General features: G+C 65.3%; 50 protein-coding genes and 2 tRNA genes (2 of these 52 only partly in view). 24 read left to right on the forward strand and 28 right to left on the reverse strand.

Annotated features, from left to right (window positions below):
- The 3 genes in view from VHN57_RS06310 to VHN57_RS06320 are tightly spaced (each overlapping or abutting the next) and all read left to right on the forward strand, a layout consistent with a single transcriptional unit that may run on beyond the window.
- Window positions 1–818, forward strand: the 3' portion of a protein-coding gene (locus VHN57_RS06310; protein WP_063976861.1) for a cytochrome P450. Its footprint begins 424 nt before the window's first position; the window shows 818 of its 1,242 coding nt (coding positions 425–1,242); the start codon falls outside the window, past its left edge; the stop codon is at window positions 816–818.
- Window positions 815–1,006 carry a ferredoxin gene (locus tag VHN57_RS06315; RefSeq protein WP_004212347.1) on the forward strand — a complete coding sequence of 64 codons (192 nt, stop codon included), beginning with the start codon at window positions 815–817 and terminating at the stop codon, window positions 1,004–1,006. The genes VHN57_RS06310 and VHN57_RS06315 overlap by 4 nt, the downstream gene beginning before the upstream one ends.
- Window positions 1,003–2,409, forward strand: a complete 1,407-nt coding sequence (locus VHN57_RS06320; protein WP_423283166.1) for a M20/M25/M40 family metallo-hydrolase — start codon at window positions 1,003–1,005, stop codon at window positions 2,407–2,409. Before VHN57_RS06315 ends, VHN57_RS06320 begins: the two co-directional genes overlap by 4 nt.
- Before the next feature lie 23 nt (window positions 2,410–2,432).
- Here VHN57_RS06320 and VHN57_RS06325 read toward each other — a convergent pair whose 3' ends face one another.
- Window positions 2,433–3,908: an aldehyde dehydrogenase family protein gene (locus VHN57_RS06325; RefSeq protein WP_423283168.1), complete on the reverse strand. Its 1,476-nt coding sequence runs from the start codon at window positions 3,906–3,908 to the stop codon at window positions 2,433–2,435.
- A 26-nt stretch (window positions 3,909–3,934) separates the two neighbouring features.
- Window positions 3,935–5,317 (reverse strand): MFS transporter, encoded by a 1,383-nt coding sequence (locus tag VHN57_RS06330; protein WP_423283170.1) that lies wholly within the window; start codon window positions 5,315–5,317, stop codon window positions 3,935–3,937.
- Window positions 5,318–5,681: 364 nt separating this feature from the next.
- Between VHN57_RS06330 and VHN57_RS06335 the strand changes: the two genes are divergently transcribed.
- On the forward strand, window positions 5,682–8,687 hold the full coding sequence (locus tag VHN57_RS06335) for a TonB-dependent receptor domain-containing protein (RefSeq protein ID WP_278985525.1): 3,006 nt from the start codon (window positions 5,682–5,684) through the stop codon (window positions 8,685–8,687).
- A 923-nt stretch (window positions 8,688–9,610) separates the two neighbouring features.
- Here VHN57_RS06335 and VHN57_RS06340 read toward each other — a convergent pair.
- The 7 genes from VHN57_RS06340 to VHN57_RS06370 all read right to left on the reverse strand — a co-directional run bounded on the left by VHN57_RS06340 (window position 9,611) and on the right by VHN57_RS06370 (window position 15,659).
- Window positions 9,611–9,686 (reverse strand) — tRNA-Lys (locus tag VHN57_RS06340).
- A gap of 59 nt (window positions 9,687–9,745) precedes the next feature.
- A tRNA-Lys gene (locus tag VHN57_RS06345) sits at window positions 9,746–9,821 on the reverse strand.
- Between the two features lie 121 nt (window positions 9,822–9,942).
- The gene (rodA, locus tag VHN57_RS06350; protein WP_017499258.1) at window positions 9,943–11,055 is read right to left on the reverse strand and encodes a rod shape-determining protein RodA; all 1,113 of its coding nucleotides are present in this window, start codon (window positions 11,053–11,055) and stop codon (window positions 9,943–9,945) included.
- Window positions 11,055–13,154 (reverse strand): penicillin-binding protein 2, encoded by a 2,100-nt coding sequence (gene mrdA, locus VHN57_RS06355; protein ID WP_278985524.1) that lies wholly within the window; start codon window positions 13,152–13,154, stop codon window positions 11,055–11,057. Before mrdA ends, rodA begins: the two co-directional genes overlap by 1 nt.
- Window positions 13,151–13,678, reverse strand: a complete 528-nt coding sequence (mreD, locus tag VHN57_RS06360; protein ID WP_017499256.1) for a rod shape-determining protein MreD — start codon at window positions 13,676–13,678, stop codon at window positions 13,151–13,153. The genes mrdA and mreD overlap by 4 nt, the downstream gene beginning before the upstream one ends.
- A complete protein-coding gene (gene mreC / locus VHN57_RS06365; RefSeq protein ID WP_004212358.1) occupies window positions 13,675–14,595 on the reverse strand; it encodes a rod shape-determining protein MreC in 921 nt (306 codons plus the stop codon). Before mreC ends, mreD begins: the two co-directional genes overlap by 4 nt.
- A 17-nt stretch (window positions 14,596–14,612) precedes the next feature.
- Window positions 14,613–15,659: a rod shape-determining protein gene (locus VHN57_RS06370; protein ID WP_004212359.1), complete on the reverse strand. Its 1,047-nt coding sequence runs from the start codon at window positions 15,657–15,659 to the stop codon at window positions 14,613–14,615.
- A 134-nt stretch (window positions 15,660–15,793) separates the two neighbouring features.
- Between VHN57_RS06370 and mutL the strand changes: the two genes are divergently transcribed.
- Window positions 15,794–17,608, forward strand: a complete 1,815-nt coding sequence (gene mutL, locus VHN57_RS06375; protein ID WP_048936592.1) for a DNA mismatch repair endonuclease MutL — start codon at window positions 15,794–15,796, stop codon at window positions 17,606–17,608.
- 10 nt (window positions 17,609–17,618) lie between these two features.
- Here the strand turns inward: mutL and sppA are convergent, their stop codons facing one another.
- Complete coding sequence (sppA, locus tag VHN57_RS06380) at window positions 17,619–19,502, reverse strand: signal peptide peptidase SppA (protein ID WP_278985523.1); 1,884 nt, start codon at window positions 19,500–19,502, stop codon at window positions 17,619–17,621.
- Between the two features lie 154 nt (window positions 19,503–19,656).
- Here sppA and gpmA point away from each other — a divergent pair, with 154 nt between their 5' ends.
- The 8 genes from gpmA (at window position 19,657) to VHN57_RS06420 (ending at window position 27,860) form a co-directional block, all read left to right on the forward strand.
- Window positions 19,657–20,343, forward strand: a complete 687-nt coding sequence (gpmA, locus tag VHN57_RS06385; protein ID WP_017499252.1) for a 2,3-diphosphoglycerate-dependent phosphoglycerate mutase — start codon at window positions 19,657–19,659, stop codon at window positions 20,341–20,343.
- A 234-nt stretch (window positions 20,344–20,577) separates the two neighbouring features.
- Window positions 20,578–21,066: a 5-(carboxyamino)imidazole ribonucleotide mutase gene (gene purE / locus VHN57_RS06390; RefSeq protein WP_026108770.1), complete on the forward strand. Its 489-nt coding sequence runs from the start codon at window positions 20,578–20,580 to the stop codon at window positions 21,064–21,066.
- 8 nt (window positions 21,067–21,074) lie between these two features.
- Complete coding sequence (locus VHN57_RS06395; protein ID WP_423283176.1) at window positions 21,075–22,145, forward strand: 5-(carboxyamino)imidazole ribonucleotide synthase; 1,071 nt, start codon at window positions 21,075–21,077, stop codon at window positions 22,143–22,145.
- A 124-nt stretch (window positions 22,146–22,269) separates the two neighbouring features.
- Window positions 22,270–22,761 (forward strand): dihydrofolate reductase, encoded by a 492-nt coding sequence (locus VHN57_RS06400; protein WP_278985521.1) that lies wholly within the window; start codon window positions 22,270–22,272, stop codon window positions 22,759–22,761.
- Between the two features lie 192 nt (window positions 22,762–22,953).
- Window positions 22,954–23,880, forward strand: coding sequence for a bifunctional riboflavin kinase/FAD synthetase (locus tag VHN57_RS06405; protein WP_278985520.1), 927 nt, complete (start codon window positions 22,954–22,956; stop codon window positions 23,878–23,880).
- A 151-nt stretch (window positions 23,881–24,031) separates the two neighbouring features.
- Window positions 24,032–26,917: an isoleucine--tRNA ligase gene (gene ileS / locus VHN57_RS06410; RefSeq protein ID WP_423283179.1), complete on the forward strand. Its 2,886-nt coding sequence runs from the start codon at window positions 24,032–24,034 to the stop codon at window positions 26,915–26,917.
- Window positions 26,914–27,426 (forward strand): signal peptidase II, encoded by a 513-nt coding sequence (gene lspA, locus VHN57_RS06415; RefSeq protein WP_037522434.1) that lies wholly within the window; start codon window positions 26,914–26,916, stop codon window positions 27,424–27,426. Before ileS ends, lspA begins: the two co-directional genes overlap by 4 nt.
- Complete coding sequence (locus tag VHN57_RS06420; RefSeq protein ID WP_004212371.1) at window positions 27,426–27,860, forward strand: DUF3035 domain-containing protein; 435 nt, start codon at window positions 27,426–27,428, stop codon at window positions 27,858–27,860. The genes lspA and VHN57_RS06420 overlap by 1 nt, the downstream gene beginning before the upstream one ends.
- A 1-nt stretch (window position 27,861) precedes the next feature.
- Here the strand turns inward: VHN57_RS06420 and VHN57_RS06425 are convergent, their stop codons facing one another.
- The 11 genes from VHN57_RS06425 to VHN57_RS06475 form a co-directional block, all read right to left on the reverse strand.
- Complete coding sequence (locus tag VHN57_RS06425) at window positions 27,862–28,194, reverse strand: ArsR/SmtB family transcription factor (RefSeq protein WP_048936587.1); 333 nt, start codon at window positions 28,192–28,194, stop codon at window positions 27,862–27,864.
- Window positions 28,181–28,636, reverse strand: coding sequence for an SRPBCC family protein (locus tag VHN57_RS06430; RefSeq protein ID WP_423283182.1), 456 nt, complete (start codon window positions 28,634–28,636; stop codon window positions 28,181–28,183). The genes VHN57_RS06425 and VHN57_RS06430 overlap by 14 nt, the downstream gene beginning before the upstream one ends.
- Window positions 28,637–28,700: 64 nt before the next feature.
- Entirely contained in the window at window positions 28,701–30,176 is a 1,476-nt protein-coding gene (locus VHN57_RS06435) for a DUF4403 family protein (RefSeq protein WP_423283184.1), read from the reverse strand.
- Between the two features lie 84 nt (window positions 30,177–30,260).
- On the reverse strand, window positions 30,261–32,180 hold the full coding sequence (gene dxs / locus VHN57_RS06440; protein WP_423283186.1) for a 1-deoxy-D-xylulose-5-phosphate synthase: 1,920 nt from the start codon (window positions 32,178–32,180) through the stop codon (window positions 30,261–30,263).
- Window positions 32,181–32,190: 10 nt separating this feature from the next.
- On the reverse strand, window positions 32,191–33,213 hold the full coding sequence (locus tag VHN57_RS06445) for an AAA family ATPase (protein ID WP_278986868.1): 1,023 nt from the start codon (window positions 33,211–33,213) through the stop codon (window positions 32,191–32,193).
- Window positions 33,210–33,779: a nicotinamide riboside transporter PnuC gene (gene pnuC / locus VHN57_RS06450; RefSeq protein WP_278986870.1), complete on the reverse strand. Its 570-nt coding sequence runs from the start codon at window positions 33,777–33,779 to the stop codon at window positions 33,210–33,212. Before pnuC ends, VHN57_RS06445 begins: the two co-directional genes overlap by 4 nt.
- Before the next feature lie 10 nt (window positions 33,780–33,789).
- Complete coding sequence (locus VHN57_RS06455) at window positions 33,790–34,257, reverse strand: Fur family transcriptional regulator (protein WP_004212378.1); 468 nt, start codon at window positions 34,255–34,257, stop codon at window positions 33,790–33,792.
- Window positions 34,258–34,301: 44 nt separating this feature from the next.
- A complete protein-coding gene (locus VHN57_RS06460) occupies window positions 34,302–34,631 on the reverse strand; it encodes a DUF423 domain-containing protein (RefSeq protein ID WP_037522418.1) in 330 nt (109 codons plus the stop codon).
- Window positions 34,628–36,430: a cation:proton antiporter domain-containing protein gene (locus tag VHN57_RS06465; RefSeq protein ID WP_004212381.1), complete on the reverse strand. Its 1,803-nt coding sequence runs from the start codon at window positions 36,428–36,430 to the stop codon at window positions 34,628–34,630. Before VHN57_RS06465 ends, VHN57_RS06460 begins: the two co-directional genes overlap by 4 nt.
- Window positions 36,430–36,852, reverse strand: a complete 423-nt coding sequence (locus VHN57_RS06470; protein WP_278986872.1) for an iron-sulfur cluster assembly scaffold protein — start codon at window positions 36,850–36,852, stop codon at window positions 36,430–36,432. The genes VHN57_RS06465 and VHN57_RS06470 overlap by 1 nt, the downstream gene beginning before the upstream one ends.
- A 195-nt stretch (window positions 36,853–37,047) precedes the next feature.
- The gene (locus VHN57_RS06475) at window positions 37,048–37,944 is read right to left on the reverse strand and encodes a LysR family transcriptional regulator (RefSeq protein ID WP_004212385.1); all 897 of its coding nucleotides are present in this window, start codon (window positions 37,942–37,944) and stop codon (window positions 37,048–37,050) included.
- A 99-nt stretch (window positions 37,945–38,043) separates the two neighbouring features.
- On the opposite strand from VHN57_RS06475, the gene VHN57_RS06480 reads away from it, so the two are divergent.
- The 3 genes from VHN57_RS06480 (at window position 38,044) to VHN57_RS06490 (ending at window position 40,755) form a co-directional block, all read left to right on the forward strand.
- A complete protein-coding gene (locus tag VHN57_RS06480; RefSeq protein ID WP_278986873.1) occupies window positions 38,044–39,030 on the forward strand; it encodes an aldo/keto reductase in 987 nt (328 codons plus the stop codon).
- 97 nt (window positions 39,031–39,127) lie between these two features.
- Window positions 39,128–39,583 carry a YaiI/YqxD family protein gene (locus VHN57_RS06485; RefSeq protein ID WP_278986874.1) on the forward strand — a complete coding sequence of 152 codons (456 nt, stop codon included), beginning with the start codon at window positions 39,128–39,130 and terminating at the stop codon, window positions 39,581–39,583.
- Window positions 39,583–40,755, forward strand: coding sequence for a BaiN/RdsA family NAD(P)/FAD-dependent oxidoreductase (locus VHN57_RS06490; protein WP_278986875.1), 1,173 nt, complete (start codon window positions 39,583–39,585; stop codon window positions 40,753–40,755). The genes VHN57_RS06485 and VHN57_RS06490 overlap by 1 nt, the downstream gene beginning before the upstream one ends.
- On the opposite strand, the gene VHN57_RS06495 is transcribed toward VHN57_RS06490, so the two are convergent.
- Window positions 40,752–42,470 carry an ATP-binding protein gene (locus VHN57_RS06495; RefSeq protein WP_423283192.1) on the reverse strand — a complete coding sequence of 573 codons (1,719 nt, stop codon included), beginning with the start codon at window positions 42,468–42,470 and terminating at the stop codon, window positions 40,752–40,754. The two genes, VHN57_RS06490 and VHN57_RS06495, sit on opposite strands and share 4 nt — an antisense overlap.
- 171 nt (window positions 42,471–42,641) lie before the next feature.
- Window positions 42,642–44,717 (reverse strand): transglycosylase domain-containing protein, encoded by a 2,076-nt coding sequence (locus tag VHN57_RS06500; protein ID WP_287002398.1) that lies wholly within the window; start codon window positions 44,715–44,717, stop codon window positions 42,642–42,644.
- Window positions 44,718–44,824: 107 nt separating this feature from the next.
- Between VHN57_RS06500 and VHN57_RS06505 the strand changes: the two genes are divergently transcribed.
- A complete protein-coding gene (locus VHN57_RS06505) occupies window positions 44,825–45,034 on the forward strand; it encodes a hypothetical protein (protein WP_004212393.1) in 210 nt (69 codons plus the stop codon).
- Here VHN57_RS06505 and VHN57_RS06510 read toward each other — a convergent pair.
- Complete coding sequence (locus tag VHN57_RS06510) at window positions 45,031–46,350, reverse strand: MFS transporter (protein WP_004212394.1); 1,320 nt, start codon at window positions 46,348–46,350, stop codon at window positions 45,031–45,033. The two genes, VHN57_RS06505 and VHN57_RS06510, sit on opposite strands and share 4 nt — an antisense overlap.
- Window positions 46,351–46,481: 131 nt before the next feature.
- Between VHN57_RS06510 and pgsA the strand changes: the two genes are divergently transcribed.
- From pgsA to VHN57_RS06525, 3 genes are read left to right on the forward strand one after another with little or no spacing between them, the layout of a single operon-like run.
- The gene (gene pgsA, locus VHN57_RS06515) at window positions 46,482–47,045 is read left to right on the forward strand and encodes a CDP-diacylglycerol--glycerol-3-phosphate 3-phosphatidyltransferase (RefSeq protein WP_004212395.1); all 564 of its coding nucleotides are present in this window, start codon (window positions 46,482–46,484) and stop codon (window positions 47,043–47,045) included.
- A gap of 5 nt (window positions 47,046–47,050) precedes the next feature.
- The gene (moaD, locus tag VHN57_RS06520; protein WP_097382939.1) at window positions 47,051–47,311 is read left to right on the forward strand and encodes a molybdopterin converting factor subunit 1; all 261 of its coding nucleotides are present in this window, start codon (window positions 47,051–47,053) and stop codon (window positions 47,309–47,311) included.
- Window positions 47,308–47,751 carry a molybdenum cofactor biosynthesis protein MoaE gene (locus VHN57_RS06525; protein WP_278987850.1) on the forward strand — a complete coding sequence of 148 codons (444 nt, stop codon included), beginning with the start codon at window positions 47,308–47,310 and terminating at the stop codon, window positions 47,749–47,751. The genes moaD and VHN57_RS06525 overlap by 4 nt, the downstream gene beginning before the upstream one ends.
- Window positions 47,752–47,755: 4 nt before the next feature.
- Here VHN57_RS06525 and VHN57_RS06530 read toward each other — a convergent pair whose 3' ends face one another.
- Together VHN57_RS06530 and VHN57_RS06535 are read right to left on the reverse strand one after the other, a co-directional pair.
- Window positions 47,756–48,685 (reverse strand): hydrogen peroxide-inducible genes activator, encoded by a 930-nt coding sequence (locus VHN57_RS06530; RefSeq protein WP_004212401.1) that lies wholly within the window; start codon window positions 48,683–48,685, stop codon window positions 47,756–47,758.
- A gap of 39 nt (window positions 48,686–48,724) precedes the next feature.
- Window positions 48,725–49,498, reverse strand: a complete 774-nt coding sequence (locus VHN57_RS06535; protein ID WP_004212403.1) for a sulfite exporter TauE/SafE family protein — start codon at window positions 49,496–49,498, stop codon at window positions 48,725–48,727.
- A gap of 188 nt (window positions 49,499–49,686) precedes the next feature.
- Here VHN57_RS06535 and epsC point away from each other — a divergent pair, with 188 nt between their 5' ends.
- The 4 genes from epsC (at window position 49,687) to VHN57_RS06555 (ending at window position 53,924) form a co-directional block, all read left to right on the forward strand.
- Entirely contained in the window at window positions 49,687–50,403 is a 717-nt protein-coding gene (gene epsC, locus VHN57_RS06540; RefSeq protein WP_010339066.1) for a serine O-acetyltransferase EpsC, read from the forward strand.
- Window positions 50,403–50,750: a DUF2794 domain-containing protein gene (locus VHN57_RS06545; protein ID WP_069338373.1), complete on the forward strand. Its 348-nt coding sequence runs from the start codon at window positions 50,403–50,405 to the stop codon at window positions 50,748–50,750. The genes epsC and VHN57_RS06545 overlap by 1 nt, the downstream gene beginning before the upstream one ends.
- A gap of 321 nt (window positions 50,751–51,071) precedes the next feature.
- Window positions 51,072–52,415 (forward strand): UDP-glucose dehydrogenase family protein, encoded by a 1,344-nt coding sequence (locus VHN57_RS06550; RefSeq protein WP_004212408.1) that lies wholly within the window; start codon window positions 51,072–51,074, stop codon window positions 52,413–52,415.
- A gap of 114 nt (window positions 52,416–52,529) precedes the next feature.
- The gene (locus VHN57_RS06555; RefSeq protein WP_423283198.1) at window positions 52,530–53,924 is read left to right on the forward strand and encodes a family 16 glycosylhydrolase; all 1,395 of its coding nucleotides are present in this window, start codon (window positions 52,530–52,532) and stop codon (window positions 53,922–53,924) included.
- On the opposite strand, the gene VHN57_RS06560 is transcribed toward VHN57_RS06555, so the two are convergent.
- Both VHN57_RS06560 and VHN57_RS06565 read right to left on the reverse strand, forming a co-directional pair.
- Entirely contained in the window at window positions 53,909–54,847 is a 939-nt protein-coding gene (locus tag VHN57_RS06560) for a glycosyltransferase family 2 protein (RefSeq protein ID WP_278988270.1), read from the reverse strand. The two genes, VHN57_RS06555 and VHN57_RS06560, sit on opposite strands and share 16 nt — an antisense overlap.
- Window positions 54,844–55,847, reverse strand: partial view of an acyltransferase family protein gene (locus tag VHN57_RS06565; RefSeq protein WP_423283200.1) — the 3' portion only. 82 nt of this gene lie beyond the right edge of the window; only the last 1,004 of its 1,086 coding nucleotides appear in the window; its start codon lies off the right edge, out of view — the gene reads right to left on this strand; it ends in the stop codon at window positions 54,844–54,846. Before VHN57_RS06565 ends, VHN57_RS06560 begins: the two co-directional genes overlap by 4 nt.

Below are 55,847 nucleotides of genomic sequence, written 5' to 3' on the forward strand. Positions count from 1 at the left end.
GGATCGCGGCGTCGGGCACCAGTTGCGACGTAATGACCGATTTTGCCTTCCCCTTCGCGGTCAATATCTTCCTGCGCTTCCTGGGCCTGTCGGACGATAGGCTGGACGAATTTGTCGGCTGGGCCAACGACCTGCTGCATGGCGACAATGTGAAGCGGCCGGCGGCGGCGCGCACCATCGTCGCGTTCATCGACGAGCTTTCGGCCGATCGGCGTCGGCAGCCGGTCGATGATTTCATGTCCTTCCTGGTGCAGTCGCGGATCGACGACCGGCCGCTGACCGACATGGAGATCAGGGGCACGGGCGTGCTGCTGTTCATCGCCGGGCTGGACACGGTGGCGGCCGCGATCGGCTTTGACCTCAACTATCTGGCGCGGCATCAGGCGGACCAGCAATGGCTGCGCGACGATCCCAAGCGGATCGTGCTGGCGGCGGAGGAATTGCTGCGCGCCTATCCGACGGTGCAGATGATCCGGGTCGCGACGAAGGACGTGGATTTCGAGGGTGCGCCGATCCGCAAGGGCGATTATGTGTCCTGCGCGACGATGATCGCCAATCGCGACCCGCTGGAATTTGCCGATCCTGCGCGCATCGACCTCGCCCGCGAGGATAATCGCCACACTGCCTTTGCCTACGGTCCGCATCGCTGCCTGGGGTCGCATCTGGCGCGGCGCGAGATCGTCGTCGGGCTGGAGGAATGGCTGAAACGCATCCCGACCTTCCGCATCAAGTCCGGCACCGCGCCGGTCACCTATGGCGGCCATGTGTTCGGGATCGAAAATCTCATCCTCGACTGGTCGCAGGAGGATGCGGCATGAAGATCATTGTGCATCGCGAGAAATGCCAGGGCCATGCCCGCTGCTGGGCGATGGCGCCCGACATCTTCGAACTGGATGACGAGGGCTATATCATGCCCGGCGACATCGACGTGCCGGAAGAGCAGGAGAGGCTGGCCTGGATGGGCGCCAAATCCTGCCCCGAACGCGCGCTCGACATCCAGAAATGAGAAGCTCCCTGCTGGCCCTTGGTGGCCTTGTCGCGCTGGCATCCGGCCCGGCTATGGCGGCGGAGCTGCGCCCCGACCAGATCGCCTTTCGCGATATCTATCGCGAACTGGTGGAGACCGACACCAGCGCCCCGACCGGCAGCTGCACCGTGGCGGCGGGCCGGATGCTCGATCGGCTGCGCAAGGCTGGCTTCGGGCCGGACCGCGCCGAGGTCTTCGTGCCGGAGGGGCATGACAAGGATGGCGGCCTGATCGCCCGGATCGAGGGGAGCGATCCGCGCGCCGCACCGATGCTGCTGGTCGATCATATCGATGTGGTCGCTGCCCGGCGCGAGGATTGGCCGCGCGATCCGTTCCGGCTGACCGAGGAGAAGGGCTATTTCATCGGGCGCGGGGTGATCGACGACAAGGCGCTATCGGCGATCTGGGTCGACAGCCTGATCCGGATGCAGGCGGCGGGCTTTCGTCCCCGGCGCACGATCAAGGTGGCGCTGACCTGTGGCGAGGAAAGCAGCGATGCGGTGAACGGCGTCGACTGGCTGCTGCGCAACCGGCGCGACGTGGTACAGGCGGGCTTTGCCCTGAACGAGGGCGGCTATGGCATCAGCGACAAGGATAGCCGGCCGATCGCCCTTTATCTGGCGGTGGGCGAGAAATATGCGCAGAGCTTCACGATCGAGGCGCGCAACAGTGGCGGCCATAGCAGCCGGCCGCGTCCCGACAATGCGATCTATGACCTGGCCGATGCGCTCGCGGCGGTGCGGCGGCTGTCATTCCCGATCCAGCTCAATCCGACCAATCGCGGCTATTTCACCCGCATGGGGCCGATCGTTGGCGGCGCGATGGGGCAGGCGATGGAGCGGCTGGGGCAGGGGCAGGACGATGCCGCAACGGTCGCGACGGTGACAGGCGACGTCACCTATAATGCGATGTTGCGCACCACCTGCGTCGCGACGCAGGTGGAGGCGGGCCATGCCGAAAACGCGCTGCCGCAGCGGGCGCAGGCGACGATCCAGTGTCGTCTGTTTCCCGGCGACAGGGTGGAGGATGTCGAGGCGCGGCTGCGCGCGGCGCTGCCGTCCGGCATTGCCCTGACGCGCAAGGGCGACAAGGGGGCGCCGGCCGTGCCGCCGCCGCTCGATCCCCGGATCATGGGACCGGCCGAAAAACTGGCGCAGCGGCATTTCCCCGGCATTCCGGTGGTGCCCAACCTGCTGACCGCCGGCACCGATGGTCGCTATCTCAGCGCTGCGGGCATCCCGACCTATGGCGTGCCGGGCATCTTCCTCGATCCCGACGGCAATGGCGCGCATGGCGTGGACGAGCGCATCCGGGTGAAGAGCGTCTATGATGGGCGCGACTATCTCTATGCGCTGATCCGCGCCTATGCCGAGGGGCGCTGACCGGCCCCTCGGGTTGGCGGTGCTCAGGTGCGGATCCACACGCCCTTGGTCTGGAGATAGGCGTCGATATGCTCGGCGCCGCCCTCCCGCCCATAGCCGCTCATCTTATAGCCGCCGAACGGGACCGACGGGTCCATCGCGAAATAATGGTTCACCCAGATGGAGCCGGCGCGGATGCGCTTGACCGCCGTCATGGCCTTGCCGATGTCGCGGGTCCAGACCCCGCCGGCGAGGCCGAAGCGGGTCGCGTTGGCACGGCCGATCACCTCGTCCAGGCTGTCGAAGGGCAGGATGCAGGAGACGGGTCCGAAAATCTCCTCCCGCGCGATCCGCATCTCGTCCGTCACATCGGCGAAGATGGTCGGGGCGACCCAATGGCCCTGGTCGAGCGCGCCGCCGGTGACGCGATGGCCGCCGGTGACGAGGCGAGCGCCCTCCTGCGGGCCAAGGTCGAGATAGGAGGAGACGCGGGCGAACTGCTTGGCGGATACCAGCGGGCCGATCACGGTTTCGGGATCGAGGCTGGGGCCGATCTTGAGATTGGCGGCGAAGGCAGCGATGCGCTGCACCATTTCCTCATAGACTGGCCGTTCGACGAACAGGCGGGTGCCGGCGGCGCAGACCTGGCCCGAATTGTTGAACACGCCCATGGCGGCGGCTGGTGTCGCGGCGTCGAGATCAGCGTCGGCAAAGATGATGTTGGGGGACTTGCCGCCCAGTTCCATCGTCACCTTCTTCACCGATCCGGCCGAAGCGGCGATGATCCGCTGGCCGGTCTCGCACGAGCCAGTGAAGGCGATCTTGTCGACGTCGGGATGGGCGGAAAGGGCCGCGCCGGTCTCGCCCGCGCCGGTGACGACATTGACCACGCCGGGCGGCACGCCGGCCTCCAGGCAGAGCTGCGCAAAGCGCAGCGGACTGAGCGAGGCATCCTCGGCCGGCTTCAGCACGATGGTGCAGCCGGTGGCGAGCACCGGGCCGATCTTCCACGCGGCGCTGAACAGCGGCCCGTTCCAGGGGATGATCGCGCCGACGACGCCGACCGGCTCCTTGAGCGTGTAGGACAGGAGATCGACCGGGAAGCTGTTGGACAGGGTCTCGCCATGGATGGCGGTAGCGGCGCCGGCGAAATGGCGCAACGATCGCTGCAACATGCCGCGCAGCCCCATGGCGGCGGTGATCGGCCGGCCCATCTCGATCACGTCGAGCAGGGCGAGATCCTGAAACTCGGCATCGACCAGATCGGCGAGACGCAGCAGCACCGCCTGGCGCTCGGCCGGCTTGAACCCGCTCCATGGCCCTTCGAAGGCGGCGCGCGCGGCGCGCACGGCGCGGTCGACATCCTCGGCGCCGGCCAGCGCCAGTTCGGCGACCAGTTCGCCGGTGGACGCGCTGAAGCTCTGGAAGCGCTTGCCCGACAGGGCGTCGACATGCTGGCCGTCGATCAGCAACTGCTTGGGCTTGCCGTCGATGAAGGCGGGGCGGCGGGTTTCGATCATCTTTATGTCCTTTCGGGAACAGCCGGTCAGACCGGATCGCCTTCATGGGCGCGGCGCATCGAGGCGCGGCCGAGGGCGAAGAGAAGGGCGGCCGGCAGCAGCACGCAGAAGACGCTGGTGATGAGCGAGAGGCCCACCTTCATCTCGTCGCCCCACAGCTTGTCGGTGACGAGGCCGATGAAGGCCGGGCCGCCGGCCATGGCGATGAGGCCCGATGCCAGCACATAGAGGGCCGAGACGCGGCCGCGCAGATAGGCCGGGGTGACGACCTGGACGGTGGCCGGCCCCATGCTGGCGGTCGAGAGGATCAGCGCCATGAAGCACCAGTAGCAGGCGACCGTGGCCCAGGGGCTGGCGACCAGGAAGGCGGCGATGCCGAAGGGGGCGGCGGCCAGCACGGTCATGAGGCACCAGAAGAGATGCGCGTCCTTGCGCCCCCGGCGATAGAGGCGATCGACGGTCCAGCCATGGAGCGGGATCAGCGCGGCGGCGGCGATCTGGGCGATGCCGATCACCGGGCCGATCTGCGCCGGCTGCCAGCCATGGACGCGGGCGAGATAGACTGGCGTCCAGAGCTGGAAGCCGATGGTGGCGGCATAGGCGAGGCCGAAGCCGACAAAGGCGGCGGTGTAGAGCGGCTTGTGCTGGCGGATATAGGCCCATGCCTCGCCATAGCCCGCGCCTGCGCTCACGGCCTTGCGCCGGGGCGGTTCGCGGAACAGGAAGACGAGGAAGGCGAGCAGGATGCCGGGCGCGCCGGTCATGATGAACACCTGCTGCCAGGGCTGGAGCGTGCCGAAGAGCGGCCATGTGGCAGGGCCGGCTTTCATCGCCGCGCCGACGATCGGACCGCCCAGCAGGAAGACGATGCCCGCGCCCATGACGCCGCCCATGATGAAGACCGACATGGCGAGCGAGACGCGGTGCGGCGGGAAGCTGTCGCCGACGACCGAATAGCTGCCGGTGCCAAAACCCGATTCGCCCGCGCCCACCCCGGCCCGCGCCATGGCAAGGCCGACGAAGCTGCCCGCGAGGCCGCAGGAAGCGGCGGCGATGCTCCAGACCGTCACCGACAGGTAGAGGACGATGCGGCGGCTGAAGCGGTCGAGCGCCATGCCGAGCGGAATGGCGCAGAGGCAGAAGAGGACGGCGAAGGCCGGCCCCTGGAGCAGGCTGATCTGGAGGTCGGAGAGACCCAGATCCTGTTTGATCGGGCCGACCATCAGCGCCATGATGTTCCGGTCGGTCAGCGACAATATATAGAGCAGGAACAGGATCGCAACCGTGAGCCAGCCCATGAAGGGGCTCGGATAGTCGGCGGAGGCCGGAGCAGGGGGCGGCGGCGCGGGGCTGTCGATCGGCGCTGAGGGTGACGGCGAAGCTGACAGGGACAAGGCAGGTTCGCTCATCGGCGGAACGCCCTGATTATCACCGATTCTCTGTTGCGCAGGCTCGACACCGACCTTCTCCATGCTGATCGCCGTGCCTGGTCCGCGGAGCGGCACGATCTGTTGCCGGCATAACGCACATTTTTGCACCATAGGTCAATATATGATGCGCCGCTTTTCGCGGCTTTATCCCCTGTCCCTAATAAGAAGGCCGGATTTCCGTTGCGGCAAGGCGGCAAATTCTTTTCGATCAAACATTTACCACTGGTGCAAAATTAGTTGACATCCACCGCTGGAGCGATAGAAATAAAAATGCACACCGGGATAATAATGACAGGTGTGGGCCAACGAGCCGACACATTGCGTCCAGGGAGAGGAAAGACCAATGTCCAAGCACAAGATTTTTGCGTCGTCGCTGGCGATCGGCGCCAGCATCGTCGCGATGACGGGCAGCGCGCTGGCGCAGGATGCGGCGGCGCCCGCACCGGCACCGGAGCAGGCCGCCGAGCAGGGTAGTGCCGCACCGGTCAGCACATCCGACATCGTCGTGACCGGCTCGCGCATCGTACGCGACGGCTATACCGCGCCGACGCCGGTGACGGTCGCGACCACCGAGGAATTGTCGCGCACGACGCCGTCGAGCATTCCGGACGCGCTCAACAAGCTGCCGCAATTCTCCAATTCGCTCAGCCCGTCCAAGTCGGCGTCGAACTTCTCGAACGCGCCGATCCACGGCAATGTGCTCAACCTGCGCGGCCTGGGCACGCCCAGCGCCAATCCCAAGGGGCCGCTGCGCACGTTGATCCTTTTCGACGGCATGCGCGTGTCGCCGACCGAATATATCGGCACGATCGACACCAATGTGCTGCCGCAGCTGCTGATGCAGCGGGTTGACGTGGTGACCGGCGGTGCCTCGGCCCAATGGGGGTCTGACGCGGTCGCGGGTGTCGTCAACTTCGTGCTCGACAAGAAATTCACCGGCATCAAGGGCGTCGCTCAGGCGGGCATTTCCGACGAGGGCGACAATGCCAGCCAGCGCCTCGGCCTGGCGGTTGGCCAGGATTTTGCCGGCGGGCGCGGGCATATCCTGCTGAGCGGCGAATATTCCAACAATGAAGGCATGCTGCGCAGCGATCGCGACTATGCGACCAAGGGCTATAGCTATGTCGGCAGCGTCGTGGGCTGCACCAAGCTGGCGAGCGAGCCGGCGTCGGTCTGTGCGCCGGGCGGCGCGCGCAACCCCTATACGATCGGGTCGAACATCCTGATTTCGGCGCTGGCGCCCAATGGCCGCATCACCGCCTCCAGCGTGGCGGGCAATCCCTATGTCGGGCAGGTCATCAACAATGACGGCACGACCCGGCCATTCAACACCGGCACGGCGGTCGGCACGACCGGCTTTCAGTCGGGTGGCGACGGTTACCAGATCCCGACCACCGGCGCGGCGGTCATCCCGCTGACCACCTATCAGGCGTTCGGTCGTCTGAGCTATGATCTGACCGACGATATCAACGCCTTCGTCCAGGGTAGCTGGTCACGCTCGGACCTGGAATATTCGACCCAGGTGAATGCGCTGGTCCCGGCGTCGCAGGGTGTCACCATCTACAAGGGCAATCCCTATCTGTCGTCCGCGCTGAATTCGGCGCTGACGTCGGCGACGGACAGCTACACGGTCGGCCAATATGATGCCGGCCAGCCGACCGCCATCGCCAAGGAACGGACCGATTACTGGATGGTCAATGCCGGCTTCACCGGCAAGCTGGGCGGGCTGGACTGGAGCGCCACCTACTCGCATGGCGACTCCAAGCACATCCTCGCCAATTCCGGCCTCTATGACAGCAAGAAGCTCTATGCGGCGGCCGACGCAGTGGTCGATCCGAGCACCGGCCAGATCACCTGCCGCGTGCTGCTCGATCCGACCTATGCCAGCCAATATGCGGGCTGCAAGCCGATCGACGTGCTGCATGGCGATCCGTCCAAGTCGACGCCCGAAGGCTATGCCTATGCCACCGGCACGTCGCGCTACCGCGCGAGCATCCGCCAGGACAGCTTTGCGGTGAACCTGAGTGGCAGCCTGTTCGACCTGCCGGCCGGGCCGGTCGACTTCGCGGTCGGCGCGGAATATCGCAAGCAGACGCTGAACCTCACCAGCAATGCCGATCCCTCGCTGCTCGACACGGCAGCCGAGCGCAGCGCCTATTTCGCCGGACTGCGCGGGGTGCCGGCCACCACCAACTTCTACTGGCTGACCAATGTCGGCACGGCGCATGGCAGCCTGAACGTCAAGGAAGCCTATGCCGAACTGGCGGTCCCGATCCTGAAGGACAAGCCCTTCTTCCGGGAACTGAGCATCAACGGCGCGGGCCGCATCACCGACTATTCGACGTCGGGTACGGTCGAGACCTGGAAGGTCGGCGCGACCTGGAAGCCGGTCGATGACCTGCTGCTGCGTGCCACCCTGTCGCGCGACATCCGTGCGCCCAACCTGTTCGAACTTTATTCGGGGGCGCAGAGTGGCATCGGCATCGTCAATGATCTGCAGACGGCCGATGGCAGCTATGGCAGCGGCCTCAACCAGAATGTGAACACGGTCACCAGCGGCAACGCCAATCTGAAGCCGGAAAAAGCCAAGACGCTGACGATCGGTGGCGTGCTGACGCCGTCCTTCTTCCCCGGCTTCTCGCTGTCGGTCGACTATTACAAGATCAAGGTCACGGGCCTGATCGACACGCTTTCGTCGCAGCAGATTATCACCAACTGCTATAATGCGGGCGGATCGGGCGTGGCCGAATGCGGCCTGATCGATCGGGCGACGCCGACCAGCCTGCCCTCGCTGGTGCATATCGTGCCGGCCAACATCGCCTTTCTGAAGACCGCCGGCATCGATTTCGACGCCAGCTATCGCACCGCGATGGGCGACGGGGCGCTCAGCCTGCGGCTCTACATGAACTATCTCGACAAGTTCGATGCCCAGCAATATGCGGGCGCGCCGATCGCCCATTATGCGGGCGTCAGCGTGGTCGGCAGCAACCCGGCCGGCTTCCCGCGCTGGCGCGGCAATTTCTCGATCGACTACAGCAACGGGCCGTTCGGCATCACCCTGTCCGAACAATATATTCACAAGATGCGGCTGGATATTCCCGGTGGGCCGGTGCCGATCGAGTTCGTCGACGATAAGGTGAAGGCGGTCTGGTATACCGACCTGGCCATGCGCTTCACCGTGCCCCAGGGGAATGGCAATTTCGAGCTGTTCGCCAACGTCAACAACCTGTTCGACAAGCAGCCGCCGATCATTCCGGGCACCGTGCCGGGGGTGAACCTGCCCACCAATATCGCGGTCTACGACTTCATCGGCCGTGCCTTCACGGCGGGCGTCCGCTTCAAATTCTGATAATCGGCAAAGAGCCATTCGGAGCAAGCCGCTGGAGGCCGGATCATCCGGTTTTCAGCGGCTTTTTTCGTGGCGATGGGGTGGCCCAGACGACTTGGAGATGCCGGCGCCAAACAGCCGCAAAAGCGCCCAATGGCGGATTTGCGGTCGTCCCCGTTCACTGTCCTTTTCGGGTCGTTTGACGCTTGGGTTGAGCGGGAGGTGCTGCCTGGCATTGAGAGCGGGGCGCTGGACCGGCGCGATATGGTGGCGGTCGTCGCTGCCCTCCGTCGCTGGGAGCATGACGGGACATGGAGCGCGAGCAACGGTGCGCTAGACAGGTGACTGCACTCCCTTACCGTGCTCAAGAGCAACGATAGGAAAGAGAATCAGTGCGCGGGGACATCGATAATACTCAGCCGGTCTGTCTTGATGGTGCATCGTCAGCCAAGGCCCGCGTAATATACTCGCTACGGCGGGTGCCCGAGCAAAAGCTGCAATTTGGCACAGTCCAAGTCGACTATGGCACTGTGGCGGTTTGGCGACCGTTCGACCCTGACGATACCGGATATGAAGCGGCGTGGAGGTCTATCCCTTGGCGGAATGTTTATCGCATTCACGTTCCTCGGCATCCTATCCCAGACCGACCGAAGTATGTCGAATATGCGATCGAGGAAATGGCATTGGGCGATGTGCGTGCAAAGCTACCGGTCGCTATGCTTGAGTTGAGCTACCATCTCAAAGAGCATCTTAAAACGCTCTGATCCGAGAAAACCGACGCGTCAGCGCCCTGCACCTAGCCGGTGTGGGGCGCTGCTATGATGGGCGTTTGGGCGTGCTAGCGGAGCCTGCTGCGCGGCTAGCATAGTGCTAGCATGGAAATGCTAGCAGCGTTCGGAAGCTGGCCCCATGTGGGGTAAGTTGCTGTATTTTCTAGGAAAGTTTGGTGGACGCACTTGGGCTCGAACCAAGGACCCGCTGATTAAGAGTCAGCTGCTCTACCAACTGAGCTATGCGTCCACACTGGCCTATAAGCGATCCGCTGGGGGATCGAACCTGCATCAGGCCGATGCAGGATTTGGTGGACGCACTTGGGCTCGAACCAAGGACCCGCTGATTAAGAGTCAGCTGCTCTACCAACTGAGCTATGCGTCCATTCCGTTGCCGGTCAGTCTTGGTGGCTGATCGCTTCGGTGTGGGCGGGCTGTTAGCAGGCACATTTGATTCTGCAAACAGTAAATTGCGTTATCGCACAATTTTTTCGCGAGAGGCCCGCTCAGGCCCAGTTGCCGATGCGCGTGGTGCGCTTGGTCGAGCGGTCGATCGACATGATGATGCCCACGCACAACATGACGGTCAGCATCGATGAACCACCATAGGACATGAAGGGCAGGGGGATGCCGACCACGGGCGCAAGGCCCATGACCATCATCAGGTTGATCGCCATGTAGAAGAAGATGGTGGTGGTGAGGCCCGCTGCGACCAGGCGCGCGAACTTGTCGGGCGTGCGCAGCGACACGCGGATGCCCCAGCGGAACAGCAGCATGAAGGCGCCGATCAGGAACACGCCGCCGGCCATGCCCCATTCCTCCGCCATGGTGGCGAAGACGAAGTCGGTATGGCCTTCGGGCAGATATTGGAGATGGCTTTGCGTGCCCTGGAGGAAGCCCTTGCCCCAGATGCCGCCGGAGCCGATCGCGATCTTCGACTGGCTGATATGATAGCCCGCGCCCAGCGGATCGCTTTCCGGGTCCATGAAGATCAGGACGCGTTTCTTCTGATAGTCATGCAGGAAGCTGAAGGCGATCGGGATGATCGCGGCGACGGTGAGGCCGGAGCCGATGAACAGGCGCAGCGGCAGGCCGGCCAGAAACATGACGGTGATGCCGCCCGCCAGGATCATCGTCGCAGTGCCCAGATCCGGCTGTACCAGCACCAGCGCCCAGGGAACGCCGATCAGTACCAGCGCGGGCCAGATGGCGTTCCAGCGGCGGATTTCCCCCACTGGCAGCATCGCATAGAAGCGGGCGACCGCCAGCACGATGATCGGCTTCATGAATTCCGACGGTTGCAGCTGCATGAAGCCCAGGTTGATCCAGCGCTGGCTGCCACCGGCAACGCCACCGATCAGTTCCACCAGCACCAGCGACACCAGCACCGCGCCATAGGCGGGGAAGGCAAAGCGGGCGAACAGTTCCAGCGGTATGCGGCTCAGCACCAGCGCCATGACGGCGAAGATGACGAAGCGCACCCCCTGGTTGATTGCCCAGGGGGTGATGCTGCCGCCCGCGGCGCTGTAGAGCACCAGCGTGCCGAACAGGGCGATGGCGGCAAGCAGACCCAGCACGCGCCAGGGAAATTCGGTGACGGACTGGGGTATGATGCTCATTACGGGTTTCCAGGGCCTGGGGGCGCGGGCAGGTCGTCGCCATCATCGGCGTCCGCCGGGCGCGTCGCTGGTGGTGGCGGGCTGGCGGCGGGCGTGCTGGCGGTTGGCGCGGTCGCATTTGCGGCCTCGCTGCCATTGGCGGCGGCGGCCGGTGGCGGCGCCTGGCCCTTCTCGATCGCCTTGGCCAGGCGGAAGGCGGCCATCTGCCGGGCCTGACGTTCGGCCGGGGTGCCGCCCCAGCCCTTTTCCAGCGTGACCAGCTTCTCCATCGCCTTCTGCGGATCGAACAGATAGGACATGGTATCGCTGGCGATCATCGGCGCATCTTCGTTGCGGATGGTGTGGCCGCCATGTTCGATGATGCAGGCGATGGCATAACGGGGATTGTCGAACGGTGCGAAGCCCTGGAACAGGGCATGGTCGCGCAGCTTGAAGGGCAGGCCGGCATTGCCACGCACGCCGCCGGCGCGCTCCGCCATGGTGATGCGACGCACCTGCGCGGTGCCGGTCTTGCCGGCGATCAGCACATCGGGAATGCTCATGCGCGCCGCGCCGCCGGTGCCGCCGCCATTGACCACCGCGCTCATCGCGTCGCGGATCGTCACCAGATGCTCCTCGGGCACGCCGACCAGTGCCGGCTCTGGCCGGGCCGCGCCATGCAGGAAATTGGGCATCAATTGCCGTCCGGTCGCCAGCCGCGCTGCCATCACCGCCATCTGTAGCGGGTTGATGAGCATATAGCCCTGGCCAATGGTCGCGTTGACGGTGTCATATACCTGCCATTTCTGGTTATATTTCTTGAGCTTCCACGCCGGGTCTGGGACCGTGCCATAGCTCTGACTGGGGAAGGGCAGGTCAAAGCGCTGGCCCATGCCGACGCGCCGGGCCATGCTGGCGATGCGGTCCATGCCGATCCGCTGGGCCATCTGGTAGAAATAGATGTCGCAGCTCTGGGCGATTGCGCCGCGCATGTTGAGCGGACCGTGGCCGCGCTTCTTGTGGCAGTGGAACAATGTGTTGCCGACGCGGATCGCGCCGCCGCAACTGACCGTCTCGGCCGGCGATACGCCCGCCTCCAGCAATGCCAGTGCCACCATCGGCTTGACCGTCGATCCGGGCGGATAGAGGCCCTGCAGCACCTTGTTGCGCAGCGGGACATGGTCGTCCTTCGACAGCATTTCCCATTCCAGATGGCTGATGCCGTCGGAAAAGCTGTTGGGGTCGAAGCTGGGCATGGATGCGCAGGCCAGCACGTCGCCATTATGGCAGTCGATCACCACCACCGCGCCGCTCTGGGTGGCGAGGCGCCGGCCGGCATATTCCTGCAGGCCCGCGTCGATCGTCAGCTTGATCGGATTGCCGGGCGTGTCGGGCCGAGTGGTGAGTTCCCGCACGATCTTGCCGCGCGCGGTGACTTCCACCCGCTTGGCGCCGGGCTTGCCGGTCAGATGCTCGTCATAGGCGCGCTCCAGCCCGTCCTTGCCGACCTTGAAGCCCGGCGTGATGAGCAGCGGATCCTTGCGCTTCTTATAGTCTTCCGCCGTGGCCGCGCCGACATAGCCGAGCAGATGGCCGACCGTGGCGCCAGCGGGATAATGGCGGGAAAAGCCCTGGCTCGGCGCGACGCCGGGCAGGTCGGTCAGGCGGACGGAGACGGCGGCGAACTGGTCATAGGTCAGCTTGTCGGCGACCTGAACCGGGCGGAAGCCGGCCGACTTGTCCAGTTCCTCCCTGATCCGATCGACATCGTCGGGCTGGAGCGAGAGGAGTTGCGCCAGATGGCCCACCGTCGCCTCGGCATCGACGATCCGCTGCGGGATCAGGTCGACGCGGAAATCGGTGCGGTTATTGGCCAGCGGACGGCCGTTGCGATCGACAATCCAGCCGCGCCGGGGCGGGATCAGTGTCAGGTTGACGCGATTGCTTTCCGACAGGAGCTGATATTTCTCGTTCTCGGCAATGCTGATCCAGCCCATGCGGCCGACCAGCAATGCGCCGATTGCGCCCTGCAGCCCGCCGACCACCATGGCCCGGCGGCTGAAGGTGAAACTCTGGGTGGCTTCGGTGACGATCTTGCGCTTGGGCGTCGGGAATTTCATGCCATCACGCGCCAGCGGTCGATCCGGGCGCATTGCCGGACGACGAAGGGAAAGAGCAATATCGTCCAGAGCATTTGGGGCGCGACCAGCAACAGTTTCACAGGACCTCCGCCGGTAATTCGCGCGAAGAAGACGCCGCCGGCCAGGCAGAAGATAATCGCCATGGTCGCGATTAACCAGTCCTGACGATAGCTGCGCCAGACGAGCCGATGCTCGATCGCGTCGATGCCGATCAGCATCACGGTCCACAGGAACATGGCCGAGCCGATCGGCTGGCCGCTCATCATGTCGTCGAACAGGCCAAGCGGCAGGCCGACCCAGGCGCGCCACAATTCCGGGCGCAGCAACCGCCAGGCCAGCAGGACCAGCAGGCCGAAGGGCGGCATCGCCGGCGACTGGGCGATGACGGGCAGGATCGTCAGCATCGACCCCAGCATCACGGTCACCACCGGCGTTCCCGCCAGGCGCCAGCGCGACGGATGGCGGCCCAGGCGGGGAACCGGCGGCAGATTGCGATCGATCATGGCGTCGCGGCGTTCCCGGCGGCCAGGCCATTGGGGTCGCTGGTCGCGGCCACGCCCGGATCGGGGCGGGTCACGATCTGCTCGAAGGCGCGCTCCACCACCACGGCATCGACCTTGGTCGGGTTGGCGAGCGGCACGCCATAGGCGATCTCGCCCTGGACGCGGACGACCACGGCGACCGGGATATTGGGCTGGAAGATGCCGCCAATGCCCGACGTCACCAGCAGGTCACCCGGCTTGAACGGATTGCGACCGGCCGCGAGCGCACGGATCTCCAGCGATCCGTCGCCGCCGCCGGTGGAAATGGCCGGGACATTGTCGTTGGCGCGGCGCACCGGCACGATATTGCTCGTGTCGGTTAGCAGCAGCACTTCGGCGGTGTTGGGCGTGGTGGTATGGACGCGGCCGATCAGCCCCTCGGCCGCGCGGACCGGCATGCCCGGACGCACGCCCTGCCAGCTGCCGGCGTTAAGCCGGGCGAAGCGACGCGCGCTGCTGGCGGACGAACTGATGAGGCGCGCCGACAGCAGCGCGCTGCTGTCGACATCGACCAGCTTCAACAGCTTCTTGAGCCGCGCATTTTCCTGCGCGATGCCCTTCGCCTCGATGATCCGGTTGCGATCGGCCTCGACCTGACGGCGCAGCCCGACATTCTGGGAACCGGCGCGCCAATAGGCGGCCAGAACCTCGTCGATCGAGCTGACGCCGCTCACCGTCCGCTTCATGCCGGTGGACAGGGGGCGGGTGATTTCCGCCGTCCCTGTCCGGATCGCAGCAAAGCCGGTCGGATCGAAGATGGCGACAACGATCAGCAGCAGCGCGATCGCTGCCCCGGCCATTGCCACCACATAGCTGGCGAAGAGGCTATATTGCGCCTTCCGGTTATGACCGGGGCGTCGGCTGGGTGGCCGCGCCATCGTCTATGTCCCCCGGATCAGGCAGTCTGCAACACGCCCCGGAAGATCGGATCCTCCATCGCGCGGCCGGTGCCGATCGCGACGCAGGTCAGCGGATCTTCCGCGATGGTGACCGGCAGGCCGGTCTCGTCGCGCAGTTCATCGTCCAGCCCCTTGAGCAGCGCGCCGCCGCCGGTCAGGACGATGCCCTGATCGACAATGTCGGCCGCCAGTTCGGGCGCGGTGTTTTCCAGGGCGATGCGCACGCCTTCGACGATCGTGCTGATCGGCTCGGCCAGTGCGTCGGCGATCTGGCCCTGGTTGATGCTGATTTCCTTGGGCACGCCGTTGACGAGGTCGCGACCCTTGATGTGGATCGTCTCGCCGACGCCGTCCTCGGGCGGCTGGGCGACGCCGAACTGCTTCTTGATGCGCTCGGCAGTGGCTTCGCCGATCAGCAGGTTATGGTGGCGACGCACGAAGCTGACGATCGCCTCGTCCATCTTGTCGCCGCCGACGCGGACCGAGGTGGTGTAGGCCAGGCCGCGCAGCGACAGCACGGCGACCTCGGTGGTGCCACCGCCGATGTCGACGACCATCGAACCGATCGGCTCGGTCACCGGCATGTCGGCACCGATCGCGGCCGCCATCGGTTCCTCGATCAGGAACACCTGGCTGGCGCCGGCATTGCTGGCGGCGTCGCGGATGGCGCGGCGCTCGACGCTGGTCGAACCCGACGGCACGCAGATCACGATTTCGGGCGCGCGCCAGGGGCTGTGCTTGCCGCCATGCACCTTATTGATGAAATGCTTGATCATCTGCTCGGCCACGTCGATGTCGGCGATGACGCCGTCGCGCAGCGGGCGGATCGCCTCGATCGAATCCGGGGTCTTGCCCATCATCAGCTTGGCATCGTCGCCGACCGCCTTGACGCGCTTGACGCCGTTCAGCGTCTCGACCGCGACCACGGAAGGTTCATTGAGGACGATGCCGCGGCCACGGACATAGACCACGGTGTTGGCGGTACCCAGGTCGATGGCCATGTCCTGGGAGGAAAATTTGAAGAGGCGCGAGAAGATCGACATGCTTCATCCTGTTTCGCCCGGTTGCGCCGGGACGGCAGTGTTCGTGTCCGCGCTCCGTCCCGCCCAAATCTATGCTGGAATATTTTTGGGGTCGCGGCTCGCGGAAAGCGCTCGCTTGGGCTAGTCACTAATCAATGTCAATACGCCGTCTGCCCGAACATCTGGTCAATCGCATTGCCGCAGGCGAAGTGGTCGAAAGACCCGCCAGCGCGCTCAAGGAAATCGTCGAAAACGCGCTGGATGCCGGCGCGACGCGCATCGCCGTGCGCCTGTCGAGCGGCGGGCTCGACCGGATCGAGGTCAGCGATGACGGCTGTGGCATGGATTCGCAGGACATGGCCCTGGCGCTGGAGCGCCATGCCACCTCAAAGATGCCCGACGACGCGATCGAGAATGTCGCGACGCTCGGTTTTCGGGGCGAGGCGCTGCCCTCGATCGCGTCGGTTGCGCGCCTGTCGATCGACAGCCGGCCGCGTGGCGCCGACGGCTGGAACCGCACCGTCGACAATGGCGTGCTGGTGGCCGAAGGGCCCGCCGCGCTGCCGCCCGGCACGCGCGTCACCGTCGACCAGCTCTTCGCCAGGGTGCCCGCGCGGCGCAAATTCCTGCGCTCGGCCAAGTCGGAATATGCCGCCTGCCTCGACGTCATGCGCCGCCTTGCCATGGCCCATCCGTCGGTCGCCTTCTCGGTCGAGCATGATGGCCGCCGCGTGCTGGGCGTGCAGGCGGGCGAGGCAAGGGAAGAGCGGGTCGCCGCGCTCACCGACCGGCAGCTGGCTGACAATCATGTGATCGTCAGCCTGGAGCGGGACGGGGTGCAACTTTCCGGCGTCGCCTCGCTGCCGACCTACAATCGGGGCGTTGGCGATCATCAATATCTGTTCGTCAATGGCCGCCCGGTCCGTGATCGGCTGCTGATCGGCGCGCTGCGCGGCGCCTATGCCGACATGCTGGCGCGCGATCGCCATCCGGTGGTCGCCCTGTTCCTCGACGTCCCGCCGCTGGAGGTGGACGTCAATGTCCACCCCGCCAAGACCGAGGTGCGTTTCCGCGACCCGGCGCTGATTCGCGGCATGATCGTCTCAGGCCTGCGCCGCGCGCTTGATGCCGAGGGCTTTCGCGCCGTGCAGCATGCCGATCCCGCCGCGCTCAACGCCTGGCGGCCCGAACCGCTGTCGCCCACGCCGATCGGTGCCATGCCGATCTTCGAGGCGGCGGCCACGCCCTATGCGCCGCCCAGCTACAGCCAGTTCGCGCCATCCTCGCCCGCCAGCTATCAGGGGGTAGGGGATCGACGGCCGAATTTCCTGACCCCGCCGCCCCAGGCGCGCGCGGAGCCCGCCGCCGCGCCCGCACCCGAAGGGCACAGCTTCCCGCTGGGCGTCGCGCGCGGCCAGGTAGCCCGCACCTATATCGTCGCCGAGGCTGAGGATGGGTTGGTCATCGTCGATCAGCATGCCGCGCATGAGCGGTTGACGCTGGAACGGATGCGCCGGGCGATGGAGGGGCAGGGCGTCGCATCGCAGGCGCTGCTGCTGCCTGAGGTGGTCGAACTGGACGAGCCGGCCTGCGATCGGCTGGAGGCGCGGGTCGCCGAACTCAAGGAGTTCGGCCTGGAGCTGGAGCGCTTCGGTCCCTCCGCCATGCTGGTGCGCGCGACCCCGGCGATGCTGGGGCAGGGCGATGTGCAGGGGCTGGTCTCCGACCTGGCCGACGATCTTGCCGCCTATGACAGCGCGCTGTCGCTCAAGGAGCGGCTCGATCTGGTCGCCGCGACCATGGCCTGCCACGGCTCGGTCCGCGCCGGCCGTATCCTCAGCGTCGCGGAAATGAACGCCCTGCTGCGCGAAATGGAGGTGACCCCGCGATCTGGCCAATGCAACCATGGCCGGCCCACCTGGGTGAAGCTCGGCCATGGCGATATCGAGAAACTGTTCGGGCGAAAGTGAGGACCTGGCTTCAGTGCCAGGCTGTCCCCAGTAACGCCAGCCATCCACGCGCATCCGCCTGGTTCACAGGCCTGGGCGCGCCATAGCCGCGGCATTCCAGGCAGTCGGCGCGCACGCCCGCACCGCTCACCAGCCCGCGCACATCGGCGACGGCCTGCAGCGCCCAGCGCTGTTGCAGCTTTGCTTCGCGGCCGATCAGGTCGCGCGGGGCGCCGGCATCATCCTTCTCGCGATCGGCGATCGACTGGATGAACTCGGCGAACTTGTCCGGCTGCTTCTCGATCCAGTAGGGCTTGGCCTTGGCCGGATCGATCTTGGCGCGGCGCGCCGCTTCGGCAATCGCGTCGTTGAGGTCGCCGAACCGGTCGACCAGGCCGATCTGGCGGGCGGTGCCGCCGTCCCAGACGCGGCCCTGGGCGATGGTGTCGATCTGCGCCGGCGTCTTGTGCCGGGCCTGCGCAACCAGGCCGACGAAGCGGCGATAGATATCCTCGACCCCCATCTGCATGATCTGGTCGAATTGCGGGGTGGTGCCGCCGGCGATGTCGGGCTGGCCCGACAAAGGCGTGGTGCGCACGCCGTCGGTGGTGATGCCCATCTTGGCCAGCGTGCCCTCGAAGCTCGGGATGATGCCGAACACGCCGATCGATCCGGTGATGGTATCGGGTTCGGCAAAGACGATGTCGGCCGGGGTCGAGACCCAATAGCCGCCGCTTGCCGCGACATTGCCCATCGACACGACGATCGGCAGGCCGCCGGACTTGGCCTCCATGATGGCACGGCGGATCTTCTCCGACGCCTGCACCGATCCGCCCGGCGAATCGACGCGCACGACCAGGGCCTTCAAGTCCTTCTCGTCCAGTGCCTTGAGCAGCAGGTCGGAAATCGTGTCGCCCGCCGCGGTGCCGGGGCCGGCCTCGCCATCGACAATGTCGCCGGCCACGGTCAGCACGCCGATCTGCCCGTCATTGGCGGGCTTCCTGGCCTTCACATAGGCGGCATAGTCGATCGCGGCATAATCGGTCTCGTCCTTGTCGGACGGATCGCCCGCTACCTTGGCGACGCGCTCTTCAAAGGCTTCCTGATCGCCCAGATGATCGACCAGCCCGGCGGTCAACGCAGCCTTGGCCATGTCGCCGCCGGCAGCACTGGCGGCGGCGGCGGGATCGGCGGCATAGGCCGCGACCTTGGCCTTGGGCCGCGCCCTAGTCACGTCATCCTGCCAGTTCTGCCACAGCGCGCCGGCCAGTTCCTGATTGGCCTGCTTGGCCGCGGGCGACTGGTCGGCGCGGATATAGGGTTCGACGAAGCTCTTGTAGGTGCCGACGCGATAGACATGGGTGTTGACGCCCAGCTTGTCGATCAGCCCCTTGTAATAGAGGCCGGAGCCGCCGCGCCCGGCGATGGCGACGCCGCCCATAGGGTCGACCCAGGCTTCGCTGGCATGGGCGGCGAGCTGGTAACTGTCGTCGCTATAGAGGGTGGCAAAGGCGAAGACCGGCTTCTTGGCGGCCCGCACCGCGTCCAGCGCCTTGCCGACGCGGGCGATGGCGACCTGGCCGCCGCCGGTGAAATCGTCGAGGTCGAGCACGACCGCCTTCACCTTGTCGTCGGTGCGGGCGGCGTCGAGCGCGGTCAATATGTCGGACAGGCGATATTCCTTCGCCTGGTCGCCCGAGCCCGACAGGATGGCGGTGGCGCTGACCTCGGCCGGTTGTTCGACGATGCTGCCGTCAAGGTCGAGCAGCAGCGCGCCGCTGCCGATCGGCTTGGCCGGCTTGGGCGAGAAGGACAGGGCGGCATAGAGCAGCCCGAAGAAGAGCAGGAGGAACAGGAGCACCAGTCCGTCCTTGATCGCGACCAGGATGCGCCACGCGCCCTTCACAAATGCCAAATCGCCGTTCCTTTTCCGTTGGTCGTCCCGAGCTATCGCATCGCCGGTTTGACTGCAATGTGGGCTTGTCCTGACCCGCGACAAGCTTGCGCCCATAATTTTGCCCGCTATGGCAGGCGCATCTTTCGCCCCTATCGTGCAGGAGACACGCCCGATGCCCACGCTCGTCCTCATCCGCCATGGTCAGTCGACCTGGAACCTGGAAAACCGCTTCACCGGCTGGTGGGATGTCGACGTAACCGAAAAGGGCGTGGAAGAGGCACGCGCCGCCGGTCGCCTGCTCAAGGAAAAGGGGCTGGATTTCGACCAATGCTATACCTCGGTCCAGAGCCGCGCGATCAAGACGTTGAACCTGGTGCTGGAGGAAATGGGGCGGCTGTGGCTGCCGGTCGAGAAGGACTGGCGCCTGAATGAACGCCATTATGGCGGCCTGACCGGCCTCAACAAGGCCGAGACCGCGGCCAAGCATGGCGATGCGCAGGTGAAGATTTGGCGCCGCAGCTTCGACGTTCCGCCGCCGGTACTGGAAGCCGGCAGCGAGTTCGACCTGTCGAAGGACCGCCGCTATGACGGCATCGCCATCCCGTCGACCGAAAGCCTGAAGGACACGATCGCCCGCGTGCTGCCCTATTGGGAATCGGTCATCGCGCCCGACCTGAAGGCTGGCAAGCGCGTCGTCATCTCCGCCCATGGCAATTCGCTGCGCGCGCTGGTTAAGCATCTGTCGAACATCCCCGATGACGAGATCACCGAACTGGAAATCCCGACCGGCCAGCCGATCGTCTATGAACTGGCCGACGATCTGACCGCGACCGATCGCTATTATCTGTCGGAACGCTGATCCTCCCCGGCACGGGGAGGGGGACCGCGCCGCGCAGCGGCGTGGTGGAGGGGCACGCGCCCTTTTGCGCTCCTCTTCTTCCCTTGTGTCAGGCGGCACCTGCCCCTCCGTCAGGCCTTTGGCCTGCCACCTCCCCTGAAGGGGAGGAATAGCATTGCCCCTTGGCGGCCCGGCCGCTAAGGGGCTTTGCTTTCCGGGCAGGCCGGTGGGCCGCCCCATCAGGGGAAGCAAATTATGAGCGGGGCAGTGGAAGTCGGCATCATCATGGGCTCGCGCTCCGACTGGGAGACGATGCGTCATGCCGCCGAGACGCTGGAAGCGCTGGGCGTCGCCCATGAGTGCAAGGTCGTGTCCGCCCATCGCACCCCGCAGCGTCTCTATGATTATGCCACCAGCGCCGCCGGCCGCGGCCTCAAGGTCATCATCGCCGGTGCCGGCGGGGCCGCCCATCTGCCCGGCATGGCCGCATCGATGACCCGCCTGCCGGTGCTGGGCGTGCCGGTGGAATCCAAGGCGTTGAAGGGCATGGATTCGCTGCTGTCCATCGTCCAGATGCCCGGCGGCATCCCGGTCGGCACGCTGGCGATCGGCAAGCCCGGCGCGATCAATGCCGGCCTGCTCGCCGCGTCGATCCTGGCGACACATGACGATGCGCTGGCTGAGCGACTGGACGCCTGGCGCGCGCGCCAGACCGACGCCGTCGCCGAAACCGTCGAGGACTGATCCCGATCATGACGACCATTGCCCCCGGCGCCACCATCGGCATCCTTGGCGGCGGCCAGCTCGGCCGGATGATCGCCATGGCCGCGGCCCAGCTTGGCTATCGCACCCATATCTACGCGCCCGAGGAAAGCGGCCCGGCCGCCGATGTCTCGCCGAGCTGGACCCAGGGCGCCTATGAGGATGCCGCCGCGCTCGCCGCCTTTGCCGAGGGCGTGGACGTCGTCACCTATGAGTTCGAGAATATCGATCCGTTGGCGGTCGAGGTGCTGGCGAGCCATGGGCTGGTCCGTCCCGGCGCCGGTGCGCTGCGCGTCGCGCAGGATCGTCTGGCTGAAAAGCGCTTCGTCGCCGATCTGGGCGGCCTGACCGCGCCGTTCGCGCCGGTCGACAGCCTGGACGATCTGGAAAGTGCGATCGAGACGATCGGCAGCCGCGCGATCCTCAAGACCAACCGCATGGGCTATGACGGCAAGGGTCAGGCCCGGATCAACGAACCGGGCGACGCGGTCGGCGCCTGGAATGCGATCGGCCGCCAGCCCGCGATCCTCGAAGGCTTCGTGACCTTCGATCAGGAATATTCGGTGATCCTGGTGCGTGGTGCCGACGGCGCGGTGCGCTTCTGGGATTCAGCCGCCAACGTCCATGTCGACGGCATCCTCGCCACCTCGACCGTGCCGGCCGGATCGCTGATCGAGGGGCAGTTGCCCGCCGCCCGTGCGCTCGCCAAGCAGGTCGCCGATGCGCTCGACTATGTCGGCGTGCTGACGCTGGAATTCTTCGCCAGCGCCGACGGCCCGGTGTTCAACGAAATGGCGCCGCGCGTCCATAATAGCGGCCACTGGACGACTGAGGGTGCGCTCACCAGCCAGTTCGAGAACCATGTCCGCGCGATCTGTGGCCTGCCGCTCGGCGATACGGGCCTGGCCGCCCGGCAGGTCGAGATGCGCAACCTGATCGGTGACGATGCGGCGGAATGGCTGGCGATCCTGTCCGATCCGGAAAATCACCTCCACCTCTATGGCAAGCATGAGGCGCGTCCGGGCCGCAAGATGGGGCATGTGACGCGGCTCAGCCTGTGAGGGCCGCTTGCTTTCTTTTCGCCGTCATCCCCGCGAAGGCGGGGATCCATCTCCTGAGCCATGTTCATTCGCAAGCTTGCGAGGTGGATTCCCGCCTTCGCGGGAATGACGGGAGTGTTGACGGATGAGTCGACCCGACATCGTCCTGATCCTGGCCCGCGCCGACAATGGGGTGATCGGCCGGGATGGCGACCTGCCCTGGCGGCTGCCGGCCGACCTCAGGCATTTCAAGGGGCTGACCGCCGGCCATCCGATGCTGATGGGGCGCAAGACGTTCGACAGCCTGCCGGGCCTGCTGCCCGGCCGTCGCCATATAGTGCTGACCCGCGACCGGGACTGGGCGGGCGAGGGGGCGGAGGTCGCCCATGATGTCGACGCCGCGATCGCGCTGGCCGACGCACCGGTGCTGATGGTGATCGGCGGCGCGGAAATCTATCGCCTGTTCCTCGACCGGGCCGACCGGATCGAACTGACCGAGGTGCATGTTGACGCCGAAGGCGACACCCATATCGCCTATCCCGATCCGGCGGACTGGCGCGAGACAGCCCGCGCGGATCATCCCGCGCTGGACGGGCGCCCGGCCTACAGCTTCGTGACGTTCGGGCGGAAGCCATAAACTTTCCTTCCGTTCGCCCTGAGCGAAGTCGAAGGGGCCCGTCGAGCGCAGCGAGACGCCCCCCCTCCAGTTAAGTTTGGCGTTGAGGTGCACTTCGCTCCGCTCAGTGCAAGGCTTCGACTTCGCTCAGCCCGAACGGGAGGTGGTGATCGCCAATTGCCACGCCCTGTGTGTCACCCTATAGCCCCGGCCATGGAGCGGCTTACCAGCAATGCCCCGATCCCTGCGCATCTGCGCGGCGGCGTCATGGCGCTTGGCAATTTCGACGGCTTTCATGCCGGCCATCAGGCGGTGGTCGGCCGCGCGATCGCGCGTGCGCGGGCGGAGGGGCGGCCGGCGATCGTCGCCACTTTCGATCCGCATCCCATGCGCCTGTTCCAGCCCGATACACCACCCTTCCGCCTGACCACGCTGGACCAGCGCCAGGCGCTGTTCGCCGCCGCCGGGGCCGACGCGATGCTGGTGTTCGACTTCACTCGCGAACTCGCCGCGCTCGACCCGGCCGGCTATGTCCGGTTGCTGATGGAGCAACTGGGCGTCGCTGCCGTCGTTACTGGCGAGGATTTCACCTTTGGCAAGGGCCGCAGCGGCACGATCGCCAGCTTCGCCGAACTGGGCCTGCCGGCCGAAGCGGTCGCGCCGGTCACGGACGCGGAAGGGGTGATCAGCTCCAGCCGCATCCGCGCCGCATTGCAGGCCGGTGATTGCGGCACCGCCACCCGCCTGCTGACGCGCCCCTTTGCGATCCAGGGTGTGGTGCAGCATGGCGACAAGCTGGGCCGCACCATCGGCTTCCCGACCGCCAATATCGACCTTGGCCCCTATCTGCGCCCGGCCTTCGGCATTTATGCAGTGCGCGGGCTGCTGGCCGATGGCCGGGTGCTGGACGGCGCCGCAAATCTTGGCATCCGCCCGACCTTCGATCCGCCCAAGCTGCTGCTGGAGCCGCATTTCTTCGATTTCGCCGAAAGCCTCTACGATCAGAGCATCGAAGTGCAGCTGATCCACTATCTCCGGTCGGAAGCGAAATATGACGGCCTCGACCCGCTGATCGCGCAGATCGCACGCGACTGCGACGACGCACGGCAAATCCTTGCGGGAACGCCTTACCTCGCGTAGGGCGACGCTTCCACTTTTCCCGTTCGTGTCGAGCGAAGTCGAGACACGCGGCCGAGCGGAGCCGAGGCCCGGTTAGAGCCCTCGCTTCCCTCGGGCCGGCCCTTCGACTTCGCTCAGGGCGAACGGATTCATAAACTTGCACGGACATTCGATGACCGACCAGCCCGATTACAAATCCACCGTCTTCCTTCCCGTCACCGACTTTCCGATGAAGGCCGGCCTCGCGCAGAAGGAACCGGCGATTGCCGCGCGCTGGGCGGCGATGGACCTGTACGGCAAGCTGCGCGAGAAGCGCGCCGGCCGCGAACGCTTCATCCTGCATGATGGCCCGCCCTACGCCAATGGCGACATCCATATGGGCCATGCGATGAACAAGGTGCTGAAGGACATCATCGTCCGCAGCCAGTCGCTGCTCGGCAAGGACGCGCCCTATGTGCCCGGCTGGGACTGTCACGGCCTGCCGATCGAATGGAAGATCGAGGAGGAATATCGCAAGAAGAAGCTGAACAAGGACGAGGTGCCCGCGTCCGAGTTCCGCGCCCAGTGCCGCGCCTATGCCGACAAATGGGTGGATGTGCAGAAGGAGCAGTTCAAGCGCCTGGGCGTGATGGGCGACTGGGCCGATCCCTATCTGACCATGAAGTTCGATGCGGAAGCGACGATCGTCGGCGAATTGCTGAAGTTCGCCGAAAGCGGCCAGCTCTATCGCGGCGCCAAGCCCGTCATGTGGTCCCCGGTCGAAAAGACTGCGCTGGCCGAGGCGGAAGTGGAATATGAGGATGTGACGTCGACCCAGATCGACGTGGCGTTCGAGATTGTCGAAGCGCCGAACGCGCCCGAACTGGTCGGCGCCCATGCGGTGATCTGGACCACCACGCCCTGGACGATCCCGGTGAACCAGGCTTTGGCCTATGGGCCGGAGGTGGAGTATGCGATCACCTCCTGTAAGGACCATGATGGAAAGCTGCTGGGCCGCTTCCTCATCGCAACCGAACTGGTTGCTGCATTCCAAGCGCGCGCTGATGCGGCAGTTCGCGGTGTCGAAAACCCAGAATTGTTTGGTGCATGGGCCATTGAAGGCTTTGTAAACGGCTCGCAGCTCGCCGGCGCCGTAGCCCGTCACCCGATGCACGCGCTTGGCGGCTTCTTTGACCGTCCCCGCCCGTTCCTTGCGGGCGATTTCGTCACGACCGATGCGGGCACCGGCCTTGTCCATATGGCGCCCGACCATGGCGAGGACGACTTTGCGCTCTGCAAGGCGAACGGCCTGAACCCGGTCTTCGCGGTCGAGGGTGACGGGAAGTATCGCGCCGACTGGCTGTGGCTGGGCGGGCAGGGCTCGGTCATCAACCCCAAATTCGTCGGCAAGGATGGGCCGATCTGCACCGATCTGCGCGAAGCGGGTGCGCTGCTCGCCGCGTCGGACGATTTCAAGCACAGCTATCCGCATAGCTGGCGTTCCAAGGCGAAGATCATCTTTCGCTGCACCCCGCAATGGTTCATCCCGATGGACAAGCCGCAGGAAGGCGTGGTGGCCGATGTCGATGGCGGCGTGATGCCGACGCCGATCGTTACCGGCAACGGCCCGACCCTGCGCGAGATCGCGCTCGACGCGATCGAGCATACGCGCTGGGTGCCCGAGCGTTCGACCAACCGTATCCGCTCGATGGTGGAAGGCCGCCCCGACTGGGTGATCAGCCGCCAGCGCGCCTGGGGCGTGCCGATCGCGCTCTATGTTCATCGCAAGACTGGCGATTATCTCGTTGATAAGTCGGTCAATGCACGCATCATCGAGGCGTTCAAGGACGCCGGTGCGGATGCCTGGTTCGGCGCCGATCATCAGGCGCTGCTCGGCCCCGATTATGACCTCAATGACTATGAGGTCGTGAACGACATTCTCGACGTCTGGTTCGACAGCGGATCGACCCACAGTTTCGTGGTCGAGGGCCGTTATGGCGAGGGCACCCGCGCCGACCTCTATATCGAAGGGTCGGACCAGCATCGCGGCTGGTTCCAGTCCTCGCTGCTGGAAAGCTGCGGCACCCGCGGCCAGGCCCCCTACAAGGCGGTGCTGACCCATGGCTTCGCGCTCGACGGATCGGGCAAGAAAATGTCCAAGTCGCTGGGCAACGTCGTCGATCCGCTCAAGATCATGGCCGAAAGCGGCGCCGACATCCTGCGCGTCTGGGTCGCCAGCACCGACTATTTCGATGACGTCCGCATCGGCAAGGAAGTGCTGGCCGGTTCGTCCGACGCCTATCGCAAGCTGCGCAACACCTTTCGCTACATGCTCGGCGCCCTGTCCGACTATGATGAGAGCGAGGCGGTGTCCTACGCCGAGATGCCGGAGCTGGAGCGCTACATGCTCCATCGCCTGGCCCAGCTCGACGCGGAACTGCGCGCGGTGGTCGACAAGGCGGCGAAGAGCGAGAATTGGCTGGAATTCAGCCGCTATACCCGCGCCATCTTCGACTTTGCGAACAGCGACCTGTCGGCCTTCTTCTTCGACATCCGCAAGGACTGCCTCTATTGCGATGCGAAGTCGGATCCCAAGCGTCGCGCCTATCGCACCTTGCTCGACACGTTGTTCCATGCGCTGGTCCGTTATGTCGCGCCGATCATCCCCTTCACCGCTGAGGAAGTATGGCAGAGCCGCTTCCCAAGTGACGAGGATAGCGTTCATTTCCTGGAATGGCCGGAAGTCGACCATCGCTGGATCGACAATCATCTGAACGACAAATGGGCCGAGCTGCGCGACCAGCGCGAGCAGGTCAACGAGGCGATCGAACCCTTCCGCCGTGAAAAGGTGATCCGCTCCAGCCTGGAGGCCGATGTCACCATGGGCGAAATGCTGCCCAGCGACGGTGTGAACTTCGCCGAAATCGCCATCGTCGCCCGGATCGAGATGGGCGTGGGCGACGGCATCATCGTCAAGCCCAGCGAGTGGCACAAATGCGGCCGCTGCTGGCGCCTGCTGCCCGAGGTCGAGGAAGATGGCACGCTGTGCCACCGCTGTGACGAGGTGTTGAAGGCATGAGCGCCATAAACCATCGCCCGCTGGGGCTGACGGTCGCGATCGTCACCCTCGCGCTCGACCAGTTGGTCAAATATACCGTAACCTATCCGCTCGCGCTGAAGAGCCGGGCGGATGCGGGAATCGAGATATTGCCCTTCTTCCGCCTGCGTTGGCTGGAGAATCCCGGCGTCTCGATGGGCTTCTTCCATGCCGACAATGACACGACGCGCTGGATGCTGGTCGGCATGACCATGTTGATCGCCGGCTTCGTGGGCGTGTGGATGTGGCGCGAAAAGGCGCGGTCCGACGTCGCGGCGCTCGGCCTGGTGCTGGGTGGCGCGATCGGCAATATCGTCGACCGGATGCGTCTGGGCTATGTCGTCGACTATGCCGACCTGCATTTCGGCGAATGGCGGCCCTTCCTGATTTTCAACCTGGCCGACGCGGCCATCACGTTCGGCGTGCTGATCCTGCTTGCGCGGGCGCTGCTGCTGCGCGAGAAGGGCGCAAAGACGGAGACCCTGAAGTAATGCGTAAACTGATCCTCGCCGCCGGCCTTGTTGCAACCCTGTCGGCGTGCGGCGGCGGTGGTAACGGCCTGCTCAATCGTGGCCGTCCCGACGAGTTCGCTGTGACGCGCCAGGCGCCGCTGGTCGTGCCGCCCGATTTCGCGCTGGTCCCGCCCGCGCCGGGCACCCCGGCTGCAGCCACGGTCGATTCGAGCCGCGCCGCGCAGGAAGCGCTGTTCGGCGGTCCGGCCCCGCGCAGCGCATCGGAAAGCGCGGCGCTGAACTCGGCCGGCCGTGGCACCGCCGCTGCCGGTATCCGCTCGCAGGCGGGTGATCCGGGCACCGAAGTGGTCGACAAGGGCGCGACCACCCGCGACATCATCGCTGCGCCGGAAGGCGACGGCCAGGACGCCCGCGCCGCCACCGGCACGCAGACGACCCCGCCGCAGCAATAATCTAGGGGGAGGGGGGCGTCTGATCGTCCCCTTCCACGAGGGCCTTGAGCCGGGCGAGCGTGCCATCCCATTGCGCGCCGACCCGGCCGAGCCAGTCCTGCGCCGCCGCAACCGCCTCCCGGCGTAGCGCGAAATGCACTTCCCGCCCTTGCTTGCGCCTGCGCACCAGCCCGGCGCCGTGCAGTACATCCAGATGCTTGGCCACCGCCTGACGGCTGATCGGCAGGCCTTCGCCCAGTTGCACGATCGACCGGCCATTGCCGTCGCCCAGCCGCGCGATGAGGCTGAGGCGCGTGGGATCACCCAGGGCGGCGAAAATCTCAGCCGGTGACATGGTCGCGGATATTCTTCACCTGTTCCGCCCAGCCGCCGTCATTGTCGCGCATGACATTGGTCCGGCGCGGTTCGGGCACCGCATCGAACCCGCTTTCGGTGACGGTCAGGCGGGTGCCGCCGTCGATTGGCTCCAGCACGAATTCCACCAGCGTCCATTCGGGCACCCGCACGCCGCTCTCCATCAGCGCCTTGTCGCCGCCGGTCGCAGGCCATTCATAGGCAAAACGGGTCATCGGCTCGATCGCCACGACCCGCGCCTGCCAGCGATACGCCTCATAGCCCGGATAGGTCATATGCCCGGTCGAGGGCTGGCCGATGGCAAAGGGCTGGTCCAGCGCGACGCGGAACCAGGTGCCGAATTGCACATGGTCGGTCAGGGCGTCCCATACCCGCTCCACTGGTGCGGCGATCTCGATCGTCTTGATGATGCTGCCGGTCATGATAGGCAACCTCCTGATTGCCTATATGCGCCTCAAGACGGGGATGTGCAACTATATGGTTGCTCTATAACGGCCCGCCGGCGTAGCGGATCGAGGCCCGGCCGGTCGCCCGCACGGGCAGATACAAGCCCTGACCATGGGCGCTGATCTGGCCGATTTCCGTGCTGTCCAAATGGGTGCGGATACGGAAATGTGGGGTTTTGCGCTCGCCGATGGCGCGCCTGATCTTGCCCTTCAACTCCTCCAGATCATGGGTGAAATTCTGGCTGAGGGCGTCGGCGATGACGGCGGAAAAGGCGGGGCTTCCCGCCAGCGCGATCAGGATGTCGCCGCCGATCCCGTCGCTGGTGCCGGTCACCTGCAGATCCTCGAAATGGACCAGCGCAGAATTGGGCTGGTTGACGGGGCGGGCGGTCAGCCAGACGGTGCCATGGGTATCGCCGAGCTTGCTGTCCGCCGGCCGCGCCGCGAGCGTGACGCCCACTGCGATACGGTTGCCCGTAGTGCCATAGGCGACCAGCTTGTCGAACCGCGCGATGATCGAGCCCAGCTTGGGCAGTTCGAACGGACGCGCGGCGCGCTTGTGCAGGGCGCGCAGGATGACCGGCTCCAGCTGCGCATAATCGGCCCGCACCGGCAGGAAGAAATGCAGCGCGTCATTGATCGGCGCACGCGCGGGCGGTGGCAGTCCGGTTGGCTGCGGATCGACCGGCCGGTCGCCGACCACGGTTTCGGTCAGCGCCTCTATTCCCAGTCGGAAGCGCAGTTGCGCGCCGCTGTTGCCATAGCCGTCGAACAGGAAGCGTTGCGGCGTGATGCGCATCCACACCGGCGGATCATGGTCGTTGAGCGAAAGGCTGGTGAAGGCCGCGCGCCATAGGCGCTCGATCTTGCTGCGCAGGTCGAGCTTGGCCAGTTCGCGCGGCAATTGTCGTTCGAGGTCGCGCAGGACCGGCGCGATCTTGCGGTCGACCTTGTCGGCGAAGGTGATGCGCTGGCCGAGGAAATCGATGCCGGGCGTCTGCGTCCAGTCATAGCTGAGCTTCAGCGTGCCGTGAGGGCGCCACTGGTCATCGATGCCGAGCTGAATCCGGGCATGGGCCATGGCGTCGCCGGTGGCCGTCTCGCCCTTCAGCAATCCGGCAATGTCGCGCGCGCTGACCTGCGCATGGATCGGGATGTCGGCGATCAGATCGCGCCCATTGCCGCGCAGGCGGATCGGCCCGCGCGTGACCGCGCCGATGATATGGCAGTCGATCGGCGGCGTCACCCTGATCTGCTTGCCGAGCAATTTGACCCGCCTGGGCTGGACGCAGCGCGTGCCTGGCCGGTCGATGCGCCAGAGTTGGCGCGGCATGGCCCGCTCGATCGCCTGGGCAATCAGGGCGCGGTCGATTTCCACCGGGACACTGATGATGGAAGATGCGCTGGTCGCCGGCACGGGATCATTGGCGCGCGGCGGCGGTTCTACCACCTGTTTCTGCGAACAGGCGGCGAGCAGCGGCAGGAGCAGCAGCCAGCGATGATGTCGACCCGCCAATGTACTGCCCAACCGCCTTCTCCCGGACATGGTCCAGCGGAAGGCAGGCTAGGGCAGTTGGGGGAGGAGGTCCAGCGCGGACCTTCAGGCCCGCGCTTCCTCCACGCCGGCGCTGTTGTGGCGCAACGCCGTCAGCACCGTGTCGACGATCGCATCGGCATCCAGCCGCGCGTCGGCATATTGCTGTTCGGGCTTGTCCTGATCCTGGAAGATGTCGGGCAGGCGCATGGTGCGGATCTTGAGGCCATTGTCGGTCAGGCCAAGGTCGCTCGCCAGGGTGAGGACATGGGCGCCAAGGCCGCCGATCGAGCCTTCCTCGATCGTCACCGCCACCTCATGGGTGGTCAGCATCCGGCGGATCAGCGCCTCGTCCAGCGGCTTGGCGAAGCGGAGATCGACGACGGATGCCGACAGGCCCTTGGCCTCCAGCGTGTCGGCGGCCTTCATCGCTTCCTCCAGTCGCGTTCCGAGCGACAGGATCGCAACCTGGCGCCCTTCGCGCACGACGCGGCCCTTGCCGATCTCCAGCGCTTCGGGAACCTCCGGCATGGCGACGCCGGTGCCGTTGCCGCGCGGATAGCGGACCGCGATCGGCCCGCTGTCGTGCATGGCGCAGGTATGGACCATGTGCGTCAGTTCCGCCTCGTCGGCCGCGGCCATCACGACGAAATTGGGCAGGCTGGCGAGATAGGTGACGTCGAAGCTGCCGGCATGGGTGGAGCCGTCGGCGCCGACCAGACCGGCGCGGTCGATGGCGAAGCGCACGGGCAGGTTCTGGATCGCGACATCATGCACCACCTGGTCATAGGCGCGCTGCAGGAAGGTCGAATAGATGGCGCAGAAAGGCCGCATGCCCTCCGCCGCGAGGCCCGCCGCGAAGGTCACGGCATGCTGTTCGGCGATGCCGACGTCGAAGATGCGGTCGGGGAAGGCCAGCTCGAACTTGTCGAGCCCCGTGCCCGACGGCATGGCGGCGGTTATCGCACACACGCGCGGATCGCGCTCGGCCTCGGCGATCAGCGCCTGAGCGAAGACATTGGTGTAGCTGGGCGGCCCCGGAGGGGCCTTCGCCTGGGTGCCGGTGATGACGTCGAACTTCTGCACGCCATGATATTTGTCGGCGGCCGCTTCGGCCGGGCCATAGCCCTTGCCCTTCTGGGTCACGACATGGATCAGGCACGGTCCTTCGGCCGCATCGCGGACATTCTCCAGCACCGGGATCAGATGTTCGAGATTATGGCCGTCGATCGGGCCGACATAATAGAAGCCCAGTTCCTCGAACAGAGTGCCGCCGGTCGCCATGCCGCGGGCAAACTCGTCGGTCTTCTTGGCCGCCTTGTGCAGCGGGCGGGGCAGCTTGCGCGCCAGCTTCTTGGCCATGTCGCGCAGGCCCAGAAACTCGCGGCTCGACACGAGCCGGGCGAGATAGGCGGACAGGCCACCGACCGGGGGCGCGATCGACATGTCATTGTCGTTGAGGATGACGACCAGACGGTTGCCGGCCTCGCGCGCATTGTTCATCGCCTCATAGGCCATGCCGGCCGACATGGCGCCGTCGCCGATTACGGCGATGCCCTTGCCGGGCTTGTCCTGCATCTTGTTGGCGACGGCAAAGCCGAGCGCTGCGCTGATCGAGGTAGAGCTGTGCGCCGCGCCGAACGGGTCATATTCGGATTCGGCGCGCTTGGTGAAGCCGCTGAGGCCACCGCCCTGGCGCAGGGTGCGAATGCGATCGCGCCGGCCGGTCAATATCTTGTGCGGATAGCATTGATGGCCCACGTCCCAGACCAGCTTGTCGTTGGGCGTGTCGAACACATAATGGATGGCGGTGGTCAGTTCCACGACACCCAGGCCCGACCCCAGATGGCCCCCGGTCACGCCGACGGCGGCGATGGTTTCGGCGCGCAGTTCATCGGCCAGCTGGCGGAGCTGGTCGGGCTGCAGCTTGCGCAGGTCGGCGGGGATCTTGACGGTGTCGAGCAACGGCGTGGACGGATTGGACATGGGGAACTGCCTACTCGCTTTCCTGCGCCAAGTCGAACCCTGACGTCATGTAGGGGGGCGCCAAATCTTCAATCAGGGAAACGGCGCGGGTGAAACGACTGTCCCAATCCCCGCCGACCGAAGCCCAGTTAACGCCGCTGTTGATCAACACGTTCCGGCTGATATCGGCAAATCGCGCCCGCACCGGATCGTCGCCATAGATACGCGTGCCATCATCGATCCAGGCGACATCGGGTTCCAGCAGCAGATAGAGGTCGGCCTTCGGGTAGGCGAGCAGCGCGTCGGGCGCATGGCCGATCATCATCTCGGCCCAGGCCGCCGTCATCAGCGCGTCGGTGTCAGCGAACAGGCGACGGTTGGCCAGTCGCTGGCCGGCGGTGATCGTCGCGGACTGGGCCGCGCCGATCAGCAGCAGGTCGGCCTCGTCCATATCGACACTGTGAACTTCGGCCTGAGCGCGGCCATATTCGGGCACCCAGATCGTGTCGAAATGCCGGGCGAGCCGTTCGGCCAGCACCGACTTGCCGGTGCTTTCGACGCCATGCAGTACGATCGTCCGGGTGAAATGCGCGCGGATCGGCGGCGCGATCCAGCGCCAATGGCTCCAGGGATCGGCACGCACGGCGCTGGCGGACAGACCGCCCAGTCCGTCCTGGTCCGCGCCCAGGATCCGGGCACCCAGCGGCACGAAGCGGCCGCCGACCTCTTGCGCCAGCCGCAGGCCATAGGCTTCGCCCGCGAATAGCAGGTCGATCGGCTCGGGATGGGCCTGGGCCACGATGGCCCGCCAGATCGGCCAGAAGTCGGCGGAGTCTTCAGGCGCCTGCGGCACGACCGCATCATGGCCGATGACCCGGCAGCCCGGCGCCAGTTCGCGCATCCACTGCAGCCGCAGTGGACCAGGGATCGGATCGCCCGGCAACCAGCAGACCAGGATGGTGAGTTCGTCCACCATCGGCCGCGCACTGTCGATCAGCATCTGATGGCCGGCATGGGGCGGCATGAACTTGCCGAGCAGGAAGCCGCGGGTCATGTCGGCGCCCGGTCCATCGTGCGGCGCCAGGCGATCAGGCCCCATAGCGCGATGAAGAAGAAGATGGCGTAGAGGATCGACGTCGCGATCAGGCCGCGGCTCCAGAACAGGCCGGTGGCGAGGGCATCGACCGCCACCCACAGCACCCAGCTTTCGACCTTGCGCTGCGACTGCAATATCTGTGCGGCGACGCTCATGCCGGCGATCATGGCGTCGGCGAAGGGCGCGGCGGCATCGGTGAAGCGGGCCATGCCCATGCCCCAGGCCAGGCTGGCGAGCGCCGTGCCCGCGATCCAGGCGAGGCGGGCCGGAACGCTAAGGCGCGCCACCGCTATGCCGCCGTCGGCGACCTTCTCGCTATGCACCCAGTTCCACCAGCCATAGGCATTGATCACCAGGAAGAAGATCTGCAGCAGCGCATCGCTGTAGAGCTTCGCCTCGAAGAAGACGAAGAAATAGAGCGCGACCATGGCGATGCCGAACGGATAGTTCCACAGCGAACGGCGCGCCACCAGCACGACATTGACCAGGCCGAGCGCCGCTGCGACCCATTCGATGATGGTCATGAACCGCCCGTCAGTGGCAGGCGCTGCAGGTGCCGCGCACTTCGATCACCGGACGCACCGGCGCAAAGCCGGCCTTTTCCGCCACCGACCGCAGCGATCCGGTGATGGGATCATTGTCGATATGCGTCACCTGGCCGCAATTGTCGCAGACCAGGAAGATGCAGTCATGATGGCAACCGGGATGCGCGTTGGCGATATAGGCGTTCGCGCTTTCCACCCGCATCGCGATATTGTTCGCCACGAACAGGTCGAGGATGCGGTAGACGCTGTTGGGCGCAACCCGCTTGCCGCGCGCTTTCGACACGGTGTCGGCGATATCATAGGCCGATGCCGGCTTTTCTTCGGCCGCCAGCGCGTCGAAGATGGCGGCGCGCATCGGCGTCCACTGCTCATCCTTCGCCTCCAGCGTGGCCTGCGCCGCGTCGGCCAGCTTCTTGCCGGTGGGTTCCTGATGATGATGGTGCGAATGATCTGCCATGGCGATTATCTAGGCGTGTCCAACTGCGGCGGCAAGTGGCTGGCTCAGCCGCGCTGCCAATAGGCAAAAGCCGCCCAAAGCCAGCCGCCGATCATCATTGCGCCGCCGATCGGTGTCACCGCGCCCAGCCAGCGCGGGCAGCCCAGCGCCATGGCATAGAGGCTGACTGCAAAGATCGCCGCGCCGATCAGTAGCAACAGGGCGCCGCCGCGCGTGATGCCCATGATCGTCAGGACCGCGACGGCATGGATCAGCTGATAGAGTCCGCCGGTGCGCAGCCACTCCGCCGCCTGCGGGCTGGCGGCGCCATGGGCGCCAAAGGCACCGGCAGCAATGGCGAGCGCTGCCGACAGGGCGGCCAGAATGGCGATCATGCTTCTTCTCCATCTCCGCGCGCGCGCAGGCGCATGCCCCGGCCGGGGCGGTACATCAGGTCCTTGGCCGCCAGCAGATTGCCATGCTCGATCTGCAGGGCGAGGCGCTGGCCGTCATTCTCGCGATATTGACGCTCGACTTCCTCGACCTCTTCCGGCGGCACGCCCAGCGTCTGCATCGCCTGCACGCCCATGCAGATGGCCGATTCGAATACTTCCCGCACCACGCCGGCCAGTTCGATATCCTGCATCGCCAGGATCTGGCGACGATCGAACACGCGCGCCATCAGCGCGGCCTGGGGGAAGGCTTCGGCAATGGGCTGCAGCACACGGCCATCCAGCGAAGGATCGTCGATGCAGAAGGCGATCAGCCGGGCTTCGTCGGCACCGGCGCGGCGGAGCAGGTCGATCCGCGTGCCATCGCCATAATAGACCTTCATGTCGAAGCGGCTCGACACCTCGATCTGGGCGGGCTTCTTGTCGATCAGCACGACGCCGAAGCCATGGCCCATCAGCATCTGCGCCACGGTCTGGCCGAACCGGCCATAGCCCACGATGATAGCGCTGCCGCGCGGCGCATCCTCCGGCCCCGGCAGGTCGTCGCGATCCTTGGGCTGAGCGAATTCGAAGCGGCGGGCAAACAGCATCAGGAAGGGCGTGGTCGCCATCGAGAAGGTGACGATCGCGCTGAACAGGCTCGCCGCCTGCGGTGCGATCAGATAGGCATTCTGCGCCTGGGCGAAGAGGACGAAGCCGAATTCACCGCCTTGGGAGAGTAGCAGGCCGGCGCTCAGCGCCTGTTGCCAGGCCATGCCGAACAGCCGGGCGAGCAGGGCGATGATCGCGGTCTTGGCGGCCACCAGCATCGCCGCCATGCCGATGACGAACAGGGGATTGGCGGCGACGGCGCGCAGGTCCAGCACCATGCCGACGGCCAGGAAGAAGAGGCCGAGCAGGATGGAGCGGAACGGCTCGACGTCGGATTCGATCTCGTGGCGATAGGGCGAGTCGGCCAGCATCACGCCCGCGACGAAGGCGCCAAGCGCGGTCGAGAGATGCAGGCTGTGCATCACAGATGCGGCGGCCAGCACGGTGAACAGGCCGACTGCAACGAACAGTTCGCGCTCGCCCTGCCGACCGACCAGATTGAGCAACGGTCGCAGGATGAAGCGGCCGGCCAGCACCAGCCCGGCGATCGCGGCGACGGTATAGCCGGCCAGCACCCATCCGGGCGGACCGCCGGCATCTGCCGGATTGCGGGACAGGGCGGCGACGATGGTGATCAGCGGGACGATCGAGAGATCCTGGAACAGCAGGATCGAGAAGACCTTCTCACCGAAGGGCGAGTTGATGCGGCCGCTGCTCTTGAGGCTGGGCAGCACCTGCGCGGTTGAGGAGAGGGCGAGCGGCAGGCCAAGCGCGATCGCGGCGCCCCAGGTGAAGCCGGTCGAGTAGAAGATGATCGCGATGAGGGCGAGGCCGCACAGCACGACCTGCGCCAGGCCAAGCGCGAAGATGTCGCGCTTCAGTCGCCACAGGCGCGCGGGATGGAGTTCGAGCCCGACGAGAAAGAGCAGCAGGACGATGCCGATTTCGGCAATGGCGAGCTTCGATTCCGCGCCGCCGACCAGACCAAGCCCCTGCGGGCCGACGAGGGCGCCGGCGACCAGATAGCCCAGCACCGCACCCAGGCCGAAGCGGCGGAACAGCAGGACGAAGGCCACGGCGACGCCGAGCAGGATCACGCCCTCGGACAGGAGGACGTCGGTGGCTGACATGGCGGTTTCGGCGACCGGCATCAGGCGTCCGCCATCCGTGCGGCTTCGGCGATCGCCTCGAAACCCAGCCGGATCGAGGGATGGCGCGCGGGATAGCCGCGGGCCGGCGCCAGCACCGCCAGGCCGGGCCAGAAATCCAGATCCTCGCTCTTGCCCGACAGATAGGCGGCCAGCTTGTCGCGCGCTTCGGCCAGTTCGTCAGCAGTGAGGCCGATCGCCTGCGCCGCCATCAGCGCGGCGGAGGCCTGGCCCAGGGCGCAGGCCTTCACGTCCAGGCCCATTTCGGCGAGCCTGCCGTCGGCCATGCGGACATCGGCGGTGATGCGCGAGCCGCAGGTCGGTGACCGCTTCTCCACGCTGGCCTGCGGATCGGCCAGCCGCTGGTGGTGCGGGATGCTCGCGGCGAGGCGAAGAATGTCGTTATTGTAGAGGGATGCGCTCATTGTCCCTCCATGTAGGACAGTTATGCCTGCGGGAGAAGGCGGCAAAATGGCCTAGGGTCAATCGACATTCAGCCCTGACGGCCTGCAAATGGCGGCCTTCCGCACTTCCGGTGCTCACGTACTTTAAGTACGCTGCGCTCCGGATTACGGAAAACCACCATTTTCGTCACATCATCATCTGAATGTCGATCGCCCCTAGGGGCCGCGATAGCGCAGCGCGTCGACCAATATGCTGAACGCAGCGGCGGGCTGGCGGCGGCTGGGGTAATAGAGATGATAGCCGGCAAAGGGCGGGCACCAGTCCTCCAGCACCGGGATCAGCCGGCCTTCGTCGATGTCGGCGCGCACCTGATCCTCCATCACGAAGGCGAGGCCGAAGCCAGCGAGGGCGGCGCGGCGGATCATCTCGATGCTGTTGAAGGCCAGTTGCCCCTCCACCCGCACCCGGATTTCATGGCCGTCCTTTTCCAGTTCCCAGGCGTAAAGGCCGCCGGCGCTGCGCAGGCGCAGATTGATGCAGTCATGCGCGGCCAGATCCTGCGGCGTGCGCGGCACCGGGCGGCTGGCGAAATAGGCGGGTGCGCCGACCACGATCATGCGCAGGTCCGGGCCGATGCGCACGGCGACCATATCCTTGGCGATCGCCTCGCCCAGCCGCACGCCGGCATCGAACCGCTCCTTGACGATGTCGACAAAGCCGGAATCGATGCTCAATTCGACATGGATGTCGGGATAGCGCGGCAACAGCCGTTGCAATGCTGGCCAGACGACCGTGTTGCTGGCATGTTCGGCGGCGGTGATACGGATGGTGCCGGCCGGCCGTTCGCGCAGGTCGCCGAGCGAGGCGAGTTCGGTCGCGATGCTGTCGAGCGCCGGGCGCAGCGTGGCGGACAGGCGATCGCCCGCCTCGGTCAGGGAGACGCTGCGGGTGGTGCGGGTGAGCAGGCGGACGCCCAGGCGGGTTTCCAGCCGCCTGATGGTATGGCTGAGCGCGGACTGCGACGTGCCAAGCAGCGCGGCCGCTCGGGTGAAATTGCCGGTGTCGGCGACCATCAGGAAGGCGTTGAGGTCGACCAGCTCTTCGCGCCGCATTCATGAACTCCAGATATAAAGTCTTGCCGCTTTTATGATCTAATCCGCCGCTTGGCGACAGCCTATCTTCCGTTCGGACATCAAATCGGAGTGACCGCTATGGAAAAGCGACTTTTGGGCAAGGGCGGGCTGGAGGTTTCGGCCATTGGCCTTGGCTGTATGGGCCTCAACTTCGGCTATGGCACCGCCGTCAGCCAGGATGACGGGATCAGATTGATCCGTGCGGCTGTCGACTTCGGTGTCACCTTCTTCGACACTGCGGAGGTCTATGGCCCCTATACCAACGAGGAAATGGTCGGCGCCGCGCTCGCGCCGGTGCGCGACCAGGTGGTGATCGCCACCAAGTTCGGCTTCGACATCGGCGCCGGCCTTGGCGAGCTCAACAGCCGGCCGGACAATATCCGCGCGGTGGCGGACGCCTCGCTCAAGCGACTGGGTGTCGAGGTGATCGATCTTTTCTACCAGCATCGCGTCGATCCGGCCGTGCCGATCGAGGATGTGGCGGGTGCGGTCAAGGATCTGATCGCCGAGGGCAAGGTCAGGCATTTCGGCCTGTCCGAGCCGTCAGCTGCAACGGTCCGCCGCGCCCATGCGGTGCAGTCGGTCGCCGCACTCCAGAATGAATATTCGCTCTGGACCCGTGGCCCGGAAACCAACGGCATCCTTGAAACCTGCGAGGAACTGGGCATCGGCTTCGTGCCCTACAGCCCGCTCGGCAAGGGCTTCCTGACCGGTGCGATCGGCAAGGATACGGCGCTGGTCGAAGGCGATTTCCGCAACAGCCTGCCGCGCTTTGCCGCCGAGGCGCGGGAGAAGAACCTGGCGCTGGTCGATCTGCTCAAGGGCATCGCGGCCGAGAAGGGGGTGACCCCGGCGCAGATCGCGATCGCCTGGCTGCTGGCGCAGAAGCCCTGGATCGTGCCGATCCCCGGCACCACCAAGCTGCACCGGCTGGAGGAAAATCTGGGCGCGGCCAAGGTCGAACTGAGTGATGCCGACCTGACCCGTATTCGGGAGGCGGCAGATGCCATCCCGGTCGAGGGCGAGCGCTACCCGCCGCATCTGCTCGAAATCGTCGGGCGCTAACTACGGATGGGCCGGGGTGTTTCCCTGGCCCATTGCACGTTGGTGCCTGTCCGCCTATCGCCGCCGCGAACGGCCGGAACGAAAGGACAGCGCGGCGATGCACATTTTGGTCGATGCCGACGCCTGCCCGGTGAAGGAGGAAATCTACAAGGTTGCCTTCCGCCATGGCGTGCCGGTCACCATCGTCAGCAACAGCCCGATCCGCATTCCGGCGCACGAACTGATCGATCGGGTGGTGGTGAGCGACGGGTTCGACGCCGCCGACGACTGGATCGCCGAACGCGCCGGTGCCGATACGCTCTGCATCACCGCCGACATTCTGCTTGCCGACCGCTGCCTCAAGGCCGGGGCGGGGGTGATCGCGCCCAATGGCAAGCCCTTCACCAGCGCCTCGATCGGTAGCGCCATCGCGGTGCGGGCGATCATGGCAGACCTGCGTGCCGGCGCCGTGGGCGATCCAATCGGCGGGCCGCCGCCTTTCTCCAAGACGGATCGTTCGCGCTTCCTGTCCGCGCTGGACGAGGCCATCGTGCGGAAGAAGCGGGGGCGGTGATGGGCGATTATGACGCGATAATCCTGGGCGCGGGCGCCGCCGGCATGATGTGCGCCGCGACCGCCGGCCAGCGCGGCCGCCGGGTGTTGCTGACCGACCATGCCGATGCGCCGGGCAAGAAGATCCTGATCTCCGGCGGCGGCCGCTGCAATTTCACCAACATCCATACCGCTGCCGATCGCTATCTGTCGGCCAATCCCCATTTCGCCAAATCGGCGCTGGGCCGTTACACGCCGCAGGATTTCCTGACCCTGATCGGCCGTTATGGCATCGCCTGGCATGAAAAGACGCTGGGACAGCTTTTCTGCGATGGATCGGCGACACAGATCGTCGCCATGCTGGCAGAGGAGTGCGCGGCCGGCGGCGTGACCATGGCGCTGGGCCAGCCGGTGACGGATATCAGCCATGGCGATGGCCTGTTTCGCGTCAAGCTGGGCGATCGCATCCTGTCGGCTCCGTCTTTGGTACTGGCGACTGGCGGCCCCTCCATCCCGAAATTGGGCGCTACCGGCTTCGCCTATGAGATCGCGCGCCAGTTCGATCTCAAGGTGGTGCAGCCCCGGCCGGCGCTGGTGCCCTTCACCCTGGGGCCGGACGACGCGCTGTTCCAGTCGCTGTCGGGCGTCTCGGCGGAGGTGGAGGTGCGCTGGAACAAGACCCGGTTCCGCGAGGCGGCGCTCTTCACCCATCGCGGCCTCTCCGGCCCGGCGATGCTGCAGATTTCCTCCTATTGGGAACATCGCACGCCGATCCACGTCAATTTCCTGCCCGACCTCGGCGTGGACTGGTTGCTGGACGAGAAACGCAATCGCCCGCGCACCGGCTTGCGGCGCGTGCTGGTCGAGCGCTTCCCCGAGCGCATGGCCGATGCCCTGCTCGAACGGATCGGCGCCCAGGGCGACCTTGGCAATCTGCCCGACAAGACCCTGCGCCAGATCGGCGAGCGGCTGGCGGGCTGGTCCTTCATACCGTCCGGCACCGAAGGCTATGCCAAGGCGGAGGTCACGGTCGGCGGCATCGCCACCGCAGGCCTGTCGTCGCGGACGATGGAAGCGGCCAAGGTGCCGGGCCTCTACGCCATTGGCGAGGCGGTTGACGTTACCGGCTGGCTTGGCGGCTATAATTTCCAATGGGCCTGGGCCAGTGGCTGGGCGGCCGGGCAGGCGCTCTAGGCGCGCCCCACCGTCTGCGCCTGCGCGGCTGCGATGCTGGCCTGAAGATGCTGGCGGCGGAAGGGCTTGGAAAGGCGCGGAATATCCGGTGCGATCAGGTCGACGCCTTCATAGCCCGATATGATGAGCAACGCGATCTCGGGATGGTCGACGCGCAACCGCAGCGCCAGTTCGGCGCCGGTCATGCCGGGCATGATATGGTCGGTGACGACAATGTCGGGCCGGAAATCGGCGGCGATCATGCTGAGCCCCAGTTCGGCATTGTCGATGTCGACCACGTCATAGCCTAGGTCGGTCAGCATTTCCCGCGTGCCATGGCGGACCAAGGCATTGTCGTCGATCAGCAGCACCTTGCCTTGCGTTGCTGTGATCTCGCCGCCATCGCCATCCGCCACAACGGCCACCGGCTTCTGCTTCTCGATCGGCAACCAGAGCTGGATTTCCGTGCCCTGGCCCACTTCGCTGACGATTTCGAGCGCACCGCCCAACTGGCCGGCCAGGCCATGCGCCATCGACAGGCCAAGCCCGGTGCCATGACCGACCGGCTTGGTCGTGAAGAAGGGCTCGGTTGCGGACGCCTTGACTGCCGGGGTCATGCCAATGCCGGTGTCGGTGATACGCAAGCAGACAAATTGGCCGGGGATCAGTGGCACGGGGAGGCGGCTCTTGCACCGTTCGGCGGAAATGATGACCTGGCCGCCGTTCGGCATGGCGTCGCGCGCGTTGACCACCAGGTTGAGGATGGCCAGTTCCAGCTGATGTCGATCGGCGCGTACCGGCGGCACATCCGGCGCGGCGTCGACATGGAGAATGATCTGCGGGCCGACCGTGCTGACCAGCAAGGTCTGCATATTCTCCAGCGTCTCGGAAAGATTGACCGATGTCGGTTGCAACGGTTGGCGACGGCCAAAGGCGAGCAGCCGCTTGACCAGCGTCTGCGCGGTTTCCGCCGCCTGCATCGCGATATTGGCGGTACGGGCGACCGCTTCGGGGGATCGACCGCCGGCGATGATCTGGTCCAGCCCGCCGATGATCGGCGTCAGCAGATTGTTGAAGTCGTGCGCGACATGCCCGGTCAACTGGCCCAGCACGTCCATCTTCTGGATTTGCCGTAGCTTGTCCTGCGCGCTTTCCAGTTCGCTCGTGCGTTCGCGCACGCGCTGGTCCAGATGATCGTTCAGGGATTCGAGTGCGCTGAAGAGCCGGCCATTTTCGAGTGCGGTGGACGCGGCCCGCGCCAGCGCTTCGAGCAGCGAAATCTCGTTGTCGGTCGGCATCGCCGGCTCGGACCAATAGGCGCCCACGGCGGCGATCGGGTCGACCCGGCCGATCGGCACCATGATCATGCTGCGGACGAAGGTCTGGCTATAGGCGTCCACCGGCACCCGGACATCGTCGAATATGTCGGCGATGACCGCAGTTTCCTGGTTCAGCATCGCCCAGCCGGACACACAGGTTTCCGCCGGGAAGCGTTGCCCGGCCCATAAAGGTGCCTTGGCGTCCTCGGCGATATAATGGCATTTGTCGCCGTCGCGCAGCACGACCGCGATACCGTCTGCGCCGACGGCGCGGCGGGCGAAGGCGCGCAGGACGGCGACCACCGCATCCAGGGACCGCGCGCCGGCCAGGGCTTCCATGGCCTCGGCCGCTATGGTCCAGCGGGCGGCGAGCGCCTTCTGCGTCGAATGGTCTTCCCGGCCATATGCTCCATTCATCGTGTGACCTCTGAAGTGGAAGGGAATCGCACTATATCATCGATCAGACGGGCAGGGGAAATGGAGATTTGTCAGTAGGTTAAGACTAGGTATGATTACATAATATACGCAATTTTACGGCCTGTTCGCGCTGGCGCGCAGCCATGAAATGCGGGGGTATCGAAATCGCCGTCATGGCTGTGGCGGCTCATTCTCCTGCGGTTGGGTCGGCGCGATTCGCGGTGGGGGCACGCCCTGCGGCGGCAGCGGCAAGGGCTGGTCTGACGGAATGCGAAGCTGGTTGCCATCGATGGTGACGGTCATTCCGCCCTGATCCATGCCGACGCCGACATTGCCGATGCCGGTTTCGACGCTGACATTGGCGATGGCGTTGACCAGATCGGGATCCTGCTCTTCCTCGGGCACCTTCTCGACCGGCTCGTTGATCGCGCCAGCCATGAAATTGCGCCAAATACGTGCTGGCACACCGCCGCCGGCCGCGCCGCCGGGCAGCGGGGCATTGTCGTCATTGCCAATCCATACCGCCGTCACCAGGCCGCCGGCATAGCCGACGAAAATCGCGTCGCGACTATCCTGGGTCGTGCCGGTCTTGCCGAAGGTGCTGGTGCGCAGCGCCGCTGCGCTGCCGGTGCCGCGATTGGCGGCGGACGACAAGAGGTCGCGGATCATTTCGAGCTGGTCGTCGCTGAAATGGCGCTGGCGCTTCATCAGCCGGTCGAACCAGCCCTGTTCCTCGGGCGGCAGGCCATGGGCGAGCACCGGATAGGCGCCGGCCGCCACCGACGCATAGGCCTCGGCCAGTTCCACAAGCGGGATTTCCGACGTGCCGAGCGCGAGGCTGAGATCCTCGGTCAGCGGCGCGGTAACGCCCAGATCGCGGGCAACCTTGATGACATTGTCGACGCCGACCTTCTGGGTCAGGCGCACGGCTGCCACATTGCTCGACGCGGCAAAGGCCTGGCGCAACGTGATGCGGCCGCGATATTTGCCGCCATGATTGGCCGGGCGATAGGTGCCGGTGGTGATCGGCGTATCCTCGATCATGTCGTCGGGCGTCATGCCGGCGCGGAACGCGGCGAGATAGACGAACAGCTTGAAGGTGGAGCCGGGCTGGCGCTTCGCCTGCACGGCGCGGTTGAAGCTGCTCTTCTCGTAATTCTTGCCGCCGATCATGGCGACGACGCTGCCGTCCGGCTTCATCGCCACCAGCGCCACCTGTGCCCCGCCCAGCGGCGCGCGCCGGATCGCTGCTTCGGCGAGGCGCTGGATGCGCCAGTCGAGCGTCGTCTTCACCTCCTGCGCGCCATAGACGGCGCCGGCCCGGTCGCGCGCTTCCGGCAGCACCCAGTCGGCAAAATAGGTGCCGCTGGTGGCATCCGGGGACTCGCGCACATCAAGGCGGGCTGGGGCGAGCTGATCGCGCTGGGCCTTGCTGATATAGCCGGCCTCGACCATCGCCTGCGTCACTAGCGCAGCGCGGGCACGCGCGCCCTTCAGGTTGCTGGTCGGCGCGAGGCGCGAGGGCGCCTTCAGCAGGCCGGCCAGCATCGCGGCCTGGGATATGGTCAGCCGTTCGGGCTGACGATCGAAATAATGGAGCGAGGCGGCGCGCAGGCCATAGACATTGTCGCCGAAATAGACGTTCGAGAGATAGCGTTCGAGGATCTGGTCCTTGGTCAGCCAGGCCTCCAGCCAGAAGGCGATCAGCGCTTCGCGCGCCTTGCGGCCCATGGTCCGGTCGCTGGACAGGAATACGCCCTTGGCCAGCTGCTGGGTGATGGTGCTGCCGCCCTGCGATGATCCGTCGGACCAGATATTGTGCCACATGGCGCGGGCGATGCCGCGCGGATCGACACCCCAATGGTCATAGAAGCGACGATCCTCGATCGCCATGAAGGCCTGGGGCACATGGGCGGGCAGCTTGGCCACCTCCACCGGCTTGTCGATGATGGCGCCGCGCCGCGCGACCAGATGGCCATCGGCCGACATCAGGCTGATGCTGGGCGGGGCAATGGGCTGGAGCGAACGCGACATCGGCGCCGTCACCGCCAGCCAGGCGATGATCAGCATCAACAGGGCCAGCCCCGCCGCCACGATCCAGCCGAATATCTGCAGTCGCCGCTTCCACGGGGTGGGCGGGGCAAAGGCGCTGGGCGGCCCGGCGCCGAACGGGCGCGCTTCGTCAGCAGCCGGGGCGGGCGTGCCGGTAGGGGCGGGGTTGGGCAATTCGGTCATCGGCACGGCCATGCTGTATTATGTTGTTGATACGGTCAAGTCTGTCCCGCGACGGGACATCCCGGATTTTACGAAATTTGCCATGGAACTAATGGTAAATATCGCGTTAACCAATCCTTATGAGAAACCGAGTCCTCGTCCTCACCAACGAAGCCGCCCGGCACCCCTTTCGGCAGCGGCTGCCCCGTCACATTTTCCAGCTGACGGACGATGCGTCGTCGCAGGCGCGTCGCCGCCGCGATGTGGCCGTCTCCGACGATAATGACTGGAAGCTGTTCGTGCTGAGCTTCTCGGCCTTCTTCACGGCTTTCTACAGCTTTATCTTCTAAAGCTCGCCGCTGCAGGCCGGGCCGTCACAGGCCTTGTGCAGCCGCCAGGCCAGCCAGGCGCAGGGCAGGCACATCGCCGCCACCAGCAGCAGCTGATAGACCACCTCCAGGCCGGCCAGGGTCAGGCCGATCGCGATCAGCGATCCGACCACCATGGCGCCGGAATTGACGATATTGTTGGCCGCAACGGTGCGCGCCGCTTCGCACTTCTCGACCGTGGTGGTGAGGAAGGCGTAGAGCGGCACCACGAACATGCCGCCAAAGGTCGCCACGCCGAGCAGGCAGAGCGACAGCGGGATCGCCATCGGATGGGCGAGGAAGCCGGCGAGCGGCAGCATCTGGCCGCCGGGCGCGGGCGTCCACAGGTCGCACACCACATGGAAGGCGATGATGCAGCAGCCCATGCCGATCACCGACGCGGGCGCATATTTGGCCGAGACATGGCCGGCGAGCAGCCGGTTGATCGCGATTGATCCGATCGCGATGCCGATCGAGAAGATCGCCAGGAACAGGCTGGCAACCGACTTGTCGGCAGTCAGGACATTCTTCACCAGCGGCGGGAACTGGATGAACAGCACCGATCCCACGGCCCAGAAGAAGCTGATCGACATGATCGCCAGATAGAGGCGCGGAATATGCATCGTGCCGCGCACCAGCGCGACCGAGGATCGGATGACATGGAAGTCGATCGGCTGCTTGGCGAGCAGCGATGGGGCAGGGGGCACGGCCCGGCTGGCAAAATAGCCAATGAAGGCGGTCACCACCACGCCGATGGCCGCAGCCTCGATCGGGATGATGCCGGCGAGGATGGTGCCGGCCAGGATCGCGATATAGGTGCCGGCTTCCACCAGCCCGGTGCCGCCCAGAACCTCGTCATCATGCAGATGCTGGGGCAGGATCGCATATTTGATCGGGCCGAAGAAGGTGGAGTGGATGCCCATCGCGAACAGCGCGGCGAGCAGCAGCGGGATCGCCAGGATATGGACGGCTATGCCGCTCCAGATCAGCGCCAGGCCGGTCGCACCGACCGTCATGATGACGATTTCGGCTGCCTTCACCCAGCGGATGATGACCGCCTTGTCGCGCTGATCGGCCAATTGGCCCGACAGGGCGGACAGCAGGAAGAAGGGAATGATGAAGATGCCGGTGGCCAGCGCACTGAACCAGGTTTCGGACCGCTCGTCATTATAGACCTGATACACCACGAACAGCACCATGGCGTTCTTGAACAGGTTATCGTTGAAGGCGCCGAGAAGCTGGGTGATGAAAAGCGGCAGAAAACGGCGCTTTTTGAGGAGCCTGAGTGAGGCTTGCATGAGTGCGTTTGGCTTTTCGCTGTGGACGACCGGGGGGCGGTCTAGCCGCTGCAGGCGGGCCTGTCCAATTTCCTGTTCACTTCTTGCTGCCTTCGCTTGTGCCCGATGCGGGACTGTGGCAGGTCGCCCTGATGCTGACGCTGCCCAATTTGCTGACGCTTTCGCGCATCATCACCGTGCCCTTGCTGGTGGCCCTGTTGTGGCCCGGCGAGATGGGCGCGCGCTGGACCACGGGCTATGGCCTGGCCTTCGGTCTCTACTGCCTGATGGGCATCACCGACTATTTCGATGGCTACCTCGCCCGTGCGCAGGGCGCGGTGTCCAAGCTGGGTGTGTTCCTTGATCCGATAGCGGACAAGATCATGGTCGGCGCGGTCATCCTGATGCTCGCCGCGACGCGGGACATCGCCGGCATCCATATCGCGGCCGCGATGATCATCCTGCTGCGCGAGATTGCCGTGTCGGGGCTGCGGGAATTTCTGGCCGGCCTTCAGGTGTCGGTCCCGGTGTCGCGCCTGGCCAAGTGGAAGACGACGTTCCAATTGATTGCGCTGGGCGCCCTGATCCTGGCCGGCGCCGTGCCGCAATTTCCCTTCGTGCAGAGCGTCGGCATCCTGACGCTGTGGGCCGCCGCGATCCTGACGCTGATTACCGGCTGGGATTATCTGCGCGTCGGCATCAAGCATATGGACTGACCGGCATGGCGGCTGTGACCCTCGTCTATTTTGCCTGGGTGCGCGAAGCCATTGGCCGTGATGAGGAGCGGGTCGAACTGGCTTCGCCGGAGGAAACTGTAGCTGAATTGGTGGCGCGACTGGCGGCACAGGGCGGTGGCTATGCCGAGGCGCTGGCCGATCCCGTTCGGTTGCGCGCGGCGCTGGACCAGCAGTTTGTCGGTTTCGATCAGGCAATCGGCACGGCGCGGGAACTGGCGCTGTTCCCGCCGGTCACGGGTGGATGAAACGGGTCGCCATCCAGGCGGATGATTTCGATATTTCGGCCGAGCTTGCCGCGCTCGAAGCGCTGGGCGGCGGCGGGGTGGCCAGTTTCACCGGTATCGTCCGCGGCGAAGAGGGGCTGGTGGCGCTGGAACTGGAACATTATCCGGCGATGACGCAGCGCCAGGCCGAACGGATCGCGGATGAGGCGATGGCGCGCTGGCCGCTGCTGGGGCTGTCGATCATCCATCGCCATGGTCGGTTGCTGCCGGGCGAGCGGATCGTGTTCGTCGGCACGGCATCACGGCATCGCGCGGCGGCGCTAGATAGCTGTGCCTTCCTGATCGACTGGCTGAAATCGCGCGCGCCCTTCTGGAAAAAGGCGCATTATGCCGATGGCGCAGGCGCCTGGGTCGCGCCCCGCGCCGAGGATGAGGCCAAGGCGCAGGGCTGGGATCGCTGATCGATCAGGCGGCGTTGGCGCGGATCGCGGGATGGTCCGCTGCGTCGCGCAATATCTCGGCGAGCAGATGGAATTCCTTCTCGCGCGGGCTGTTCTTGCGCCAGACCAGGGCAATATCGCGCCAGGCATGATCGGACTGCAGCGGACGCGCGGTGATGTTGGTGTGTTCCAATATGCCGCCGGCCAGCGCCATTTCCGGCAGCATGGTGACGCCCAGCCCATTGTCGACCATCTGGATCAGCGTGTGGAGCGATGTGCCCATCATCGTCGCGCTGGCGCGCAGGTCGGGGCGATTGCAGGCCGCCAGCGCATGGTCCTTCAGGCAATGCCCGTCCTCCAGCAGCAGCAGCTTGTTCTCGTCGATCATGTCCGGCTTGATCCAGTCCGGCGGATTGGTCGGATCGTCGCGCGGGAAGGCGACATAGAGCGGATCCTGGAACAATATCTCGCTATCCAGTTCGCCGGTCGGATAGGGCAGGGCCATCAGCACACAGTCGACATTGCCATGGCGCAGCGAATCGATCGCCGCCTGGGTCGTTTCCTCGCGCAGATAGAGTTTCAGTTCCGGCCGGTCGGCCCGCAGGCGGGGCAGCAGGCGCGGCAGCAGGAAGGGCGCGATCGTCGGGATGACGCTCATCCGCAATTCGCCGGTCAGCGGCTTGCCCGACGCCTCGGCGATGGCGGCAAGTTCCTCCGCCTCGCGCAGGACGCGGTGCGCCTTTTCGACGATGCGATCGCCCAGCGCCGTGAAGCGCACGACGCGGCGCGTTCGCTCGACCAGCGTAACGCCGATCAGGGATTCCAACTCGCGGATGCCGGCCGACAGGGTGGATTGGGTCACATAGCAGCTGTCGGCCGCCTTGCCGAAATGGCCATGTTCCTTCAGCGCAACCAGATATTGCAGCTGTTTGAGCGTGGGCATGTAGTTCGACATTTATCGGATTCCTGAATTAGAAATCCGAATATAAGCGAATTATCCGATATAACCAAGATATTTGGCGATGCCGAAGGCCGACGTCAGGGTCAGGATGATGCCGACGGCCACGAACAGCACTTTAGGCGCAACATGGCGGGCCAGCATGGCGCCAAAGGGGGCTGCCACTACGCCGCCGATCAACAGGCCGATCGTGTAGGTGGTGAAGCTTTCCCAGCCCAGATGGAACAGGAAGGTCAGGCTGATCGACAGGGTCAGGATGAATTCGACGCTGTTGACCGTGCCGATGGTGTGGCGCGGGCTCGATCCCTGGATCAGCAGGTTGGATGTCACGACCGGACCCCAGCCGCCGCCGCCCGACGCGTCCATGAAGCCACCGACCAGGCCTAGCGGTGCAACCCATTTGGGGCTCTTGCTGTGCGGGGGGAAATGGAAGCCGCGCCAGATCAGGTAGATGCCGATCGCTGCCAGATAGAACTGGACGAAGGGCTTGATGATCGCGCCGTCGATATTGGAGAGCAGATAGGCGCCGGCCACGCCACCGATCACGCCGGGAATGACGAGCCGGGCGAACAGGCCCCAGTCGACATTGCGGTGCAGGATATGGCTGATCGCGGACACACCGGTGGTGAAGGTTTCGGCGGCATGGACGCTGGCGGACGCACGGCTGGGCGGCACGCCCATGGCCAGCAGCAGGGTGCTGGAAATCACGCCATAGGCCATGCCAAGGGCGCCATCGATAATCTGCGCGCCGAAGCCGATCAGGATGAAAGGCAGTATTTCGCCAAAATGGGCGATAAATGTGTCGATCATCCAAACACCTTCGTTCTAATTGTCTACCTCAATGATTGGTATATCTTGAGGCGCCAAGCAAGTTTCTGTTTTGGGCCGGGAAGGCGAATTAGGGCGCGCTCTGGAAAAATTGCCGCTTAATCTCTATGTTGCTGGCAACAGAGTAAAAGGGACGCGCCAGCAGGGCGGGTCCGTTCAGGGACGTTTCGATGCTGCGTAATCTCATCGCCTATCTGGATTCGGTCAAGTCGCGCGACCCTGCGCCGCGATCGCGGGCGGAAATCCTGCTCTATCCCGGTATCTGGTCGCTGGCCTTCCATCGCGTGGCGCATCGTCTCTATCGGGCGCGGCTCTATTTCCTGGCGCGGGCAGTCAATCATCTGTCGCGCTTCCTGACCGGCAATGACATTCATCCCGGCGCGAAGATCGGCAAGCGCTTCTTCATCGATCATGGCTTCACCGTGATCGGCGAGACGGCGGAGATTGGCGACGACGTCACTCTCTATCAGAATGTGACGCTGGGCGGGACCGATCCCGCCAACGGAATCGCCGGCAAGCGCCATCCGACGCTGGAAAATGGCGTGATCGTGGGGTCGGGCGCGCAGGTGCTGGGCCCGGTCCGTGTCGGCGCCCGTGCCCGTGTCGGCGCCAATGCGGTGGTGACCAAGGATGTTGCGGAGGCCGCGACCATGGTCGGCATCCCCGCGCGCGCGATGCTGGTCGATGTCACCGCTTATCAGCGCGACTTCCTGCCCTATGGCACGCCCTGCTCCGATTGTTTCGATCCCGAAAAGCAGAAGCTGGAATTGCTGCAGTGCGAAGTGGAGCAGTTGCAGAAGCGGCTGGCTGAGTTGCTGGCGCAGAAGCAGGTGCCCGAACTGCCTGCCGATGACGTCGCCCTGTTCAAGGAGCGTGGCCGGGCCTGATGTCCAATGTGACGCCGTTCCCAGCACCCAACGGCCAGCAACAGGGGCAGGTCGGGTTCGATCGCCTTGAATTGCAGCGGATCATGGATCTCTATGGCCGCATGGTCGCCGCCGGACACTGGCGCGACTATGCCATGGACCTGGGGCGTGAGGCGGCGATTTTCTCCGCTTTTCGGCGTTCTGCCGAGCGTCCTGAATATCGGATCGAGAAGCGGCCGGCGTTGCGCAATCGCCAGGGCATGTGGACGCTGGTGGGGGAAGCGGGTCATGTGCTCAAGCGCGGGCAGGAGTTGCAGGGCATATTGGCGCCTGTCGAACGCAAATTGATGCGCATCGTCGAGGATTGACCCGCAGATCCGGTTAATTGCGCCCGCGCGCTGCGGCAGTTCGGCGCATTTTCCATTCGCCCCACGTCCACATGTGCCCGCGTAGCGCCAAGTCGCGTTGCAACAGCGTCATGACCCGACTTATGCTGCATCGCGTCAACAGGTGGCTGGTTCCACTGACGCGGCAACTGTCCGAACAGGCCGGGGGCCTCGATCTTTGTCAGGGCGAGAGGTGCGCGCATCCGGATTTTCCGGAGCGCTCTGTCGCGTCCTGTCCGGATCGGGGCGATCGGTTGCGGGCATATTGTCGATTAGCTTGCACATTGGACAAGGAGAATTGTCATGCGGATCGTGATGACCGGATCTGGTTATGTTGGTCTGGTATCGGGCGCCTGCCTCGCGGATTTCGGCCACGAAATCATCTGCGTCGACAAGGATGAGCGCAAGATCGCCAAGTTGCGCGAAGGCGGCGTGCCGATCTATGAGCCGGGCCTGGCCGATCTCATCGCGCGCAACGTCAAGGCGGGCCGGTTGAGCTTCACGACCGATCTGGCAACGTCCGTGGCAGACGCCGATGTCGTCTTCATTGCGGTCGGTACGCCGGCGCGTCGGGGCGATGGCCATGCCGACCTCAGCTATGTCTATGATGCCGCGCGCGAGATTGCCGGGGCGCTCAAGGGCTTTACCGTTGTGGTTACCAAGTCGACCGTGCCGGTCGGCACCGGCGACGAAGTCGAACGGATCATCCGCGAAACCAATCCTGACGCCCAGTTTGCGGTCGCCTCCAATCCCGAATTTCTGCGCGAGGGCGCCGCGATCGAGGATTTCAAGCGCCCGGATCGCATCGTCGTCGGCATCGAGGACGAGCGTGCTCGTCCGGTGATGGAGGAGGTCTATCGCCCGCTCTACCTCAACCAGGCGCCGCTGCTGTTCACCGGTCGCCGTACCAGCGAACTGATCAAATATGCCGCCAACGCCTTCCTGGCGATGAAGATCACCTATATCAACGAGATGGCCGAATTGTGCGAACGGGTCGGCGCGGATGTGCAACAGGTGGCGCGCGGTATTGGGCTTGATAACCGGATCGGTTCGAAATTCCTACATGCCGGCCCCGGCTATGGTGGCTCCTGCTTCCCCAAGGACACGCTGGCGCTGGTCAAGACGGCGGAAGACTCCGGGGCGCCCATTCGCCTGATCGAAACCACCGTCGCGATCAACGAAAGCCGCAAGCGCGCCATGGCGCGCAAGGTGATCGGCGTGTGCAACGGATCGGTGCGGGGCAAGACGATCGCGGTGCTGGGCCTGACCTTCAAGCCCAATACCGACGATATGCGCGATGCGCCGTCGCTGTCGATCATCCAGGCCCTGCAGGATGGCGGTGCGCAGATCCGCGCCTTCGACCCCGAAGGGATCGAGGCGGCCCAGCCGCTGCTGCAGAATGTCGATTTCTTCCACGATCCCTATGCCGCAGCGCAGGGGGCATCGGCCGTCGTGCTGGTCACTGAATGGGATGCGCTGCGCGCGCTCGACCTGTCGCGCCTGCGCGGCGTGATGGCCGGCAATGGTCTGGTCGACCTGCGCAACATCTATCGGCCCGAAGTCGCTGAAGCGGCTGGATTTATCTATGACAGCGTTGGCCGTGGCATGGCGCCTGAGCCCGAAATGCTGGTTGAAGCTGCCGAGTAAAAGTTCCTCGCCTCGTCGCAAAAATGGCTGATTTGCGACGAGGCGAGCTTGTCTGGAAGCAATTGTTAACCCTCGTGGCGGACCCTTTAGGGACACCAAAACGGGGGTTGCATTATGCGCAGCAAATCGGCCGGCTCCATGATCGGAGCCGGAGCAATCATTACGTCTGTCTTCGCGGCAGGCGCCGCCACGATCCTGTCGGGCGGAACCAGTACGACCAGCAACTCATCGACCAGCACGGCCGATAGCGGCACGGTCACCATCTCCAGCAGCAGTGCGAGCAGTGCGACGACGACCAGCACGGCGACGACCAGCAGCACCAGCAACAGCTTTGCTGACTTCGACTTCGCCAATGGCACGGTATTGCCGGGCAAGGCGACGCTCTGGATCGGCAACGCCACCTACAAGCCGGGCAGCAGCACCGTCTATGTCCCGGTCTATCTCGATCGGGCGACGCCCAACACGGTGATCGCGCGGATCACCACGGTGAACGGCACCGGCACGCTGAAGGCCACGTCCGGCACCAATTACAAGACGGTCGACACCGTCGTCATCTTCCGGCCGGGTGATCCGCTGGAACAGACGGTGGAAGTGCCGGTTATCAGTGCCACAGAAGGCCAGCAGTTCAGCGTGAAACTGCGAGAGGCGCCCTGGGGCGCATTGCAGGGACAGTCGACGGCAACCGTCACGGCCAAGGCCTATGTCGCCGCGACCGAGAAGGCGACCGGCACCTTCCGCGAAGCGCGGACCTTCGCGGCCTCGGGCACGCTGCAGTTCGAACTGCTCAAGGACACGCACAAAAGGTCGGTCGATGGCGGCTGGGACCGCTGGGCCACGACCCTGTCGCATGGCCGGGCGCAGACCGGCAATGGCGAGACCGGCCTCTATGTCGACACCACCACCTATCCGGGGATCGAAGGGCCGGTCTACTGGAGCAACAAGGGCCTGGTGCTGCACAGCCAGGTGCTCAAGACCCCGATCAGCTATCAGGGCGTGACCTATAATTATGGCGCGTCGATCCTGGATGGCCGCAATTTCCTCGCCTCGCAGATCGGCTATGGCCAATATGAGTGGGAAGCGAAGATGCCCAACCGGCGTGGTTCCTGGCCCGCTTTCTGGCTGATCTCGACCAGTGGCTGGCCGCCGGAAATCGATGTCTATGAAGGCTTTGGCTATCAGAGCTATTGGGATTTCGATCGCCATGTCGGCCAGACGATCCATGTCGGTGCCAACAGCACCCGCTATGACCAGCGCGGTATCGTCATCCAGACCGAACAGGCCTATGGCCTGTCGGGCTACTCGCAGGACTTCCACAAGTTTGCGGTCGATATCCAGCGTGACTACATCACCTGGTTCGTCGACGGCAAGGAAACCTACCAGTCGGTCAACCCGTTCAAGGGCTTCCGCTTCTATCCGCTGATGAATGTCGCGGTGAAGACGACGGGCGCCTATGATGATGGCAGTGGCGACATGACCATCCGCAGCTTCAAGGTCTATTCGGCGCCATAATAGGCCCGGCTGCCCCGGCCTGTCAGGGCATAGAGGCGGCCCCAGCATTTGATCCACTGCCCGGCGATGTCGACCCGTCGCGCGCCGGGCAGCAACAGGGCGAGGAGCCCGGCGGTGCGCATCGCGAACACCGCCAGCGTCCGACCGAACAGGGTGAGGGTGCCGACGATGCCGGGCCGATGCTTCCGGCGGGTCAGCGTCTCGGTAAAGCCGATCCGCCACATGCGCGAGAGCGCCCAACTGAGCCTCACCCGTTCGGGTGGCACCCATTCGCTGACCCGCGCATCCGTCGCCCAGCCGAAGCTGAGGCCGGTATCATATAGCCGGGTGAGGTAATCCAGATCCTCGCCGCCACTGCGATTGAAGCGCGGATCGAACCAGGGGGCGGGCAGCGTCTCCAGCGCCTTGCGGCTGAGCAGCAGATTGTTGCTGGCCCATAGCATGTCGGTGGCGCCCGAAGGCCGTTCCTCAGCCCGGAACACCAGCGCTTCGCGTGCCCAGTGTGGCGGCGGACGCAGGAAATGGGCGTCGACGGGGCCGCCAACCACATCGGCGCCGCACATCTCTCGAATTGCGAGGAGTGCGTCGAGCCAACCGGGTTGTGGCCATTCGTCATCATCGATCATCGCCAGATATTGCATTGCCGGAGCCGCGAGCGCGGTGGCGACGATCGCGTTGCGGACCGAGCAAAGGCCCGGCTCGGGCACATGCAGGATATGGATCGGCAGAGGATAATCGGGATCGTCCTGCATCTCGTGCGCGACCATCGCCCCTTCCTGCGCCACCGGATCATTGTCGGCGACCAGCAACTGGACATCGTCATGCTGGACGACGGTGGCCAGGCTTTCGAGCAGGTGGCGCAACTGGCCCGGTCGACGGTAGGTCGGGATCGCGATCCAGATTGTTGGGACGTGGGGCATCATGCAGTCACCTCCATCGGGGTCGGGCGGGCGCGTCCGCCGCGTTGCAGCCATTTGATAATCTTGTGACCCGGCAGTTCAATCAGCCGGTAACTGGCCCAGCAGAGCAGCCAGGTGGCGATCAGCATGGCGGCGATGAAGATCCAGTCATGGCCGACAAAGCCGTGCCGATGGGCAATGCCCATGACGCGGGCCATGATGTCGCGCACCAGCGGATGCCAGAGGTAAATGGAATAGCTGATCAGGCCCAGATGATAGCTGACCGGGTTGGCCATCACCGCGCGGGCGGCGGCGCCATCATAATAGCAGGTGAGGACCAGCGCGGGCATCAGGCACACGACCAGCACGTCGGCGGCTCGGGGCAGCATCAGGGCGACAGCGATGATGACACATATGGCGGCAAATCGGCCGGGGCCATCGAGCAGGCTGCGGGTCAGCGCCATGTCGCGGATGCGATAGGTCAGGACGCCCAGCGCAAAGCCGGCAAGGCAGCGCAGCAGCGTCAGCACTGTGTCATAGTCGTTGACATCCAGGGGGCCGCTGGCGCCCCGGCCGGAACTGGCGACCAGCACCAGAATGCCGACGCACAGCGCCAGTTGCGCCCAGGCCCAGCGGGAAAAGGCCATGATCGCGATCAGCGGGTAGAGGAGATAGGCGGCGACCTCGGTGCTGACCGACCAGCTGTTGCCGGCGATCGGCTGGGTGCCCCATCCCCAGCTCTGGATCATCAGCAGGTTGGTGAGGATATTGGGCAGGTCGAGCGGGATCGCCTGTGTCCCCGACACATTGACCAGGATGCGGGCCATGAACACCAGGGTGACGATCAGGTGCAGCGGCCAGACGCGGGCGGTGCGGTTGATCAGGAAGTCCATGTAACTGGACCGCCCCAGATTGTGCATCAGCCGGTCATAATAGCCGTAGGAAATGACGAAGCCGCTGAGAATGAAGAAAAGATCGACAGCCAGATAGGCGCGCGAGAAAAGCGGGATGGCGAAGGCCTGAA

The organism is Sphingobium salicis subsp. salicis (assembly GCF_049472635.1).
GTDB classification, from domain to species: Bacteria; Pseudomonadota; Alphaproteobacteria; order Sphingomonadales; family Sphingomonadaceae; genus Sphingobium; species Sphingobium yanoikuyae_A.

What these genes read in the sequence shown, in the direction of transcription:
- VHN57_RS06330 (WP_423283170.1), bottom strand. Translation starts at nt 5,317, where the DNA reads ATGAGCGAACCTGCCTTGTCCCTGTCAGCTTCGCCGTCACCCTCAGCG.
- VHN57_RS06335 (WP_278985525.1), top strand. Translation starts at nt 5,682, where the DNA reads ATGTCCAAGCACAAGATTTTTGCGTCGTCGCTGGCGATCGGCGCCAGC.
- VHN57_RS06530 (WP_004212401.1), bottom strand. Translation starts at nt 48,685, where the DNA reads ATGTCGAACTACATGCCCACGCTCAAACAGCTGCAATATCTGGTTGCG.
- VHN57_RS06370 (WP_004212359.1), bottom strand. Translation starts at nt 15,659, where the DNA reads ATGTCGATCTTCTCGCGCCTCTTCAAATTTTCCTCCCAGGACATGGCC.
- VHN57_RS06555 (WP_423283198.1), top strand. Translation starts at nt 52,530, where the DNA reads ATGCGCAGCAAATCGGCCGGCTCCATGATCGGAGCCGGAGCAATCATT.
- VHN57_RS06490 (WP_278986875.1), top strand. Translation starts at nt 39,583, where the DNA reads ATGGGCGATTATGACGCGATAATCCTGGGCGCGGGCGCCGCCGGCATG.
- VHN57_RS06320 (WP_423283166.1), top strand. Translation starts at nt 1,003, where the DNA reads ATGAGAAGCTCCCTGCTGGCCCTTGGTGGCCTTGTCGCGCTGGCATCC.
- VHN57_RS06475 (WP_004212385.1), bottom strand. Translation starts at nt 37,944, where the DNA reads ATGCGGCGCGAAGAGCTGGTCGACCTCAACGCCTTCCTGATGGTCGCC.
- VHN57_RS06500 (WP_287002398.1), bottom strand. Translation starts at nt 44,717, where the DNA reads ATGGCCGTGCCGATGACCGAATTGCCCAACCCCGCCCCTACCGGCACG.
- VHN57_RS06395 (WP_423283176.1), top strand. Translation starts at nt 21,075, where the DNA reads ATGACGACCATTGCCCCCGGCGCCACCATCGGCATCCTTGGCGGCGGC.
- VHN57_RS06460 (WP_037522418.1), bottom strand. Translation starts at nt 34,631, where the DNA reads ATGATCGCCATTCTGGCCGCCCTGTCGGCAGCGCTCGCCATTGCTGCC.
- gpmA (WP_017499252.1), top strand. Translation starts at nt 19,657, where the DNA reads ATGCCCACGCTCGTCCTCATCCGCCATGGTCAGTCGACCTGGAACCTG.
- VHN57_RS06470 (WP_278986872.1), bottom strand. Translation starts at nt 36,852, where the DNA reads ATGAGCGCATCCCTCTACAATAACGACATTCTTCGCCTCGCCGCGAGC.
- VHN57_RS06485 (WP_278986874.1), top strand. Translation starts at nt 39,128, where the DNA reads ATGCACATTTTGGTCGATGCCGACGCCTGCCCGGTGAAGGAGGAAATC.
- moaD (WP_097382939.1), top strand. Translation starts at nt 47,051, where the DNA reads ATGGCGGCTGTGACCCTCGTCTATTTTGCCTGGGTGCGCGAAGCCATT.
- VHN57_RS06325 (WP_423283168.1), bottom strand. Translation starts at nt 3,908, where the DNA reads ATGATCGAAACCCGCCGCCCCGCCTTCATCGACGGCAAGCCCAAGCAG.
- pgsA (WP_004212395.1), top strand. Translation starts at nt 46,482, where the DNA reads ATGCTGACGCTGCCCAATTTGCTGACGCTTTCGCGCATCATCACCGTG.
- VHN57_RS06550 (WP_004212408.1), top strand. Translation starts at nt 51,072, where the DNA reads ATGCGGATCGTGATGACCGGATCTGGTTATGTTGGTCTGGTATCGGGC.
- epsC (WP_010339066.1), top strand. Translation starts at nt 49,687, where the DNA reads ATGCTGCGTAATCTCATCGCCTATCTGGATTCGGTCAAGTCGCGCGAC.
- VHN57_RS06455 (WP_004212378.1), bottom strand. Translation starts at nt 34,257, where the DNA reads ATGGCAGATCATTCGCACCATCATCATCAGGAACCCACCGGCAAGAAG.
- mutL (WP_048936592.1), top strand. Translation starts at nt 15,794, where the DNA reads ATGTCAATACGCCGTCTGCCCGAACATCTGGTCAATCGCATTGCCGCA.
- mreC (WP_004212358.1), bottom strand. Translation starts at nt 14,595, where the DNA reads ATGGCGCGGCCACCCAGCCGACGCCCCGGTCATAACCGGAAGGCGCAA.
- VHN57_RS06510 (WP_004212394.1), bottom strand. Translation starts at nt 46,350, where the DNA reads ATGCAAGCCTCACTCAGGCTCCTCAAAAAGCGCCGTTTTCTGCCGCTT.
- VHN57_RS06480 (WP_278986873.1), top strand. Translation starts at nt 38,044, where the DNA reads ATGGAAAAGCGACTTTTGGGCAAGGGCGGGCTGGAGGTTTCGGCCATT.
- VHN57_RS06420 (WP_004212371.1), top strand. Translation starts at nt 27,426, where the DNA reads ATGCGTAAACTGATCCTCGCCGCCGGCCTTGTTGCAACCCTGTCGGCG.
- dxs (WP_423283186.1), bottom strand. Translation starts at nt 32,180, where the DNA reads ATGTCCAATCCGTCCACGCCGTTGCTCGACACCGTCAAGATCCCCGCC.
- VHN57_RS06430 (WP_423283182.1), bottom strand. Translation starts at nt 28,636, where the DNA reads ATGACCGGCAGCATCATCAAGACGATCGAGATCGCCGCACCAGTGGAG.
- VHN57_RS06445 (WP_278986868.1), bottom strand. Translation starts at nt 33,213, where the DNA reads ATGACCCGCGGCTTCCTGCTCGGCAAGTTCATGCCGCCCCATGCCGGC.
- rodA (WP_017499258.1), bottom strand. Translation starts at nt 11,055, where the DNA reads ATGAGCATCATACCCCAGTCCGTCACCGAATTTCCCTGGCGCGTGCTG.
- mreD (WP_017499256.1), bottom strand. Translation starts at nt 13,678, where the DNA reads ATGATCGATCGCAATCTGCCGCCGGTTCCCCGCCTGGGCCGCCATCCG.
- VHN57_RS06465 (WP_004212381.1), bottom strand. Translation starts at nt 36,430, where the DNA reads ATGCCGGTCGCCGAAACCGCCATGTCAGCCACCGACGTCCTCCTGTCC.
- VHN57_RS06560 (WP_278988270.1), bottom strand. Translation starts at nt 54,847, where the DNA reads ATGATGCCCCACGTCCCAACAATCTGGATCGCGATCCCGACCTACCGT.
- VHN57_RS06425 (WP_048936587.1), bottom strand. Translation starts at nt 28,194, where the DNA reads ATGTCACCGGCTGAGATTTTCGCCGCCCTGGGTGATCCCACGCGCCTC.
- VHN57_RS06495 (WP_423283192.1), bottom strand. Translation starts at nt 42,470, where the DNA reads ATGAATGGAGCATATGGCCGGGAAGACCATTCGACGCAGAAGGCGCTC.
- mrdA (WP_278985524.1), bottom strand. Translation starts at nt 13,154, where the DNA reads ATGAAATTCCCGACGCCCAAGCGCAAGATCGTCACCGAAGCCACCCAG.
- VHN57_RS06505 (WP_004212393.1), top strand. Translation starts at nt 44,825, where the DNA reads ATGAGAAACCGAGTCCTCGTCCTCACCAACGAAGCCGCCCGGCACCCC.
- VHN57_RS06405 (WP_278985520.1), top strand. Translation starts at nt 22,954, where the DNA reads ATGGAGCGGCTTACCAGCAATGCCCCGATCCCTGCGCATCTGCGCGGC.
- purE (WP_026108770.1), top strand. Translation starts at nt 20,578, where the DNA reads ATGAGCGGGGCAGTGGAAGTCGGCATCATCATGGGCTCGCGCTCCGAC.
- lspA (WP_037522434.1), top strand. Translation starts at nt 26,914, where the DNA reads ATGAGCGCCATAAACCATCGCCCGCTGGGGCTGACGGTCGCGATCGTC.
- VHN57_RS06545 (WP_069338373.1), top strand. Translation starts at nt 50,403, where the DNA reads ATGTCCAATGTGACGCCGTTCCCAGCACCCAACGGCCAGCAACAGGGG.
- VHN57_RS06400 (WP_278985521.1), top strand. Translation starts at nt 22,270, where the DNA reads ATGAGTCGACCCGACATCGTCCTGATCCTGGCCCGCGCCGACAATGGG.
- ileS (WP_423283179.1), top strand. Translation starts at nt 24,032, where the DNA reads ATGACCGACCAGCCCGATTACAAATCCACCGTCTTCCTTCCCGTCACC.
- VHN57_RS06535 (WP_004212403.1), bottom strand. Translation starts at nt 49,498, where the DNA reads ATGATCGACACATTTATCGCCCATTTTGGCGAAATACTGCCTTTCATC.
- VHN57_RS06525 (WP_278987850.1), top strand. Translation starts at nt 47,308, where the DNA reads ATGAAACGGGTCGCCATCCAGGCGGATGATTTCGATATTTCGGCCGAG.
- pnuC (WP_278986870.1), bottom strand. Translation starts at nt 33,779, where the DNA reads ATGACCATCATCGAATGGGTCGCAGCGGCGCTCGGCCTGGTCAATGTC.
- VHN57_RS06315 (WP_004212347.1), top strand. Translation starts at nt 815, where the DNA reads ATGAAGATCATTGTGCATCGCGAGAAATGCCAGGGCCATGCCCGCTGC.